53 protein-coding genes (1 of these 53 running past the window's edge) are annotated in these 56,334 nt (G+C 66.7%); 16 read left to right on the top strand and 37 right to left on the bottom strand.

Annotated features, from left to right (window positions below):
• The 8 genes from tsaE to hslU form a co-directional block, all read left to right on the top strand.
• Nucleotides 1-278, top strand: partial view of a tRNA (adenosine(37)-N6)-threonylcarbamoyltransferase complex ATPase subunit type 1 TsaE gene (gene tsaE, locus KB874_RS06385; RefSeq protein WP_212535719.1) — the 3' portion only. It extends 187 nt beyond the left edge of the window; the window shows 278 of its 465 coding nt (coding positions 188-465); its start codon lies beyond the left edge, outside the window; it ends in the stop codon at nt 276-278.
• The gene (locus tag KB874_RS06380; RefSeq protein ID WP_212535718.1) at nt 275-1,225 is read left to right on the top strand and encodes an aminoglycoside phosphotransferase family protein; all 951 of its coding nucleotides are present in this window, start codon (nt 275-277) and stop codon (nt 1,223-1,225) included. Before tsaE ends, KB874_RS06380 begins: the two co-directional genes overlap by 4 nt.
• On the top strand, nt 1,210-1,881 hold the full coding sequence (locus KB874_RS06375; RefSeq protein WP_212535717.1) for a nucleotidyltransferase family protein: 672 nt from the start codon (nt 1,210-1,212) through the stop codon (nt 1,879-1,881). Before KB874_RS06380 ends, KB874_RS06375 begins: the two co-directional genes overlap by 16 nt.
• Nucleotides 1,874-4,801 carry a double-strand break repair protein AddB gene (gene addB, locus KB874_RS06370; RefSeq protein ID WP_212535716.1) on the top strand — a complete coding sequence of 976 codons (2,928 nt, stop codon included), beginning with the start codon at nt 1,874-1,876 and terminating at the stop codon, nt 4,799-4,801. The genes KB874_RS06375 and addB overlap by 8 nt, the downstream gene beginning before the upstream one ends.
• Nucleotides 4,801-8,172, top strand: coding sequence for a double-strand break repair helicase AddA (gene addA, locus KB874_RS06365; protein WP_249200290.1), 3,372 nt, complete (start codon nt 4,801-4,803; stop codon nt 8,170-8,172). Before addB ends, addA begins: the two co-directional genes overlap by 1 nt.
• 63 nt (nt 8,173-8,235) lie before the next feature.
• Nucleotides 8,236-8,556 carry a thioredoxin gene (gene trxA, locus KB874_RS06360; RefSeq protein ID WP_212535715.1) on the top strand — a complete coding sequence of 107 codons (321 nt, stop codon included), beginning with the start codon at nt 8,236-8,238 and terminating at the stop codon, nt 8,554-8,556.
• 106 nt (nt 8,557-8,662) lie between these two features.
• Complete coding sequence (gene hslV, locus KB874_RS06355) at nt 8,663-9,217, top strand: ATP-dependent protease subunit HslV (RefSeq protein WP_212535714.1); 555 nt, start codon at nt 8,663-8,665, stop codon at nt 9,215-9,217.
• A 61-nt stretch (nt 9,218-9,278) separates the two neighbouring features.
• Nucleotides 9,279-10,589, top strand: coding sequence for an ATP-dependent protease ATPase subunit HslU (hslU, locus tag KB874_RS06350; protein WP_212535713.1), 1,311 nt, complete (start codon nt 9,279-9,281; stop codon nt 10,587-10,589).
• Between the two features lie 234 nt (nt 10,590-10,823).
• Here the strand turns inward: hslU and KB874_RS06345 are convergent, their stop codons facing one another.
• The 5 genes from KB874_RS06345 to pip form a co-directional block, all read right to left on the bottom strand.
• Nucleotides 10,824-12,377: an ABC transporter substrate-binding protein gene (locus tag KB874_RS06345; RefSeq protein WP_212535712.1), complete on the bottom strand. Its 1,554-nt coding sequence runs from the start codon at nt 12,375-12,377 to the stop codon at nt 10,824-10,826.
• A gap of 71 nt (nt 12,378-12,448) precedes the next feature.
• Nucleotides 12,449-14,098 (bottom strand): ABC transporter ATP-binding protein, encoded by a 1,650-nt coding sequence (locus KB874_RS06340; RefSeq protein WP_212535711.1) that lies wholly within the window; start codon nt 14,096-14,098, stop codon nt 12,449-12,451.
• A 4-nt stretch (nt 14,099-14,102) separates the two neighbouring features.
• A complete protein-coding gene (locus KB874_RS06335; protein ID WP_212535710.1) occupies nt 14,103-15,299 on the bottom strand; it encodes an ABC transporter permease in 1,197 nt (398 codons plus the stop codon).
• A complete protein-coding gene (locus tag KB874_RS06330) occupies nt 15,296-16,291 on the bottom strand; it encodes an ABC transporter permease (protein WP_212535709.1) in 996 nt (331 codons plus the stop codon). Before KB874_RS06330 ends, KB874_RS06335 begins: the two co-directional genes overlap by 4 nt.
• A gap of 98 nt (nt 16,292-16,389) precedes the next feature.
• Complete coding sequence (gene pip / locus KB874_RS06325; protein WP_212535708.1) at nt 16,390-17,361, bottom strand: prolyl aminopeptidase; 972 nt, start codon at nt 17,359-17,361, stop codon at nt 16,390-16,392.
• Nucleotides 17,362-17,408: 47 nt separating this feature from the next.
• Between pip and ubiG the strand changes: the two genes are divergently transcribed.
• A complete protein-coding gene (ubiG, locus tag KB874_RS06320) occupies nt 17,409-18,143 on the top strand; it encodes a bifunctional 2-polyprenyl-6-hydroxyphenol methylase/3-demethylubiquinol 3-O-methyltransferase UbiG (RefSeq protein ID WP_212535707.1) in 735 nt (244 codons plus the stop codon).
• A gap of 43 nt (nt 18,144-18,186) precedes the next feature.
• On the opposite strand, the gene KB874_RS06315 is transcribed toward ubiG, so the two are convergent.
• The 8 genes from KB874_RS06315 to KB874_RS06280 are packed head-to-tail and all read right to left on the bottom strand — an operon-like array spanning nt 18,187 to nt 22,641.
• Nucleotides 18,187-18,627, bottom strand: coding sequence for a molybdenum cofactor biosynthesis protein MoaE (locus KB874_RS06315; protein WP_212535862.1), 441 nt, complete (start codon nt 18,625-18,627; stop codon nt 18,187-18,189).
• 6 nt (nt 18,628-18,633) lie between these two features.
• A complete protein-coding gene (gene moaD, locus KB874_RS06310; protein ID WP_212535706.1) occupies nt 18,634-18,879 on the bottom strand; it encodes a molybdopterin converting factor subunit 1 in 246 nt (81 codons plus the stop codon).
• A 1-nt stretch (nt 18,880) separates the two neighbouring features.
• Nucleotides 18,881-19,546, bottom strand: a complete 666-nt coding sequence (gene pgsA / locus KB874_RS06305) for a CDP-diacylglycerol--glycerol-3-phosphate 3-phosphatidyltransferase (protein ID WP_212535705.1) — start codon at nt 19,544-19,546, stop codon at nt 18,881-18,883.
• Between the two features lie 16 nt (nt 19,547-19,562).
• Nucleotides 19,563-20,309 carry a DNA repair protein RecO gene (gene recO, locus KB874_RS06300; protein ID WP_212535704.1) on the bottom strand — a complete coding sequence of 249 codons (747 nt, stop codon included), beginning with the start codon at nt 20,307-20,309 and terminating at the stop codon, nt 19,563-19,565.
• 44 nt (nt 20,310-20,353) lie between these two features.
• Nucleotides 20,354-20,803, bottom strand: a complete 450-nt coding sequence (locus KB874_RS06295) for a MarR family winged helix-turn-helix transcriptional regulator (protein WP_212535703.1) — start codon at nt 20,801-20,803, stop codon at nt 20,354-20,356.
• Complete coding sequence (locus KB874_RS06290; protein WP_212535702.1) at nt 20,800-21,633, bottom strand: carbon-nitrogen hydrolase family protein; 834 nt, start codon at nt 21,631-21,633, stop codon at nt 20,800-20,802. The genes KB874_RS06295 and KB874_RS06290 overlap by 4 nt, the downstream gene beginning before the upstream one ends.
• Before the next feature lie 3 nt (nt 21,634-21,636).
• A complete protein-coding gene (gene grxC, locus KB874_RS06285) occupies nt 21,637-21,894 on the bottom strand; it encodes a glutaredoxin 3 (protein ID WP_212535701.1) in 258 nt (85 codons plus the stop codon).
• A gap of 33 nt (nt 21,895-21,927) precedes the next feature.
• On the bottom strand, nt 21,928-22,641 hold the full coding sequence (locus KB874_RS06280; protein ID WP_212535700.1) for a ComF family protein: 714 nt from the start codon (nt 22,639-22,641) through the stop codon (nt 21,928-21,930).
• 29 nt (nt 22,642-22,670) lie between these two features.
• Here KB874_RS06280 and KB874_RS06275 point away from each other — a divergent pair, with 29 nt between their 5' ends.
• From KB874_RS06275 to KB874_RS06265, 3 genes are all read left to right on the top strand, one after another.
• Nucleotides 22,671-23,480 (top strand): methyltransferase domain-containing protein, encoded by an 810-nt coding sequence (locus KB874_RS06275; protein ID WP_212535699.1) that lies wholly within the window; start codon nt 22,671-22,673, stop codon nt 23,478-23,480.
• 55 nt (nt 23,481-23,535) lie between these two features.
• Nucleotides 23,536-24,600 (top strand): ferrochelatase, encoded by a 1,065-nt coding sequence (gene hemH / locus KB874_RS06270; RefSeq protein WP_212535698.1) that lies wholly within the window; start codon nt 23,536-23,538, stop codon nt 24,598-24,600.
• A gap of 98 nt (nt 24,601-24,698) precedes the next feature.
• Nucleotides 24,699-25,571: a sulfotransferase domain-containing protein gene (locus tag KB874_RS06265; RefSeq protein WP_212535697.1), complete on the top strand. Its 873-nt coding sequence runs from the start codon at nt 24,699-24,701 to the stop codon at nt 25,569-25,571.
• A 67-nt stretch (nt 25,572-25,638) separates the two neighbouring features.
• On the opposite strand, the gene KB874_RS06260 is transcribed toward KB874_RS06265, so the two are convergent.
• Nucleotides 25,639-25,833 carry a ferrochelatase gene (locus KB874_RS06260; protein WP_212535696.1) on the bottom strand — a complete coding sequence of 65 codons (195 nt, stop codon included), beginning with the start codon at nt 25,831-25,833 and terminating at the stop codon, nt 25,639-25,641.
• Nucleotides 25,834-25,981: 148 nt separating this feature from the next.
• Nucleotides 25,982-26,578 carry a L,D-transpeptidase gene (locus KB874_RS06255; protein ID WP_212535695.1) on the bottom strand — a complete coding sequence of 199 codons (597 nt, stop codon included), beginning with the start codon at nt 26,576-26,578 and terminating at the stop codon, nt 25,982-25,984.
• 171 nt (nt 26,579-26,749) lie between these two features.
• Between KB874_RS06255 and dalA the strand changes: the two genes are divergently transcribed.
• Nucleotides 26,750-27,292, top strand: a complete 543-nt coding sequence (gene dalA / locus KB874_RS06250; RefSeq protein WP_212535694.1) for a divisome-associated lipoprotein DalA — start codon at nt 26,750-26,752, stop codon at nt 27,290-27,292.
• 7 nt (nt 27,293-27,299) lie between these two features.
• Here the strand turns inward: dalA and KB874_RS06245 are convergent, their stop codons facing one another.
• The 9 genes from KB874_RS06245 to hslO all read right to left on the bottom strand — a co-directional run bounded on the left by KB874_RS06245 (nt 27,300) and on the right by hslO (nt 38,235).
• A complete protein-coding gene (locus tag KB874_RS06245) occupies nt 27,300-27,794 on the bottom strand; it encodes a L,D-transpeptidase family protein (RefSeq protein WP_212535693.1) in 495 nt (164 codons plus the stop codon).
• Nucleotides 27,795-27,850: 56 nt separating this feature from the next.
• Nucleotides 27,851-28,636 carry an ion transporter gene (locus KB874_RS06240; RefSeq protein ID WP_212535692.1) on the bottom strand — a complete coding sequence of 262 codons (786 nt, stop codon included), beginning with the start codon at nt 28,634-28,636 and terminating at the stop codon, nt 27,851-27,853.
• Between the two features lie 2 nt (nt 28,637-28,638).
• Complete coding sequence (locus KB874_RS06235) at nt 28,639-29,847, bottom strand: class I SAM-dependent RNA methyltransferase (RefSeq protein ID WP_212535691.1); 1,209 nt, start codon at nt 29,845-29,847, stop codon at nt 28,639-28,641.
• 43 nt (nt 29,848-29,890) lie between these two features.
• Nucleotides 29,891-31,666: an ABC transporter ATP-binding protein gene (locus KB874_RS06230; RefSeq protein WP_212535861.1), complete on the bottom strand. Its 1,776-nt coding sequence runs from the start codon at nt 31,664-31,666 to the stop codon at nt 29,891-29,893.
• A 59-nt stretch (nt 31,667-31,725) separates the two neighbouring features.
• On the bottom strand, nt 31,726-33,555 hold the full coding sequence (locus KB874_RS06225; protein ID WP_212535690.1) for an ABC transporter ATP-binding protein: 1,830 nt from the start codon (nt 33,553-33,555) through the stop codon (nt 31,726-31,728).
• The gene (locus KB874_RS06220) at nt 33,552-35,402 is read right to left on the bottom strand and encodes an ABC transporter ATP-binding protein (RefSeq protein WP_212535689.1); all 1,851 of its coding nucleotides are present in this window, start codon (nt 35,400-35,402) and stop codon (nt 33,552-33,554) included. The genes KB874_RS06225 and KB874_RS06220 overlap by 4 nt, the downstream gene beginning before the upstream one ends.
• A 97-nt stretch (nt 35,403-35,499) precedes the next feature.
• On the bottom strand, nt 35,500-36,663 hold the full coding sequence (locus tag KB874_RS06215; RefSeq protein ID WP_212535688.1) for a CCA tRNA nucleotidyltransferase: 1,164 nt from the start codon (nt 36,661-36,663) through the stop codon (nt 35,500-35,502).
• Nucleotides 36,660-37,262, bottom strand: coding sequence for an NUDIX hydrolase (locus KB874_RS06210; protein ID WP_212535687.1), 603 nt, complete (start codon nt 37,260-37,262; stop codon nt 36,660-36,662). The genes KB874_RS06215 and KB874_RS06210 overlap by 4 nt, the downstream gene beginning before the upstream one ends.
• Nucleotides 37,249-38,235: an Hsp33 family molecular chaperone HslO gene (gene hslO, locus KB874_RS06205; RefSeq protein ID WP_212535686.1), complete on the bottom strand. Its 987-nt coding sequence runs from the start codon at nt 38,233-38,235 to the stop codon at nt 37,249-37,251. Before hslO ends, KB874_RS06210 begins: the two co-directional genes overlap by 14 nt.
• A gap of 80 nt (nt 38,236-38,315) precedes the next feature.
• Between hslO and KB874_RS06200 the strand changes: the two genes are divergently transcribed.
• On the top strand, nt 38,316-38,753 hold the full coding sequence (locus tag KB874_RS06200; RefSeq protein ID WP_212535685.1) for an NUDIX hydrolase: 438 nt from the start codon (nt 38,316-38,318) through the stop codon (nt 38,751-38,753).
• On the opposite strand, the gene KB874_RS06195 is transcribed toward KB874_RS06200, so the two are convergent.
• Nucleotides 38,750-40,036, bottom strand: a complete 1,287-nt coding sequence (locus KB874_RS06195) for a PP2C family protein-serine/threonine phosphatase (protein ID WP_346346512.1) — start codon at nt 40,034-40,036, stop codon at nt 38,750-38,752. The two genes, KB874_RS06200 and KB874_RS06195, sit on opposite strands and share 4 nt — an antisense overlap.
• 146 nt (nt 40,037-40,182) lie before the next feature.
• Between KB874_RS06195 and KB874_RS06190 the strand changes: the two genes are divergently transcribed.
• Nucleotides 40,183-40,518, top strand: a complete 336-nt coding sequence (locus KB874_RS06190; protein WP_212535684.1) for an Hpt domain-containing protein — start codon at nt 40,183-40,185, stop codon at nt 40,516-40,518.
• 5 nt (nt 40,519-40,523) lie between these two features.
• Here KB874_RS06190 and KB874_RS06185 read toward each other — a convergent pair whose 3' ends face one another.
• The 9 genes from KB874_RS06185 to glpD form a co-directional block, all read right to left on the bottom strand.
• A complete protein-coding gene (locus KB874_RS06185) occupies nt 40,524-41,675 on the bottom strand; it encodes an iron-containing alcohol dehydrogenase (RefSeq protein ID WP_212535683.1) in 1,152 nt (383 codons plus the stop codon).
• A complete protein-coding gene (glpK, locus tag KB874_RS06180; protein ID WP_212535682.1) occupies nt 41,672-43,165 on the bottom strand; it encodes a glycerol kinase GlpK in 1,494 nt (497 codons plus the stop codon). Before glpK ends, KB874_RS06185 begins: the two co-directional genes overlap by 4 nt.
• 99 nt (nt 43,166-43,264) lie before the next feature.
• Entirely contained in the window at nt 43,265-44,986 is a 1,722-nt protein-coding gene (locus KB874_RS06175) for an ABC transporter substrate-binding protein (protein WP_212535681.1), read from the bottom strand.
• A gap of 94 nt (nt 44,987-45,080) precedes the next feature.
• Nucleotides 45,081-45,356, bottom strand: coding sequence for a DUF2160 domain-containing protein (locus KB874_RS06170; RefSeq protein WP_212535680.1), 276 nt, complete (start codon nt 45,354-45,356; stop codon nt 45,081-45,083).
• Between the two features lie 231 nt (nt 45,357-45,587).
• On the bottom strand, nt 45,588-46,439 hold the full coding sequence (locus KB874_RS06165) for a carbohydrate ABC transporter permease (protein WP_212535679.1): 852 nt from the start codon (nt 46,437-46,439) through the stop codon (nt 45,588-45,590).
• 3 nt (nt 46,440-46,442) lie between these two features.
• The gene (locus tag KB874_RS06160) at nt 46,443-47,312 is read right to left on the bottom strand and encodes a carbohydrate ABC transporter permease (RefSeq protein WP_212535678.1); all 870 of its coding nucleotides are present in this window, start codon (nt 47,310-47,312) and stop codon (nt 46,443-46,445) included.
• Nucleotides 47,312-48,388, bottom strand: coding sequence for an ABC transporter ATP-binding protein (locus KB874_RS06155; protein ID WP_212535677.1), 1,077 nt, complete (start codon nt 48,386-48,388; stop codon nt 47,312-47,314). The genes KB874_RS06160 and KB874_RS06155 overlap by 1 nt, the downstream gene beginning before the upstream one ends.
• A gap of 10 nt (nt 48,389-48,398) precedes the next feature.
• Nucleotides 48,399-49,487, bottom strand: a complete 1,089-nt coding sequence (locus KB874_RS06150; protein WP_212535676.1) for an ABC transporter ATP-binding protein — start codon at nt 49,485-49,487, stop codon at nt 48,399-48,401.
• 12 nt (nt 49,488-49,499) lie between these two features.
• Nucleotides 49,500-51,095 (bottom strand): glycerol-3-phosphate dehydrogenase, encoded by a 1,596-nt coding sequence (gene glpD / locus KB874_RS06145; RefSeq protein WP_212535675.1) that lies wholly within the window; start codon nt 51,093-51,095, stop codon nt 49,500-49,502.
• Between the two features lie 245 nt (nt 51,096-51,340).
• Here glpD and KB874_RS06140 point away from each other — a divergent pair, with 245 nt between their 5' ends.
• Nucleotides 51,341-52,105 carry a DeoR/GlpR family DNA-binding transcription regulator gene (locus KB874_RS06140; protein ID WP_212535674.1) on the top strand — a complete coding sequence of 255 codons (765 nt, stop codon included), beginning with the start codon at nt 51,341-51,343 and terminating at the stop codon, nt 52,103-52,105.
• 3 nt (nt 52,106-52,108) lie between these two features.
• Here the strand turns inward: KB874_RS06140 and KB874_RS06135 are convergent, their stop codons facing one another.
• The 3 genes from KB874_RS06135 to KB874_RS06125 form a co-directional block, all read right to left on the bottom strand.
• The gene (locus tag KB874_RS06135; RefSeq protein ID WP_212535673.1) at nt 52,109-54,436 is read right to left on the bottom strand and encodes a Tex family protein; all 2,328 of its coding nucleotides are present in this window, start codon (nt 54,434-54,436) and stop codon (nt 52,109-52,111) included.
• A gap of 72 nt (nt 54,437-54,508) precedes the next feature.
• A complete protein-coding gene (locus KB874_RS06130; protein WP_212535859.1) occupies nt 54,509-55,816 on the bottom strand; it encodes a TRAP transporter large permease in 1,308 nt (435 codons plus the stop codon).
• Nucleotides 55,816-56,322: a TRAP transporter small permease gene (locus KB874_RS06125; RefSeq protein WP_212535672.1), complete on the bottom strand. Its 507-nt coding sequence runs from the start codon at nt 56,320-56,322 to the stop codon at nt 55,816-55,818. Before KB874_RS06125 ends, KB874_RS06130 begins: the two co-directional genes overlap by 1 nt.
• Nucleotides 56,323-56,334: the final 12 nt, after the last annotated feature.

Genomic DNA, 56,334 nt, shown 5'->3' with positions numbered 1-56,334 from the left:
CCTTCACGCTGGTGCAGGAATACGACACGCGGGCCGGATCGGTCTGGCATGCGGACCTCTACCGCCTCGGCTCTGCCGACGAGATCATCGAACTGGGCCTGGCAGAGGCGTTCGAGACGGCGATCTGCCTGGTCGAATGGCCTGACCGGCTGGGCAACCTGGCACCGCCCGACGCACTGCACCTGCATTTCACCCCGCTGGAGGAAGAGACACGGCGGCTGGACCTGTCATGGACCGGGACGCGCTGGGATTCGCTGGTTCCGGGCCTCGCGGCATGACCGGTTTCCTCGCCACAGCCGGATGGGCCGGCGCACAGGCCGAACCGTTGGCGGGCGACGCCTCGGCCCGCCGCTACACGCGCCTGCACCGTGGCGCCGAGACCGCGATCATGATGCAGGATCCCGAGGGCGACGTGGCACTTTTCGCGCGGCTGGCGCGGCACCTGACCGGTCTGGGCCTGAGCGCGCCGCGTGTCCTGGCCCAGGCGCCCGGCCTCTTGCTGCTCGAGGACCTTGGCGACGGGCTGATCGCCCGGCTGGCCACCGATCCCGAAACCGAGCGCGGCCTTTATCTTGCGGCGACCGACGCACTGGTGGCCTTGCACCGCCATCCGCCGCCCGCCGGTCTGCCCGTGGCCAGCGCCGAACGGCTGGCCGAAATGATCGACCTCGCCTTTACCCACTACGCTGACCGGCCCGAGGCGCTGCCCGACGCTCAGGCGGCCTTCCTGCCGCTGCTGACGGCACATGCCCTGCCCGCCGACGTGATGATCCTGCGCGACTACCACGCCGAGAACATCCTACTCCTGCCGGAGCGGACGGGCGCGGCGCGCGCCGGGCTGCTGGATTTCCAGGATGCCCTGGCGGGGCACCGGGCCTATGACCTTGCCTCACTGCTGCGGGACGCCCGACGCGACGTTGGCGAGGCAACGGCCGAGGCCTGCATCGCGCACTACCTGCGCGAAACCGGCCATGACGAAGCGGCATTCCGCACGTCTCTGGCGGTGCTGGGCGTGCAGCGCAACACCCGCATCCTGGGCGTGTTCGCCCGGCTCGCCACGCGCGGCAAGCCGCATTACCTCGACCTGATCCCGCGAGTTTGGGATCATCTCCAGGTTGACCTTCGCCATCCCGCCCTGACGCCGGTGCACGCCCCGTTGGCCACCCTGCCCGAACCCGATTCCGCCCACCTGAACAGGCTGCGCCAGACATGCCCGACGCCGTGATGCTCTTTGCCGCCGGGTTCGGGACGCGCATGGGCGAGTTGACCCGGTCGCGCCCAAAGCCCCTGATCGAGGTCGCAGGCCGCCCCCTGCTGGACCACGCCCTCGCCCTGACCGAGGGCATCCCGACCCGCGTCGTGAACGCCCACTACCAAGCCGGACAGATCGCCGCGTATCTGCAAGGCAGTGGAATCGCCGTGTCGGTCGAGGAGCCGGATATCCTCGACACCGGTGGCGGTTTGCGTCACGCGCTTCCGATGCTGGGTAACGGCCCTGTATACACGCTGAATACCGATGCTGTCTGGTCTGACGACAGCGCCCTGCGGCTGTTGGCACGCGCCTGGGAACCGGCGCGGATGGATGCGCTGCTGCTTTGTGTGCCGCTGACGCGCGCCGTGGGGCGCAAGGGAGGTGGCGATTTCACGCTGGGCATGGACGGTAGGCTGAGTTGGGGTGGCGACATGGTCTATACCGGCGCGCAGATCCTCAAGATGGACCGCCTCCACGTCATCGGCGAGCGGGCCTTTTCGCTGCGACTCCTCTGGCAGGCCATGGCCGAGGATGGGCGGCTGTTCGGCCTGCCCTATCCTGGCCATTGGTGCGACGTGGGCCACCCCGAGGGCATCGCGCTGGCCGAAAGGATGCTGCCCGATGTTTAACACGCCCGGCCCCCGACTGTTCCACCTGCCCTGCGGCGTGGATTTTCCCGCCGAACTGGTCGCGGGCCTGCGTGGTCGCATGGCAGGACAGCCGCCCGAGGCGATGGCGCGCGTGACGCTGTTCGTCAACTCTGACCGGATGCGGAAGGCGGTGCGCGCCGCCTTCGATTCCGGCCCCCCCGCGCTGTTGCCGCGCATCCGGCTGGTCACGGATCTGGCCGACCCGCTGGACATGGCCGACCTGCCGCAAGCCGTGCCGCCGCTGCGCCGCCGCCTGGAACTGGCCGGCCTCGTGGCGCGTCTAATCGCGCAAGACCGGACGCTGGCCGCCCGCGCCGCGGTGTTCGACCTGGCCGACAGCCTTGCCACGTTGCTGGACGAAATGCAGGCCGAGGGCGTCCCGCCCGAGATCATCGCCGCGCTGGACGTGTCCGACCAGTCGGGCCACTGGGAACGCGCGCTGCGCTTCATCACGATCGTCCAGCAGTATTTCGAGGCCGATGCCGAACCCGACGCGGGGGGGCTTGCCCGGATGGCGCTGGACCGGTTGCTGACCCGCTGGCAGACGGCGCCACCCGAAGGTCCGGTGGTCGTCGCGGGCTCGACCGGGTCGCGCGGCACGACCCATGCCCTGATGCGGGCCGTCGCCTGCCTGCCGCAAGGGGCGGTCGTGCTGCCCGGCTTCGACACGCATATGCCCGAGGCCGTGTGGCAGGGCCTGACCGACGCGCTGACCGGCGAGGATCACCCGCAGTTCCGCTATGCGAAGCTGATGCGCGACCTTGAACTCGGCCCGGCCCTCGTCGCGCCCTGGACCGCCATGCAAGCCCCCGCGCCCGACCGCAACCGCACCCTGTCGCTGGCCCTGCGCCCGGCGCCGGTGACGCATCAATGGCTGGCCGAGGGGCCAGACCTGCCCGACCTGCCACAAGCCATGGCCGGCGTCACCCTGCTGGAGGCACCCGGACCGCGCGACGAGGCGACCGCCATCGCCCTGCGCCTGCGGCAGGCCGCCGAACGGGGCGAGAGCGCGGCGCTGATCACCCCCGACCGGATGCTGACCCGGCAGGTGACCTCGGCGCTGGACCGCTGGGGCATCGTGCCCGATGACAGCGCGGGCATCCCGGCGCAACTCACCGCGCCGGGGCGGCTGCTGCGGCACGTGGCGGCGCTGTTCGCCGCGCCCCTGTCTGCCGAGGCGCTGCTGACACTGCTGAAACACCCGCTCTGCCACAGCGGCGCAGACCGGGGCCCACACCTGCTGGCCACGACCGCGCTGGAACTGCGCATCCGCAAGAAGGGCTGGGCCTATCCGCGCCCCGACGCGCTGCGCGCCTGGGGCGTGGTCAGCGAACGCGCGGATTGGGCGGACTGGGTCGCCGACACGTTCCTGGACCACCGGACCGCCGGCGACCTGCCGCTGGCAGACTGGGTCGAGCGGCACATGGCGCTGGCCGAGGGCATCGCGGGCGGGCCTGCGGGCGGCTCCGGCACCCTGTGGAACGAGGCGGCGGGCCGGCTGGTGCGCCGGGTCATGGACGACCTTCGGGCCGAGGCGGGCTATGGCGCCGAGATGACCGCGCGCGACTATGCCGACATCTTCGGCGCGGTCCTGTCGCGCGAGGAGTTGCGCAACCGCGACGCCAGCCACCCCGACATCCGCATCCTCGGCACGCTGGAGGCGCGGGTGATGGGGTCCGACCTGATGATCCTCGCCGGGCTGGCCGAAGGCGGCTGGCCCGACCTGCCCGGCGCGGACCCGTGGCTGAACCGCAAGATGCGGGCGGATGCGGGGCTGCTGCTGCCGGAACGGCGGGTCGGCCTGTCGGCACATGACTTTCAGCAGGCGGCGGGCGCGCGCGAGATCTGGCTCAGCCGCGCGCTGAAATCGGACGACGCGGAAACCGTGCCCTCGCGTTGGCTCAACCGGCTGGTGAACCTGCTGTCCGGTCTGCCGCAACGGGACGGGCCCGCGGCACTGCACCAGATGCGCGCACGCGGCGCCGACTGGCTGGCGCTGGCCCGCGCATCCGAGGCGCCGATCCCCACTCCGCGCGCGCCGCGCCCGGCCCCTGCGCCCCCCCTGGCGGCGCGCCCGCGCGAATTGCCCGTGACCGCGATCCGCAAGCTGATTCGCGACCCCTACGCGATCTATGCCCGCTACATCCTGGGCCTGCGCGAACTCGACCCGCTGATGCGCCCGCCCGACGCGCTGCTGCGCGGGATCCTCGTGCATGACGTGATGGATCGCTTCATAAAGGAAACCGTGACCCAGCCCGACAGGCTGACACCAGAGTCCCTGATGCAGGCGGTAGAGGCCGTGATCGGCGACCCCGAGAACCTGCCCTCGCCCACCACGCGCATCCTCTGGGCCGCGCGGCTGGGCCGCGTCGCGGACTGGTTCACGGAGACCGAACGCGCGCGGCAGGCGCAGGCCACCCCCGCGGGCTACGAGATCGAGGGCAAGGCCGGGATCCCGGCGCTGGGCTTTACCCTGACCGCCAAGGCCGACCGGATCGACATCGACGACCGGGGCGGCGCACATCTCTATGACTACAAGACCGGCGCGGCCCCCACCCCGCCGCAACAAGAGAAATTCGACAAGCAACTGCTGCTCGAGGCGGCGATGCTGGAACAGGGCGGCTTTGCCCCGCTGGCGCCGCGCCACGTGGCCGCCGCGACCTATATCTCGCTGGCCCCCGGCGATCCGAAAGAAGTGCCCGCGCCGCTGGAGGCCATGCCGCCGGCAGACGTCTGGCGCGACTTCACAGCGCTGATCGCCGCCTATGCCGACGCGGCCAAGGGCTATACCGCGCGGCGCGCCTTGCAGAAGGACAGCGACCGCGCCGATTACGACCATCTCAGCCGGTTCGGCGAATGGGATGTGACCGATTTTCCGGAAACGCAGGGGATGGACTGATGCGGGACGAGGCGACGCAGAGACAGGTCGAAGCGGCGCATCCCGGTCAGTCCACCTGGCTTGCCGCGAATGCCGGGTCGGGCAAGACGCGCGTCCTGACCGATCGCGTGGCGCGGCTGCTGCTGGAAGGCGTCCTGCCAGAGCACATCCTGTGCCTGACCTACACCAAGGCCGCCGCGACCGAGATGCAGAACCGTCTGTTCCGCCGCCTCGGCACCTGGGCGATGCTGGGCGCCGACGCCCTGCGGGACGAGTTGCGCGGGCTGGGCGTGGAAACCGCCTTGTCCGACGATTTTCTGCGGCAGGCTCGCACGCTGTTCGCCCGCGCGATCGAGGCGCCGGGCGGGCTGCGCATCCAGACGATCCATTCCTTCTGCGCCTCGCTCTTGCGGCGTTTCCCGCTCGAGGCCGGGGTCAGCCCGCAATTCACCGAGATGGAGGACCGCGCCGCCGAACTCTTGCGCGCCGAGATCCTCGAACGCATGGCCGACGGACCCGAGGCGCCGTTGGTCGCGGCCATCGCCCCGCAGGTTTCGGGCGACGACACCGAAAAGCTGCTGCGGGACATCACCGGGCGGCGCGCGGCCTTTCTGGCCGACCGCACCGAGCAGGATATCCGTGCGGCCTATGGTCTACCGCCGGATTTCGACGCGGCGGCGCTGGCGGGCCGGGTCTTTCTGGGGGGCGAGGACGCTCTTTTCGTGAGCCTGGTTCCGCTTCTGCGTGGCAGCGGCGTGAACGACCAGAAGGTGTCCGACGCACTGGCGGGCGTGACCGGCACGGATGCCGCGGCGCTCTCCGCGCTGGAAGCGGCAGTGCTCACGCAGGCGGGCACCATACGCAAGAACATGCCCGCCAAGGCCTTGCGCAGCGCCAACCCGGACCTGTGCGAGCGGTTCGACCAGCTTTGCACCCGCGTCGAAGAGGCCCGCAGCCTGCGCCTCGCCCTGGCCGCGTCCGAGCGCGACATCGCCCTGCACCGTTTCGCCCGCGCCTTCCTGCCGCTTTACGAGGCGGAAAAGCAGACCCGCGGGCTGCTGGATTTCGACGACCTCATTCTGCGCGCGCGTGACCTGCTGTCGGACCCGCGCGTGGCGGAATGGGTGCTGTATCGGCTGGATGGAGGCATCGACCATATCCTTGTCGACGAGGCGCAGGATACCGCGCCCGTCCAATGGCAGGTGATCGAGCGGCTGGCACAGGAATTCACCGCGGGGATCGGCGCCCGCGCCGACACCCGCCGCACGATCTTCGTCGTCGGCGACAAGAAACAGTCGATCTACAGTTTCCAGGGGGCGGACCCTTCGGAATTCGATCGGATGCGCGAGGATTTCCGCGCCCGCCTTGCCGCCACCGACGCGCCGCTGGTGGATGCCGCCCTGCTGCATTCCTTCCGCTCGGCCGAACCGATCCTGCGGCTGGTGGACAACACCTTTCCCGACGCGGTCGAGGCGGGCTTCACCCCAGACCAGACTCATATCGCCTTTCACGACGGGATGCCCGGGCGGGTCGACCTTTGGCCCGTGGTGGACAAGGTCAAGGACGACGAGGACGGCCCCTGGTTCGACCCGATGGACCGCGTCGGCGCACATCATCACACGGTGATCCTGGCCAACCGCATCGCCCGGTTCATCCGCGACACGATCGATGCGGGCACGCCCTTGCCGGTCAGGCCGGACGGCGGTGTTTGGCATGCGCGGCCCGTTCATGCGGGTGATTTCCTGATCCTCGTGCGCGGGCGGTCGCGGCTGTTCTCCGAGATCATCCGCGCCTGCAAGCAGGCCGGGCTGCCCATCGCCGGCGCCGACCGGCTGAAGGTGATGGCCGAACTCGCCGTGCGGGACATCGTGGCGCTGTTGCGCTTTCTGGCGACACCCGAGGACGACCTGTCGCTGGCCACCGCGCTGCGCTCGCCGCTATTTGGCTGGGACGAGCAGCGGCTGTTCACGCTGGCGCATGGACGGGGGAAGCGGCCACTGTGGCAGGCGCTGCGGCAGGCGCGCGACGATCACCCCGAAGTTCTGGAGGTGCTGGATGACCTGCGCGGACAGACCGACTTTCTCCGTCCCTACGACCTGATCGACCGTATCCTGACGCGCCACATGGGCCGTCGCCGCCTGATCGGACGGCTGGGATCCGAGGCCGAAGACGGGATCAACGCGCTGCTTGCGCAGGCGCTGGCCTATGAGGGGTCGGCCGTGCCCTCGCTGACCGGCTTCCTGGAATGGGCGCAGACCGACGACCTGGAGATCAAGCGCGCGCCCGACAGCGCCGGCCGCCAGCTGCGTGTGATGACGGTGCACGGGGCCAAGGGGCTCGAGGCCCCCATCGTCATCCTGCCCGATTGCGCCGCCCCCGACGCCAGCCTGCGCGGCGCGCTTCTGGACGACGAGCACGGTGTGCTGTGGAAACAGGCCGCCAACGCGCAGCCGCCGCGCCAGAGCGCCGCGGTCGAGGCCGCCAAGGCCGCCGAGGCGCGGGAACGCGACCGGCTACTTTACGTCGCGCTGACACGAGCCGAGAAATGGTTGGTCGTCGCGGCAGCGGGCGACCTGGGCAAGGACGGCGCCGCCTGGCATGAGAAGGTGCGGCGAGGGCTGGAACGCTGCGGGCCGGTGCCGCATGTCTTCGATTTCGCCGATGGCCCCGCCGAGGGGCTGCGGCATGAAAACGCCCACTGGTCGAGCTTGAAAGCAGAAACGCTCGTCGAACCCATGGCCGAGACCCCGTCCCTGCCCGGGTGGGTCGATTTGCCTGCACCGCCGCCACCCGACACCCCCAGGACGAAGGCGCCCTCGGATCTTGGCGGCGCCAAGGCCCTGCCCGGCCCCGAGGGCGAACCCGAGGAGATCGCAACCGCCCGTGGCACAGCGATCCACGCGCTGCTGGAAGTGCTGGCGCCCCTGCCCGACGACCGGCGCGAGGAGGCGGGGCGCACCCTGTGCGAGACGCTCTTGCGCGATCCCGATATGGCCCCTGCCGCTGACCGGATGGCGGCGATCCTGGCCGAGGCACTGGCCGTGCTGCGTGCGCCGAACCTCGCTTGGGTCTTTGACCCCGATGCGCTGGCCGAGGTGCCTGTTTCCGCCGACCTGCCCGGCATCGGGCGGCTGCATGGCATCATAGACCGGCTGCACCTGACGCACGACACCGTGACCGTGATCGATTTCAAGTCGAACCGCGTCCTGCCCGACGATCCCGCGCAGATCCCCGAGGCCATCCTGCGCCAGATGGGCGCCTATGCCGCCGCTTTGGCGCAACTTTATCCCGGCCGGCGGATCGAAACCGCCATCGTCTGGACCCGCGACGCCTCGTTGATGGTGGTGCCCCCCGATCTGGCGGCGAACGCGCTGGCGACCGCCGCATCTTGACGGCAGAGGGGTCGGCCCATACGTTCCGCCATCGACACCCTGCCTCACCGAAGGAGAGAGATCATGGCCACCGTTGCCGTCACCGACGCCACGTTCGACGAAGAAGTGAAGAAGTCCGACATTCCCGTCGTCGTGGATTTCTGGGCTGAATGGTGCGGCCCCTGCAAGCAGATCGGCCCCGCCCTCGAAGAGCTTTCGAAGCAATACGAAGGCAAGGTCAAGATCGCCAAGGTCGACGTCGACCAGAACCCGAACACCGCCGCCGCAATGGGCGTGCGCGGCATCCCCGCGCTGTTCCTGTTCAAGGACGGCCAGGTGATCTCGAACCGTGCCGGCGCCGCACCCAAGGCCGCGCTGCAAAGCTGGATCGAGGATTCGATCTGATCCGACCTGTCCGCTGACGGGCATCAGGGCGCGGGGCCATGCCTCGCGCCTTTGCATTTTCGCACCGCGCCGCCCATATGGATGACACGGAACGAAGGAGAGACGCATGTCGCAGGAGTTTCCCGGCTGGCACGGCACCACGATCATCGGCGTCCGCAAGGGCGGGCAGGTGGTGATCGCGGGCGATGGGCAGGTCTCCCTTGGCCAGACTGTGATCAAGGGCACCGCCCGCAAGGTGCGTCGCCTGTCGCCGGGCGGCAAGGACGTGGTCTGCGGCTTTGCCGGATCGACGGCAGACGCCTTTACCCTGCTTGAACGGCTGGAGTCCAAGCTGGAATCGACCCGCGGTCAGTTGCAGCGCGCCTGCGTCGAACTGGCCAAGGACTGGCGCACCGACAAGTATCTGCAAAAGCTCGAGGCGATGCTGATCGTAACCGACGGCACCGACCTGCTGGTTGTGACCGGCGCGGGCGACGTGCTGGAACCCGAGCATGACGTGACCGCCATCGGATCGGGCGGCAACTATGCGCTGGCAGCGGCGCGGGCGATGATGGACAGCGACAAGTCGGCGGAAGAGATCGCCCGTGCGGCGATGGCCATCGCCGCGGATATCTGCGTCTACACCAATGGAAATCTTACCGTCGAAACCATCAGCGGGTAAGAATTTTCGAAAATTCTTACCAAAATTCTTCGAAGAATTTTGGGCACCAGGAACAACCGACATGACCGACCTTACCCCGCGCGAAATCGTCTCGGAACTCGACCGCTTCATCATCGGCCAGAAGGACGCCAAGCGCGCCGTGGCCGTCGCCTTGCGCAACCGCTGGCGGCGCAAGCAACTGGGCGACGACCTCCGGGACGAGGTCTATCCCAAGAACATCCTGATGATCGGCCCCACCGGCGTCGGCAAGACCGAGATCAGCCGCCGTCTGGCCAAGCTGGCCCGAGCGCCCTTCATCAAGGTCGAGGCGACCAAGTTCACCGAGGTCGGCTATGTCGGGAGGGATGTGGAACAGATCATCCGCGACCTGGTGGACACCGCCATCATCGACACGCGCGAGCAAATGCGCGAGGACGTGAAGGCCCGCGCCCACCAGGCCGCCGAGGATCGCGTGATCGAGGCCATTGCCGGAACCGACGCCCGAGAGGCCACCCGCGATATGTTCCGGCGCAAGCTGAAGACCGGAGAACTCGACGGCACGATGATCGAACTCGACGTGGCCGACACCGCCAGCCCCTTTCCGATGATGGACATTCCCGGCCAGCCCGGCGCCGGCGGGATGGGGATGATGAACCTGGGCGACCTGTTCGGAAAGGCCTTTGGCGGCCGCACCACGCGCAAGCGGATGACAGTCGCCGAAAGCTACGAGGTGCTGATCGCCGAAGAGGCCGACAAGCTGCTGGACGATGAGGCGGTCAAGGCCGCCGCGCTGGAGGCGGTGGAACAGAACGGCATCGTCTTTCTCGACGAGATCGACAAGGTCGCCACGAGGCAGGAGTCCCGCGGTGGCGACGTGTCCCGAGAGGGTGTGCAGCGTGACCTGTTGCCCCTGATCGAGGGCACGACCGTCAGCACGAAACATGGCGCAGTGAAGACGGACCACATCCTGTTCATCGCCTCAGGTGCCTTCCACATCGCCAAGCCGTCCGACCTGCTGCCGGAATTGCAGGGCCGCCTGCCGATCCGGGTGAACCTGCGGGCGCTGACCGAAGAGGATTTCGTCCGCATCCTGACAGAGACCGACAACGCGCTGACCCGGCAATACACTGCGCTGATGGCGACCGAGGAGGTCACTGTCACCTTCACCGAGGACGGCATCGCCGCCTTGGCCCATATCGCGGCCGAGGTGAACGCCAGCGTCGAGAACATCGGCGCGCGGCGGTTGTATACCGTGATGGAGAGGGTGTTCGAGGATCTCAGTTTCGACGCGCCGGACAGGGCAGGCGATGCCGTTACGGTAGACGCGGATTTCGTCGAGAAACACCTCGGAGAGCTGACTCGCTCGACGGATCTCAGCCGCTACGTGCTGTGATCCGTGGCCGGGGCGTCAGCCCCGGACTTCGTCCGTCTTGCCACCAAGCGCGGAGGCGCCGAAATGCAGGCTGCCGACGGCGATCACGGCGAGGATGATGAACATGAGGGTCATGGGGTCGCTCCTTGTTGTCCACTCATGGTTAATCAGGGATTCGGACTGCATTGAGGCCGAAAAATGAAAACGCCCCACCGATCATGGCGGGGCGTCTTATTTCGGCCTTATGGCTGGCGATCAGGCCATCCACCACCGTTCGGCCATACGGGCGTTGTCCATCTGCCAGAGGTTCCCGACCTTGTCGGGGCTGGCGACCTTGTTGGATACGGCCTGCACGTAGTTGGCGAACATCGGGATGATGACCCCGCCATCGTCGCGCAGGATCTGCTGCATCTCGTGGTACTGCTCGCGCCGCTTGTTGCTGTCGAGCTCGGCCCGCGCGGTCAGCAGCAACTCCTGGAAGCGGGCGCTGTCCTCGGAATCCCACTGGCTGTCGTTCCACGGCACACCCGCCTCGTAGGCGGTGGCGAACATCCAGTCCTCGGTGGCGCGGCCCGAGAAGTAGGACGCGCAGAACGGCTTCTTCAGCCAGACGTTCGACCAGTAGCCATCCGCCGGTTCCTGCACCACGTTGATGTTGATGCCGCCGGACTTGGCAGAGGCCTGGTACAGCTGCGCCGCGTCCACAGCACCGTTGAAGGCCGCGTCCGACACGTTCAGGTCGATGTCGAGCGAGGTCAGCCCGGCCTCTTTCAGGTAGAACTTGGCCTTGTCGGGATCGTAGGTCAGCGGCTCCATCTCGGCGTGGTAATACGGGTTAGCCGGGCCAATGGGCGTGTCGCTGGCCGCAAGGCCGTGACCCTGCAGGATCTTGTCCACCATCTCTTGCCGGTTCACGCCGTACTTCAGCGCGCGGCGGACGTTCACGTCGTTGAACGGCGCCACGTTGGTCAGCATCGGGAAGGTGTAGTGCTGGTTGCCCGTCACTTCCTGGATGCGGATCATCGGGTTGGCGCGCAGCAGCGCCTCGGTCTTGAAGTCGATCCGGTTGATCGCATCGACCTGGCCGGTCAGCAACGCGTTCATCCGCGCGGTCGAATCGTTGATCGCGATATACTCGATCTCGTCGAACCAGCCGGCCTCTTCACCCTTGTAGTGGTTCGGAAAGCGGGTCGCGACCATCCGCACGCCCGGCTCGAAGGCCTGCACCTGGTAAAGGCCCGTGCCGATGCCCTTGGCAATGGCCTCTTCGATCTGGCCGGCGGGATACATCAGGATGTGATAATCGGACAGCAAATAGGGAAAGTCGGCATTGCCGGCCTCCAGCGTGAACTGGACCTGGTGATCGCCAGTCTTCTTCATCTCGGAGATGGCCGAGACGATGGGCTTGGCCGCGGATTTCGCACCCTCGGCCACGTGCATCTGGAGCGATTCCAGCACATCGTCGGCGCCGAACGGCTTGCCGTTGTGGAAGGTCACGCCCTGGCGCAGGTTGAACGTCCAGGTCTTTGCGTCCGACGAGGCCTCCCAATCGGTGGCCAGTTCGCCGACCAGCGTGCCGTCGGCCTTGATCTCGGTCAGGCTGTCGAACACCGCGCCCTGTGCCGAGGCGATCATGAAAAGATCGGAATGTGTCCGGCCGTCCCAGCTGTCCGAGGTGTTGGCGCCGTTCAGGCCGGCCCGAAGGCGGCCGCCCTTCTTGGCCTGCGCGCGCAGCGGAAGACCGCTGGCGGCCAGCACACCCGCGGCGGCGCCGGTGGTCAGAAGTCCGCGTCTGCTGATGCGTGTCATGATGTCTCTCCCTTTGTCATTTCGCCTTTATAGGCGATTCTGGTCTCTTACGTCGTCACAATGTGATGCGGTCAGTCCATCTTCTGCATGGCGGCGTCGCCGATATTCTCGACCCCGCGTTCGTGCAGCAGGTTGGTCAGCCAGTCCGGGTCCATTTCGGGGACCGAAGACAGCAGCAGGTCGGTATAGGGGTGGTGCGGCGGCTGGAACATCTCGGGCTTGGGACCCTGTTCCACCACCTCGCCATCCTTCATCACCACGACCTCGTCCGCGATCGAACGCACGGTCGCCAGATCATGGGTTATGAACATGTAGGACAGTTTCAGGTTGTCCTGAAGCCGGGCCAGAAGGCGCAGGATGCCCTCGGCCACCAGTTGGTCCAGAGCACTTGTCACCTCGTCGCAGATGATGAACTTGGGTTCGGCGGCCAGCGCACGGGCGATGCCGATGCGCTGCTTCTGCCCACCCGAAAGCTCTGATGGCAGACGATCGAGATACTGCTTGGCGGGCAGCTCGATCTCTTCCAGCAACTCGGCGACGCGATCGCGTTTCGCGCGGCCCTTGAGACCGCCGTAGAACTCGACGGGACGACCGATGATCTCGCCAATGGTCTTGCGCGGGTTCAGCGCGGTGTCGGCCATCTGGTAGATCATCTGCACCTGCCGCAGCTGGTCCTTGGACCGCTTGCGGTAATCCAGCGGCAGCGCTTCGCCGTCCAGCTCGATCTGGCCCAGGCGCGGCGGCAAGAGGCCCGTGATGACCCGCGCGGTGGTGGACTTGCCAGAGCCTGATTCCCCTACCACGGCCACCGTGCGGCCCTGGTGGATGTCGAAACTGACATCATGCAGCACGTCCACCTTGCCGTAGGCGGCGGTCACGCCCTGCACCGAGACGACCGGCGTCGCGTCTGTTGCCGGGGCGGGCTTGGCCGGGCGCTTGAACTCGCGGACGGCCCAGAGGCTTTTTGTATAGTCCTGCTGCGGGTTCGAGAGCATCTCGCGCGTCTCGTTCTCCTCGACCTCGTCGCCTTTCAGCAGCACCTTCACCCGGTCGGCCATTTGCGCCACCACGGCCAGATCGTGCGTGATGTAGATCGCCGCCGTGTCGAACTCGTCCACGATCTCGCGGATCGCGGCCAGCACCTCGATCTGGGTGGTCACGTCCAGCGCCGTGGTGGGCTCGTCGAAGATGATCAGGTCGGGACGGCAGGACATGGCCATGGCCGTCATCGCCCGCTGCAACTGCCCGCCCGAGACCTGGTGCGGATAGCGAAAGCCGATTTCCTTCGGCCTCGGCAGGCGCAGCTTTTCGTACAGCCGGACCGCGTCGGCCTCGCTCTCGGTGCGGGACATTACGCCGTGTTGCACCGGCGCCTCGGTGTGCTGGTCGATCAGCTGGTGCGCCGGGTTGAAGCTGGCTGCGGCGGATTGCGCGACATAGGCGATGCGCTTGCCCAGAAGCTGGCGCTTCTTCTCGGCACTGGCGGCCAGCAGGTCGATCCCGTCGAACTTCACGCTGCCGCCCGAGATGCGCACGCCGTCCCGGCAAAAGCCCATCGCGGCAAGGCCCAGCGTCGACTTGCCGGCGCCGGATTCGCCGATCAGGCCCATCACCTCGCCCCGTTTCAGGGTCAGGTCGACGCCCTTGATGATCGGCATCCAGGTTTCGTCGGTGCGACCCTCGATATGGATACCGCGCATTTCGACAAGGTAGTCGGTCATTCGCCTACTCCTTCAACCCCGAACTGCGTTGCAGCATCCAGTCCACCACGAAGTTCACCGCCACGGTCAGCAGCGCGATGGCGCCCGCCGCCAGCAGCGGCACGCTGGCCGCCAGCGGTGCGAAACCGGCATAGTTGATGAAGGCCGACAGGTCCTTGACCATGGTGCCCCAGTCCGCCAGCGGCGGCTGGATGCCGAGGCCGAGAAAGGACAGCGCCGAGATCGTCAGGAAGACGAAGCAGAAGCGCAGCCCGAATTCCGCCAGCAGCGGCGCGGTGGCGTTGGGCAGGATCTCCTTGAAGATCAGATAGGGGAGGCCTTCGCCGCGCAGCTTGGCCGCCTCGATATAGTCCATCACGACGATGTTCATGCCCACGGCGCGCGCCAGCCGGAACACGCGGGTCGAGTCGATCACCGCGATGATCAGCACCATGGCCACCGTCAGGCCAAAGCCCGACACCCACGCCGAGGCGACCGTGATCAGCAACAGCGAGAAGATGAGCGACGGGATCGCCATCAGCACGTCCACCGCGCGGCTCAGCAACTGGTCCATCCAGCCGCGCAGGGTCGCCGCGAGGAACCCCAGGGACCCGCCCAGGAAAAAGGCGATCAGGGTCGTGGCAAAGGCGATGCCCACCGTGTTCTGCGCGCCGTAGATCAGCCGCGACAGGATATCCCGGCCGATCTGATCTGTGCCCAGCGGGAAATCCGGATTTCCGCCCAGCGCCGGATTGCCGCCCGGCACGATATTGGCCTGGGCAAAGACCTCGGCCTGCCCATGCGGCGCCAGCAGCCCGGCAAAGATCGCCGTCACCGCGTAGATGATGATGACCAGGATGCCGAAGGCGGCGGTCAGCGGCATCTGCCGGAACAGCTTGCGCGAGGCGGCGGTGCCCAGGCTGCGCCCCAGCAAGCGGAACAGCCAGGCCGCGACGGCAAATCCGAAAAAGCCATGCACCGCCCAGCGGAAGAACATCACCCCGGCATTGGCGACGCCCGTCTCCTGCACGGTGGGCTGAAAGTAGTACCACACCGCCAGCGCCAGCAGCGCGACGCCCAGCGCATAGCCAAAGGCCACGGCAAGCGGCATGTCGCGATAGACCGGCTTGTTGCCTGTCGCCTTCTGCGCGGCAAAGCGGCCCAGCCAGCCTACGGCCAGCGATCCTGCCAGCAGCGCGACGATCCACAGCCAGGCGCTCATTTCGGATGCCTCAGCCGCGGGTTCGACACGATCGACAGGATGTCGGCGGTCAGGTTCAGCAGGATATAGGCGGCGGCGAAGATCAGGCAGCAGGCCTGAACAACCGGGATGTCGCGGATCTTGACGCTGTCGACAAAGAGCTGGCCGATGCCGGGATAGACAAACACCACCTCGACCACCACGACGCCGGTGATCAGGTAGGCCAGGTTCAGCGCCACCACGTTAATGATCGGCGCCAGCGCGTTGGGCAGGGCGTGGCGGACGATGACGCGGATCGGCTTCACTCCCTTCAGCCGGGCCATCTCGATATAGGGCGACGCCATCAGGTTCAGGATCGCCGCCCGCGTCATGCGCATCATGTGCGCAGTGACGACCAGCGTCAGTGTCAGCGCCGGCAGCAGCGTCTTTTCCAGCCGCTCGGAAAAGGGCATCCCCTCGTAGATGTTCGACAGCGACGGCAGCATCGGGTTCAGCACTGCCAGGAACAGGATCAGGATGTAGGCGACGAAGAATTCCGGGCTCGAGATCGACGTCAGCGTGCCGATGTTCGCCGCCTTGTCGAAGACCGAATTGCGATAGAGCGCCGCGAGGATGCCCAGCGTCACGGCAAAGGGCACGGCGATCGCGGCGGTCACGCCTGCGAGGAACATGGTGTTCTCGAAGCGCGGCGCGATCTGCTGCGCCACCGTGGTCCGCACACCGCTGTCGGCGCCGACGAAGCTGGCGAAATTCGCCTGCGCAAAGGAATTGCCCAGATCGCCCTGCAGCGCACCGCTCAGCCATTGCAGGTAGCGCGTCACCGGCGGCTGATCGAGGCCCAGGTCGCGGCGAATCGCGTCCACGGCCTCGGGCGTGGCGCCTTGCCCCAGGATCGCCTGCGCGAAATCCCCGGGCAGCATGTTCACTGCCGTGAAGATCACGATCGACACGACGAACAGCGTCACGAGCCCAAGCGCCAGGCGCTGCAGTATGATTTTCAGGACCGGATGCACTTTCCCTGTCGGTCTTCTTTTGTTGTTAGCGCCCACGTTAACCGTTGTTGGTTCTGTGTAAACCCCTTTACCGGGGTGCAACGGCCAGGATCCGGGCGTCACGCCTCGCCGATCTGGTCCATTATGCGCACCAGCTCTGAACTGATGCCCGGTTCGGACAGTGCGTGACCGGCATTGCGGACCATGCGCAGGTCGGAATCCGGCCACTCCCGGGCAAGCTCCCAGGCGCTGCGCGGCGGGCAGATCATGTCATAGCGGCCCTGCACGATCACACCGGGAATGCCTTGCAGGGCGCCGATATTCTGCAGGATCCAGCCATCGGTTTCGAGGAATCCCGCGTTCACGAAGTAATGGTTTTCCAGACGGGCAAACGCGCGGGCGTAATCACCGGGGGATTCGCCCCCGTGTCCCGCCGAGTGGATAGAGGCCAGCGCGTTTTCCCACGCGCTCCAGGCCTGGGCAAAGCGCGTCTCCTCGCGCAGGTCGCCGCTGAACAGGCGGCGGTGATAGGCTCCGATCAGGTCACCCTGCTCGTCCTTCGGAATCATGTCGCGGAACCGCGCCCAGGGTTCAGGCCAGAACTGCCCGGCGCCGCCGCCATAGAACCAGTCCAGTTCGCGTCGCGTCATCAGGAAGACGCCGCGCAGCACCAGGTGCGCCACGCGTTCGGGATGGGTGATGGCATAGACCAGCGCCAGCGTCGCGCCCCAGCTGCCGCCAAAGACCACGGTCTTGTCGATGCCCAGCAGCGACCGGATGCGCTCGATGTCGGCGACGAGGTCCCAGGTGGTGTTGTTCGAAACCACCGCGTGTGGGCGAGACCGGCCACAGCCGCGCTGGTCGAACAGGACGACGCGAAACACGGCCGGGTCGAAATAGCGGCGCATCGCCGGGCTGCATCCGCCGCCCGGCCCACCGTGCAAAACGATCACCGGAATGCCGTCCGGCTTGCCGGCCTGCTCGACATAGACGCGGTGCCCGTCGCCGACATCGACCATGCGCTGATCGAAGGGGTCGATCGGCGGATAGAGATACTGAACTGCGCGCTTTTGGCTCGGGAATTTGTCCATGAGGTATCTATATTGGACCGAATACGAAAAAGACCATGGGGAAGTGCATGACCATTACCGTCGACCCGTCCGAGATCGCCAAGTTCGAGGCCATGGCCGCAGAATGGTGGGATCCGAACGGCAAGTTCAAGCCGTTGCACATGCTGAACCCCTGCCGTCTGGACTATATCACGACGCAGATCGCCGGAGAATACGGGCGTGACGTGGGGATCGAGCGGCCGTTTGCCGGGCTGCGCATCCTCGATATCGGTTGCGGCGGCGGCCTGCTCTGCGAGCCGATGGCGCGGCTGGGCGCAGAGGTTGTGGGCGTGGACGCGGCGGCGCGCAACATCCCCGTGGCGATGACCCATGCGGAACAATCCGGCCTGACCATCGACTACCGCCACACCACGGCGGAGGCGATGGCCGAAGCGGGCGAACAGTTCGACGCAGTGCTGAACATGGAGGTGGTCGAACATGTGGCCGACCCGTTGGCCTACCTGACCGCGTGCCAGCAGTTGCTGAAGCCAGGCGGGCTGCATATCTGCTCGACCATCAACCGCAATCCCAAGAGCTTTGCCATGGCGATCGTCGGCGCGGAATACGTCATGCGCTGGCTGCCCAAGGGCACACATGAATGGAAGAAATTCATCACCCCGGATGAGCTTTGCGACCTGCTGCGGCAAGCCGGGCTGACCCCGGTGGACCGCAAGGGCTTTGTCTTCAACCCGGTGACATGGCAATGGCGCCTGTCGGACCGCGACCTGAGCGTGAACTACGTCACAGCGGCGACCAAGGGCTGAGGCGCGGACCGCGATGGCTGGGCCCGGGACCCGTCCGCGCGCCTCACCAGCGCTTAAGGGCGGCCTCGTCCTCTTCGGTCGCATCGACCCAGCCGGTGCCTGCCTCCGTGTGCTCCTTCTTCCAGAAAGGCGCGCGGGATTTCAGATAGTCCATCAGGAATTCCGCCGCCTCGAAGGCATGCTTGCGATGGCGCGAGGCCGTGGCGACCATCATGATCTGCTCGCCCGCTTCCAGCCGGCCATGGCGGTGAATCACCAGCACCTCGCCCAGCGACCACCGCGCCTCGGCCTCGGCGGCGATCTTTTCAAGCGCCTTCTCGGTCATGCCGGGATAATGCTCGATCTCCATCACCGACAGGCCGTCGGCCACGTCGCGCACGATGCCGGAAAAGGTGACGATAGCGCCCAGGTCGGTGCGGCCGCGGGCAAATGCCGCCGCCTCGGCCCCGAAATCGAAGGGCGCCTCCTGCACGACGACGCGGATCACGGCTCAGCCCCCCGTCATCGGCGGAAAGAACGCCACCTCGCGCGCGCCCGCGATGGACGCGTCGAAATCGGTCAGTTCCTGGTCGACGGCGACGCGCAACGCGGACAGATCGGCGAACGCTGCCTCATACCGCGCCTCGCGTGCCTTCAACTCGGCAATCAGGTCGGCCACGGTCGCGGCCTGTGTCTCGATCCGCTCCTTCGGCAGGCCGATGCGCTCGCGCACCCATGCGAAATACAGAACGTCCACGTCAGGCCTCCTCTTTCAGATAGGGCACCGCCTTGCGGAAATAGTCCCAGCCGGTGATCAGCGTCAGCAGCGCCGCGATCCACAGCAGCGTCAACCCGAGATACCCGGCCCAGACCATGCCCGCCTCTTTCCAGACCAACCCGTGCACATCCGGCTGCACTTGGTCCAGGATCGCCCGAACTTGCGCCGGGTCAAGCAGGCGCGACGACAGGTTCAGGTAGTGCTCGAACACGCCTTGGGCAAACAGGACCGCGATGGCCACCATCTGCGCCGTGGTCTTCCACTTGGCGAGTTTCGTCACTTTCAGCGTTCCGGCCGTATCACCGAGGAATTCCCGCAAGCCCGAGACGAAGACCTCGCGGAACAGGATGACGGTTGCGGGCAGCACCAGCCATGGCGACATCGAGGAATAGCCCACGATCACCATCAACGCGATCAGCACCATCGCCTTGTCGGCGATCGGATCCAGCATCGCGCCCAGTTTCGTTTCCTGCTTCCAGGTGCGGGCTAGGTGGCCGTCGAACCAGTCGGTGATAGCCGCCGACAGGAACAGCACCAGCGCCGCCCAATCCGCGTAGGGGCGGTGGAAATACAGGAACATGACCGCCACGCCGGGCGCGGCCAGCAGGCGCAGAACGGTCAGGAGGTTGGGCAAGGTCATCCGCATGGGGGTTTCCTAGCGCCTATTCCGGGCGTGGGGAAGGGTGCGCAAGCCGCATGAGACGATCCACGTAGGCGGCGCGCGCCGCCGGCAACGCCTTGTCGCGCAGCGCCTGTGCCATGCGATGCTCCAGGAACCAGCCGGTCGTGCCCAGTGCACGGGCGATGTCCGCGTCGCTTTCGGGGTCTTCGCCGCGCAACACCGGGGGCAGCGGCAGCAGACGGTCGGCATACTCGCCGGCGCCCTCGGCCGTCACCGCACGGCCCGTCCGGGGCGAGACATAGACCAGCCCCTCGGTCGCGCCCGTGACCGCGCAGGCGGTCAGGTCAAGGCCGAACCCCATCTCCTCGAGCAGCGCCAGCTCCCAGCGCAGATAGGCCAGCGGCCAGAGCTCGCCCTGCCCCATCAGGTCCAGCAGCGCCTCGGACCGGCGGTAGAGCGCGGGATGCGGCTCGCGTTCCGGCAGGCAGAAGCGCAGCAGCGCGATGACCGCGTTCATCCCCGCCAGCGCCAGCCGGTCGGCGAGGACGACCGCGGCACGCGAGCGCTGCGGCTCGACGGTAAAGGCGCCGATATGGTCCTCCAGCCGGGCGCGCCAGGTCAGGTCCAACTGCGTGCCGGGTTGCAGGTTGGCCGCCTGCTTGCGCGAGGCGCCGCCGCGCAACACACCCATGTGACGGCCATGCGCGGGCGTGAAGACCTCGAGGATCGCCGAGGTCTCGGCATGCGGCCGTGCCGACAGAAGGATGCCCGTATCTCGCCAGTCCATGCACGCAGACTGGCCCCGGTCCGAGACAGAGACAAGGGCGGGCTTCAGCCTGCCTCGCCCAGGTCGGATTCCAGCTTGAGCCGCAACTCGCGCAGCACCGGCAGGGTCGCGCGCACCCGCGCATCGCCCAGTTCGCCGACCATGGCGGTGATCAGAGGCGTGATCGCGGCCAGCGCCGCGTCGCGCGCCGATTTCCCGGCGGGCGAGATGCTGACCAGCTTGCGGCGCGCGTCGTCCCAGTCGGGACGGATATGGACGTAGCCCGAGACCTCCAGCTTGCCCAGCGTGTTGGTCATCGCCCCGCGCGTGACGTGAAAGGCGCGCGCCAGCTGTGCCGGGGTCTTTTCCCCGCCGCGCGCCAGGTGGTTCAGGACCGAGAAATGCGAGATTTCCATCCGGTTCGGCAGAACCCTGGTCAGCCGCGCGCGCAGCAGCTGGTCCGCCGTCAGAAGCTCGCTGATGAGCGAGATGGCAAGGCCGCTGGGATCGCTCATGTCGGCCCCGCAAAGCGCCGGTCATGGGTCAGCGACGGCACCTTGCCCCGCGCCGCGTCCACCGCCGCCATGTCCAGATCGACCACGTGCACACCCGGTTCCACCCCGGCATCAAGCACCACCTCGCCCCAGGGCGAGACGACCAGCGAATGACCGTGCGTGACCCGGGCGCGCCCCTCGCCCGCCCGGTGCCGGCCGGTCTGGGCGGGCGCGACAACCCAGCAGCCCGTCTCGATCGCACGCGCCTGCAACAGCGGCTGCCAGTGGGCAGGCCCGGTGCCGGGCGAAAACGCCGAAGGCACGGTCAGCACCTGCGCCCCCGCCTGCGCAAGCGCGCGGTAGAGATAAGCGAAGCGCACGTCGTAGCACACGCTCAGGCCCAGCATGCCCCAGGGCGTCATGGCCGTCACCGCGCGGTCGCCGGGCGCATAGCCGTCCGATTCGCGGTAGGTCTCGGTTTCCGACACCTGAACGTCGAACATGTGCATCTTGTCATAGCGCACGACGATCCCGCCCTGCGCGTCGATAAGGACCGACCGGTTGGCAAAGCGCGTCTCGGGCGGGGCGGATTTCACAGCGAGCGATCCCGCCAGCACCCAGAGCCCCAGCGCCGCCGCCGTCTGCCGCAGACCGGCCAGAACCTCGTCCCGCTCCTCGGGCCGAAGGACCGCGTTCTGGTGCGCCCTGCTCATCGAAACGCAGTTCGTCACCTCGGGCGTCATCGCGATCTGCGCGCCCTGAACCTTCGCCTCGTGCAGCATTCCCTGCACGGTGGCCAGGTTTTCGCCCGGATCGTCCGACGAGGTCAGTTGCAGGACTGCGACGCGCATGTCTCAGCCCTTCAGCATGGGGTCGAGCTTGCCCGCGCGATCCAGCGCATAGAGGTCGTCGCAGCCGCCCACATGGGTCTCGCCGATGAAGATCTGCGGCACGGTGTGGCGGCCATGGGCGCGGCTCATCATCTCGGAGCGGCGCTGCGGCTCGGCCACCACGTCGAACTCGGTAAAGGAGACGCCTTTCTGGGTCAGCAGGCGTTTCGCCGCGTGGCAGAAGCCGCAGAAGGGCGAGGAATAGATCTCGACAGGTTGCATGGGTCATCCCTGAAACGGTGTTCAGGCATTAAACTATGCATCTTTGGCGACCCTTGCCAGCACCGAGACGCAAACCTCCGATGCGCCGGACGCAAGGCAGGCCTCGGCGCAGGCGGCCAGCGTCGCACCCGAGGTCATCACGTCATCGACCAGCAGCACCGGCCGCCCCCGGATCAAAGGCGCGCGCAGGGGATTGCCCGCGATCCGGCCCGCCAGCGTGGCGAATCGCTCGTCCCGGGTCTTGCCGTCCAGCATCGGCGTCTTTCCCCGGCGTTCCAGCGCGTCGGGACACCAGTCGATACCAAGGGTCTGTGCCAGCGCCCGCGCCAGCAGCGCCGACTGGTTGTAGCGCCGCGACAGGTGGCGGCCTAGGTGCAGCGGCACGGGAACGGCGATCATGTCTGGCCGCAGGATGGGCCGCACCTGCCGCGCCATCCATTGCGCGGCGGGTTCCGCGATGTCGTGCCGGTCGCCGTGTTTCAGTGCCAGAACCAGCGCCCGCCCCTTGTCGCGGTACAGCAGCGCCGCACGTCCCTGCATCCAGGGCCGGGCGATGGACAGGCATTCGTCGCAATGCTCGGCGCGGTCGGACTGGCCCGGCAGGGGCGTGCCGCACAGGTCGCAGGACAGGCCGACGATGAAGGGTGTGTCGCGCCAGCAGCTGCCGCACAGGCCGAAATCCGATTCGACCAGGCCGCCGCAGGACAGGCAGCGCGGCGGGTAGACCAGTTGAACCAGCGTTTGCATCGCCTGCGTCCACATCCTATCTGCCCTTCATGTCCGACTTGACCGACCGCACCGCCCTGACCCGCAACCGCCGCCGCGCCGCAAGCGCCCCGGCGCTGTTCCTGCACGAGGCCGCGCGGGACGAGGCTGAGGATCGGCTCGGCATGGTTAACAGGCGGTTTACGTCCCCGGCCGTAGTCACGCCCTTTCCGCAAGTCTGGCAAGGCCTGCTGCCCGAGGCGCGGGTGATCCCGGACGACGACGTCCTGTCGCTGGACGAGGGCGCGCATGACCTGGTGATCCATGCCATGTGCCTGCACTGGGCGAACGATCCGGTGGGCCAGCTGATCCAGTGCCGCCGCGCGCTGCGCCCGGACGGGATGCTGCTGGCGCTGACTCCAGGCGGCCAGACCCTGCACGAATTGCGCGCCGCCCTTGGCGAGGCCGAGATCGAGGCAACGGGCGGCCTGTCGCCCCGTGTCGTCCCGATGGGCGAGATCCGCGACCTTGGCGGGCTGCTGCAACGCGCCGGGCTGGCGCTGCCGGTGGCGGACAGCTGGCCCTTGCGGGTCAGCTACGACTCGGCACTGCACCTGATGCGCGACCTGCGCGCCATGGGAGAGACCAACGCCCTTGCCAATCGCCTGCGGCGCCCGACCCGCCGCGCGGTGCTGCTGCGCGCCGCGCAGATCTATTCCGACAACTTCACCGACGGCGGCCGGGTTACAGCGACATTCGAAATCGTCACGCTGACCGGCTGGGCGCCCGACGGCTCGCAACCGCAGCCTTTGCGCCCCGGATCCGCCGCGGCAAGGCTGGCAGACGCGCTTGGAACGCGCGAATCGCCGCTGAAAGATTGACGTATCGCGCTGAGACGATACTTACCCCTCAAAGATTCCCGATCAGGACAGACCGATGCTCGACGCCACCAAAGAGGCCACCCGTCCGGTGCATGCACCCACCGACCACCCCAAGGTGCCCGCCGCAAAGGTGGGAATCCTGCTCGCCAACCTCGGCACGCCGGACAATTACGACTACTGGTCGATGCGCCGCTACCTGAACGAATTCCTCAGCGACCGCCGCGTGATCGACTACAGCCCGTGGCTGTGGCAGCCGCTGCTGCAACTGGTGATCCTGACCAAGCGCCCGTTCAGCTCGGGCCAGAATTACAAGTCGATCTGGAACGAGGAGCAGGGCGAAAGCCCGCTGATGACCATCACCAAGGCGCAGACCGCAAAGATCGCCGCCAAGATGTCCGAGGACTACGGCGACCAGGTCATGGTCGATTTCTGCATGCGCTACGGCAACCCGTCGACCAAGTCCAAGGTCCGCGCGATGGTCGAGGCCGGCTGCCGCAAGATCCTGTTCTTCCCGCTGTATCCGCATTACGCGGGCGCCACCTCGGCCACCGCGAACGACCAGTTCTTCCGCGCGCTGATGGACGAAAAGTGGCAGCCCACGGCCCGTGTCGTGGACCCCTATTTCGCCCATCCGCTGTATATCGAGGCGCTGGCCCAGTCGATCGAACGCGCCTATGCCACGATGGAAAAAAAGCCCGAGATCCTCGTCTGCTCCTATCACGGCGTGCCAAAGCGCTACCTGATGGAAGGCGACCCGTATCACTGCCAGTGCCAGAAGACGACGCGCCTGCTCAAGGAACGGCTGGGCTGGGACGATACCCAGATCACCACCACCTTCCAGAGCCGGTTCGGCCCCGAGGAATGGCTGAAGCCCTACACCGTCGAAGAGGTCGCGCGCCTCGCCGAGGAGGACGGCAAGAAGCACATCGCCGTCTGCGCGCCGGCCTTCTCGGCCGACTGCATCGAGACGCTCGAAGAGATCAACGAAGAGATCAAGGAAAGCTTCGAGGAAGCCGGGGGCGAGCATTTCACCTACATCCCCTGCCTCAACGACGACGACGCCCATATCGAGGCTCTGTCGGCGGTGATCTCGGAGAATCTCGGCGGCTGGGTCAAGTAACCGCCGCCTGTCGATCCACCGCGCGCCAGATCGGTCAAACCGTGCTATCCTGATCCCGGTCGGCCTTGTCGGCCTTTCCCGGGACAGGAGCCTGCCGCATGATCGAAACAGCCGAACAGCCGACCCGCATCTACACGGACCCGGTGACGGATTCCTCGCGATGGGCGCATTTCCAGCCTCGAAGCGGGGATATCGTCGTCAGCACCCCGCCCAAATCCGGCACGACCTGGACGCAGGGCATCGTCGCCATGCTGATCGCCGGCGATCCCGAGGTCGACGCGCAGACCTCGATGAAATCGCCCTGGATCGACATCAATCGCCGCGATGTCGACGAAGTCATGGGCCGGCTCGAGGCCCAGCAGCATCGCCGCCAGGTCAAGACACACTCTCCGTTCGATGCCATCCCCTACTGGGGCCAGGTCCGCTATGTCACGGTCTATCGGCACCCGATCGACGTGCATTTCTCGTATCGAAAGCACCACGCGAACATGCAGGTCGACGTCGGAATGTCCCCGGTGCCGGAGGACCCTCGCGAGAGTTTTCGCCTGTTCCTGCGGAACGAGAACGATCATAGCGGGCTGCCGCTGATCCTGAGCCATTATCGCGAGACGCTCCGCCGCGAGCCGCGCGAGAACCTGCTGCGGCTGCACTATGCGGATATGCTGCGGGACCTTCCCGGGGCCATTGCCGGGATCGCGGACCATGTGCGCATTGCGCATCCCGAGGCGCTGATGGCGCGGATCGCCGAGGCCGCGACCTTCGACAGCATGAAGACCAACGCGGCCCGGTTCACGCCGTCTGCCGGGCAGGATTTCTGGCAGAAGGACTCGGGCTTTTTCGACAGCGCCACGTCGAACAAGTGGGAAGGCATCCTGACCGACGACGATCTGGCCGCCTATGACGCCGTCATGAGCGCCGCACTGTCACCGGCGGAACGCCGTTGGCTGGAATGGGGAACGGCGGGCGGCTGATACGACAGCGCCAAAAGAAAAAGGCGGTGCCGTCGGCACCGCCTTTTCCCTGAACCGCGTCGGCGGATCAGTTGTTGTGGGCCACGGCTGCGATGATCGCGATCAGCAGCAGCGGGATCAGGATGGCAGCCGAGGACGAGCTCTGCTGTGCTTCTTCCACGACCACGACGGGCTCCATGACCACGTCATCCTTGGCATAGGAGCCGGCCATTGCGGTGGTTGCTGCACCGGCGAAGGCGGCGGCGAGTGCGAGTTTCTTCATGTTATCCTCCAGATAATTCGCCTGCCGTGGCCACAATTGTCCTAACAGCAGGCACCCAAGACTTACCTCGTGAGTCTGTCTAACCAGCATTTCAAGGCAAATGCAATTGCCGTTTGATGCCAGAAATCCAGCACCTGCCGCACTGTCGTCAAATTAGCAACACTTGCGTACCGACCTTTGCCATCTCGTAAAGCTGTTCGATATGCTCGTTGTAGAGCCCGATGCAGCCGTTCGACGACCGGCGGCCTATCTTGCGCGTGTCATGGGTGCCGTGGATGCGGTAATACTGCCAGCTCAGGTGCAGCGCGCGGGTGCCCAGCGGGTTGTCCGGGCCCGGCGGCACGTAATCCGGCCATTCCGGATTGCGGACCTTCATCGAGGGCGTCGGCCGCCAGTCGGGCTCGGGGTCCTTGAGTACGACCTCGGTCCGGCCGCGGCGGGTCAGGTCGTCGGTCAGTGGGACCGACGACGGATAGAGGTGATAATTTCCGCTTTCTTCCCAGAAATGAAGGGCGCGGCTGTCGATGTCTACCAGGATCGCGCCATTCGTCAGGCTGCTGAAATAGGGCTGCCAGTCCAGTGCGCGGAAGCTTGCGACATTGCGGCGCACGATGCTGGTTACGTCGCGCTCGATCTCGGTCGTGCCTTCGTTCACGTTCTGCGCCAGCACCGGGCTCGCCGCCACTGCTGCGGTGCCCGCCAGGAAAGCGCGGCGGCTCACGCGTGTGGTCTTGAATGTCGTCATCGGGTCGGCTCCTTCAAAGCGCCTTCATATCAGGACGGCAATATATTGCCGGAATGCCTCAGTCGCAATTCAAACAGGCGTGTGGCGGCAGCATCACGCGCATGTGGGTTTGATTGGTGCCGCCGTGCGGGATAAGGCAATCCAAACCCTTGCCTAATCGAGAGCACCGCCATGCATCGTCGATCCTTCCTCGCCCTGGCCTCGGCCACCGCCCTTGCCGCCTGCGCCGCACCGCAGCAGCCTCCCGCCATGGGGCCGGATGGCAAGCCGCTGCCGCGAGTCTATCGAATCGGCGCGGGCCAGGCCGGGGCGATCCAGTTCCGGATGCTCGATTCGGTCAACGCGCTGCGCAAGATCGCCGGCGTGCCGCCGGTCGAACTGAACGCCCGCCTGAACGCCGCCGCCGCAACCCATTCGCGTGACATGTCGGTGCAGAACCGGCCTTGGCTGTTCGGCTCGGACGGGTCGTCGCCGATCGACCGCATGCAGCGCGTGGGCTACAACGGCCGCTACGTCGGCGAAGCGATCTCGGAAAGCTTCGAAACCGAGACCGAGACGCTGGCCGCCTGGATGGAACGCGACGACACCCGCCGCATCATCCTGGACCCGGCGGCACGCGACATGGGATTCTCATGGTTCCAGGAACCGAACGGCAAGATCTGGTGGGACTTGGTGCTGGGCGCACCGCAAGGCGGCGGTCTGTCCGCGATCTGACGCCTTCCTAGGGCGTGATGCGAATCGGCGTGCCGTCCTTCACCATCGCGTAGATCTCGCGCATCTCGCGATTCGTGACGGCGATGCAGCCAGCCGTCCAGTCACGCCCGCCATCGCGGTACTTCCATGGCCGCCCGTGGATAAAGATGTCGCCACCCGGGTTGACCCCGGCCTCGGATGCCGCTGCCGTGTCGTGGCGGCGAGGATAGTCGATGCCGATGCTCAGGTAGAATTCCGAGTTCGGGTTGCGGCGGTCGATGGTGTAATCGCCCTCGGGCGTCTTGCCGTCGCCGCGCTTTTCCTTGTGTCCGACAGGGGCAAAACCCAGGCCGACATCATAGGCCTTGAGCACCTCGGACCCGTTCAGCAGATACATCCGTCGCTCGCCCTTCTGAACGACGACCTGCGTCACCGGCGGGCCGTCGTAGCGCATGAACTTGCCGCTGCACGCGCCCAGCCCAAGGCCCAGCGCCAAAGCCAGAACGATCCTGAGAAATCCCATCTGCCCGCCTCATGATTTTTCTTTCATCATACAGGTAAAGCGGGCGTCGGACGAGATCACTTTTTCGGCAGGTCCAGCGCCTTCAGCCGTGTCTCGATCGCCTCGAGACGTTCGAGTACCGCGTCACGATAGGCGTCGGTGCGCTGGGTGTCCTCCTCGTGGTGGGCGTCCTGCATCGAGTTGACGATCAGACCGACCAGCAGGTTCACCACGGCGAAGGTTGTGATCATGATGAAGGGCACGAAGAACGCCCAGGCCCAGGGATAGACCTCCATCACCGGACGGACGATGCCCATCGACCAGCTTTCCAGCGTCATGACCTGGAAGAGCGTGTAGGCGCTGAGCCCGAGATCGCCGAACCAGTCGGGGAATGAGGCGGCGAACAGTTTCGTCGCCATCACCGCGCCGATGTAGAAGATCAGCGCCATCAGCAGGAACACGCTGCCCATGCCCGGCAGCGCCGTGATGAATCCCTCGACCACCCGTCGCAGGCGCGGCGCGACCGAAATCACGCGCAGCACCCGCAGGATGCGCAACGCCCGAAGCACCGACACGCCCTGCCCCGCCGGGATCAGCGAGACACCGACGATGACGAAATCGAACAGGTTCCAGCCGCTGCGGAAGAAGCGCCAGCCGCGCGCCACCAGTTTCGCCGCGATCTCGGCCACGAAGATGGCAAGGCACGCCATGTCCACCGCGCGGATCAGCCCCCCGGCCTGCGCCATGATGGCGCTGGAGGTCTCAAGCCCCAGCATGACGGCGTTCAGGACGATGACCCCGATGATTGCATTGCGGACGGCGGGCCGGTCCAGCCACGCCCCCAGCTGCGCGCGAAACGCCATGTCTACCCCTCGAAAACGAACCCTGCGACCAGTTCCACATGGGTGGACCAGCGGAACTGGTCAACCACCCCCACCGGTCCGATGCGATATCCCGCCCGCAGCAGGGCGGCGGCATCGCGCGCAAAGGTGACGGGATTGCACGAAACATGGGCAATGCGCGGAACCCGGGCCGCAGCCAGCTGGGCGATCTGCGCCTCGGCCCCGGCACGGGGCGGGTCGATCGCCACCCCGTCGAAGCGGCGCAACTCGTCCGGCAGCAGCGGATTGCGGAACAGGTCGCGCGCCTCGTGGGTGACATGGCGCAGTTCCGTTCCATGCCGCCAGCCGTGATCCAGCGCCTTGAGCATCGCGCGGTCCGATTCGACCGCATGCACCCGCGCGGCCTGCGCCAGAGGCAGGGCAAAGGTGCCGCAGCCTGCGAACAGATCGGCCACGTGGCTCGCCCCATGCAGGATCTGCACGACCGCGTCGCGCAGCGCGGCCTCGCCCGCCGCCGTTGCCTGCAGGAACGCACCGGGCGGCGGCACGACATCGACCCCGCCGAACCGCTGGTAGGGCGGGCGGCGCGTCAGCACCTCGTCGTCCCAGGCGATGCGGGCAAGGTCCTGCTCGCGCGCGATCTCGGCCAGTGTGGCCAGGTCCACCGGCTTGCCGCCGCTGACCGCTACGTCGAGCCCCGAGAGGCTCTCTGTCACCTGCACCGACAGCTCTCCCTTGCGGCTGGCGCCAAGCACAGCCAGCGCCTCGACCATCGGCAGGCTGGCGGCCAGCGCGGGCGTCACCAGCTGGCAGTCGGGAATCGCGATGACCGTGTCCGAACCCTTTTGGTGGAACCCCGCCAACGCGCCCTTTTTCGTACGCCGCGCGGAAAAGGCAGCGCGGCGGCGGCTGTGCGGAGGCGAGGCGGAAAGCATGGAAACCGGCGCCGCGATTCCCTGTGCCGCCAGCGCGGTGCGCACGACACCCAGCTTCCATTCCGCCACGAAGGCGTCCGAGGCGTGCTGCAGCTGGCATCCGCCGCATGATTTCGCATGGCGGCAGGGCGGTTTCACCCGTTCCGGCACGGGTTCGAGGATGCGGGGAGCGGCCATGACGCCGTGCTCGACCACGCCTTCGACGCGTTCGCCGGGCAGCGTACCGGGCACGTAGATGGGCCCCGGCGCGATGCCGTCCCCATGATGGCCGAGGCGTTCGATAGTCAAGGTTTCCATGTCAGGGCTTCTGCCCGTTTTCAGAGCCGGTTTCCAGTGCCCGCTATTCCGCCGCCTGCGCCTCGTCCGTGCCAAGGAAGCCGCCCGATTGCCGCTCCCAGTAGCGGGCATAGAGGCCGCCCCGTGCAAGCAGGTCCGCATGACTGCCCTGCTCGACGATCCTGCCACTGTCCATGACCACGATCCGGTCCATGCTGGCGATGGTGGACAGGCGGTGTGCGATCGCCAACACGGTCTTGCCGCGCATGACCTCTTGCAAGGCAGACTGGATCTCGGCCTCGACCTCGGAATCGAGCGCGCTGGTCGCCTCGTCCAGCACGAGGATCGGCGCGTCCTTGAGGATGGCGCGGGCCAAGGCGACCCGCTGCCGCTGCCCGCCCGACAGTTTCACCCCCCGCTCGCCTAGCCGCGCGGCATAGCCCTGCCTCCCGGCGTTATCCACAAGCCCCGTGATGAAGTCATGCGCCGAGGCCCGTCGCGCGGCCTCGAATACCTCGTCCTCGGTCGCCTCGGGACGGCCATAGCGGATATTGTCCAGCGCCGAGCGGTTGAACATGCTGGTTTCCTGCCGCACCACCGCCACCGCCTGCCGCAGCGCGGTCTGGGTCAGGTCGCGCAGGTCGGTGCCACCCAGCGTGATCCGCCCCTGCTCGATCTCGTAAAGCCGCAAGAGCAGCGAGACGACGGTGGATTTGCCCGCCCCCGAGGCGCCCACCAGCGCCACCTTCTCGCCCTCGGCTACGGCCAGGTCAAAGTCGCGCAGCGCGCTTTTCGCGCCGTCATAACCGAAGGTCACATGCTCGAACCGGATCGGGCCCCTCGGCGCGACGGCCAGCGCGCCGGGCCGGTCGGAAATGCCGTGCGGCGGGGTCAACGTGCCGATGCCGTCCTGCACCTCGCCGATATTGGTGAAGATCGACATGGCCACGCGGCCCAGCCGGTTGGTCAGCATCGACAGGCGCGTCGTGACCATCGCCGTCATGGCGATGTCGCCCGCCGTCGCCTGCCCCGTGCTCCACAGCCACAGCGCGCCGAGGATCGCGAACAGCGGCAGCATTCCCCCCAGCGTCATCAGCACCATGCGAAACACCGCCGACAGCGTGCCGAAATCCAGAGACCGGTCGCGGTAGCGTTCCAGCGCGGCGCGCGTCGCGCCGTCCTCGTCGGCGTCGCGGGCAAACAGCTTGACCGCCGCGATGTTGGAATAGGTGTCGACGATCTGTCCCGTCACCGTCGTCCGCGCCCCTGCGCGGGCCGCCGAGCGCACGCGGATGCGCGGGATGAAGAACCGCAGCGCCGCGGCATAAAGCACGCCCCAGACCACGAAGACCGCCAACAGCCGCGCGTCGATCGCCCCCATCAGCACGAAGGCGCCGGCGAACATGGCGAGCGAGTAGATCACCACGTCCGACACCTCGATCACCAGGTCCGTCAGCGCCCGCGCGGTCTGGATCGCCTTCTGGCTCAGCCTGCCCGCGAAATCATTCTCGAAGAACCGCATGGAATGGCCCAGCGTGTGCCGGTTCAGTCGAGACAGGATCAATGGATACAGGTTCGGTCCCAGCATGATGCCGGTCACGCCCGCATCCATGATGAAGATCAGTGGCCGGATCACCAGGAAGAACAGCACGCCGACAACGATCACCGGCCAGAACACCGTCCAGAAATCGCCCTGCGCGGCGCTGGCCGTCTGGTCGATCACCCAGCCGGTAAAGCGCGCCGCCACCAGTTCCGACAGGCCGGTGACGAAGGTGATGGCAAAGGCCAGCAGGATCGCCTTTTCCGATCCTTTCAGCGCCCAGCGCATGAAGCGCCACATGCTCTGCGGCGGCGGCCCTTCGGCCTCGGCGAAGGGGTCGATCAAGGCGGCGAGACGCCTCACTCGGCGGCCTCGAGCGCATCAAGGAAACCGCCCGACTGGCGCTCCCAGTAGCGCGCGTAAAGTCCGTTCAGCGCCAACAGGTCGTCATGCGTGCCGGTTTCCACGATCCGCCCCGCATCCAGCACGATGATGCGGTCCATGCTGGAGATGGTAGACAGGCGATGCGCGATGGCCAGCACGGTCTTGCCTTCCATCACCCGCGACAGCGCGGTCTGGATGCTGGCCTCGACCTCGGAGTCCAGTGCGCTTGTCGCCTCGTCCAGCACGAGGATCGGCGCGTCCTTGAGGATGGCACGGGCCAGTGCGATGCGCTGGCGCTGCCCGCCGGACAGCTTGACGCCCCTCTCGCCCAGATGGGCGCCGTAGCCCTCTCGGCCCCTGTGGTCGCGCAGCGTCAGGATGAAGTCATGCGCCTCGGCCTTGCGCGCGGCCTCGAACACCTCGTCGTCCGTGGCGTCGGGGCGGCCATAGCGGATGTTGTCCATGGCCGAGCGGTTGAACATCGCGGTTTCCTGCGTGACCATGCCGATCTGCCGCCGCAGGCTTTCCTGCGTGACGCCGCGCAGGTCCTGCCCGTCGATCTCGACCACGCCGCCCTCGACATCGTAGAGTCGCAACAGCAACGAGACCAACGTCGACTTGCCCGCGCCCGACGCCCCCACGATGCCCAGCTTTTCGCCCGGATCGACATGCAGCGTGATCCCGTCCACACCGCCGCTTTCCTGGCCATAGGCAAAGGTCACATCCCGGAAGGCGATCCGCCCCTCGGGCACGGCCAAGTCCTGCGCGCCCGGCCGGTCGGTCAGGCGATGCGGCGGCGACAGGGTGCGCATGCCGTCCTCGACCTCGCCGACGTTGGAATAGAGGTTCATCAGCGTGAAACTGACCCAGCCGGTCATCTGCGCCAGCCGCAGGCTGACCGCGCCCGTCGCGGCGATATCCCCGGCCGAGATCAGGCCCAGAGACCAGTACCACAGCGCGCCGCCCACCAGCAGCACCGGCAGGATGCCTGCCAACGCCATCAGCCAGAATCGGAACGCGACCGACACGCGGCCGAATTCCAGGAAGCGCAGACGGTAATTGTCCATCGCGCCCAGCGCGGCGCGGTCCTCGTGGTCGGCATGGGCGAACAGCTTGACGGTCTTGATGTTGGTCATCGTGTCGACGATCTGCCCGGTGATCATCGCTCGGGCCGAGGCGCGCGCCTTGGACCGTTCGCGCACCTGCGGCATGAAATGCCGGATCAGGAAGCCGTATCCGACGATCCACAGCAGCAACCCAGCCGCGATGCGCCAATCCACCGTCCCCAGCAACAGCACTGCGCCGATCACGGATGCCAGCGCGAACAGCACCGTCTGCACCATTTCCGATACGACATCGTTCAGCGCCCGCGCCGCCTGCATTTCCTTCTGCGCGATGCGGCCTGCGAAATCGTCGTCGAAGAAGGTCACCGACTGACCCAGCGTGTGCCTGTGCAGCCGCGACAGCGCCAGGTTCAGCACGTTGGGCTGCATCAGGATCGACTGCGAGTAGGCCGAGGCGCCCAGGATCGCCGGCCGCAGCAGCAGGAAGAACACCAGCGAGAACACCAGCACGCCGCTCTGGTCCGCAAAGACCGAAGTCGCGTCCGTCGCCAGCGCCGCGTCGATCACCCAGCCCAGCAGCAGCGCGGCCACCACCTCGGCCACGCCCGCCAGCACGGATATCGCCCCGGCCACCCAGATCACCGGCCACGCGCCCCTCAGCGCCCAGCCGAAGAACGGCAGCAGGCGGTTGGGTGGCGGGCCCTCGGCGGGCTGGAACGGGTCGATGCGGAACATGTTCATTCGGCGGCCTCTGTCTGCGTATCCGGGTCGAGGAAGCCGCCGCTCTGGCGCGCCCAGAAACGGGCATAAAGGCCTCCGGAGGACAAAAGCATCTCGTGGCTGCCTTGTTCCACGATACGCCCCTGATCCAGCACGAGGATCCGGTCCATGCGAGAAATGGTAGACAGCCTGTGCGCGATGGCAATGACGGTTTTGCCCTCCATCATGCCATATAGCGTGTCCTGGATGGCCGCCTCGACTTCGGAATCGAGTGCGCTGGTCGCCTCATCCAGAAGCAGGATCGGCGCATCCTTGAGGATCACGCGGGCCAGTGTCACTCGCTGGCGCTGTCCGCCGGACAGTTTCACGCCGCGTTCGCCCACATGGGCGTCATAGCCGCGACGCCCCTGCGGATCCTCCAACGCCATGATGAACTCATGCGCCTGTGCCTGTTTCGCGGCGGCGATCAACTGCGCGTCCGTCGCGTCGGGCCGCCCATACAGCAGGTTGTCGCGAACCGAGCGATGCAACAGCGACGAATCCTGCTGCACCATGCCGATATTGCGGCGCAGGGACTCTTGTGTAACCTGACGGATGTCCTGGCCGTCGATCAGGATGCGGCCTTGTTCGGCGTCGTAGAAGCGCAGCAGCAGTTTGACCAGCGTCGACTTGCCCGCGCCCGACCGCCCGACAAGGCCGATCTTCTCGCCCGGTTCGATGGTCAGGTCGATGGCGTCCAGCCCGCCCGCGCCACGCCCGTAATGATGCGACAGGCCCTGCAACGCGATCCGGCCCTCGGTCAGGTGCAACGGCTTTGCATCGGGCGCGTCGGTCAGGTCGATGGGCTGGGCGATCGTCTCCATCCCCTCGGCGATGACGCCAAGCTGCTGGAAGAAGGTGGACAACGCCCACATGATCCAGCCGGTCATGGCATTGATCCGCAGCGTCAGCGCGGCGGCGGCGGCGACAGCGCCGGCGCTGGCAGCGCCCTGCATCCACAGCGCTATGGCCCAGCCCACGACCCCCACGATCAGCAGGCCGTTCAGCGTGACAAGGCTGACATCCATGATCGTGTACAGCCGCATCTCGCGCCCGAAAGTGGTGCGGGTCTTCTCGATCGCGTCCTTCGCATAGGCGATTTCGCGGTCGTGATGGGCAAACATCTTGATCGAATGGATGTTGGTATAGGCATCGACGACACGCCCCGTCACCTCTGACCGGGCGTCGGCCGCGGCCTTGGCCGCCGGGCCGATGCGCCGGATCGTCCAGCGCATCAGCAGGCCATACAGCACCAGCCACGCCGCCAGCGGAATCATCAGCCGCGGGTCGGCTTGCCCCAGCACGATCAGCGCGCCGATGGCATAGGCGGCGGAATAGGACAGCGCGTCAAAGACCTGGAACACCGCCTCGCCCACGGCGGGGGGCGTCTGCATGATGCGGTTGGCGATGCGGCCGGCGAAATCGTTCTCGAACCAGCCGACCGACTGGCGCAGCACGTGCCGATGCGCCCGCCAGCGGAACAGCGTGCCCACGTTCGGCATGATGCCGTTGTTCAGCACCATCACGTCCAGCATCTGCAAGGCCGGGCGCAGCAGCAGCACGAAGACCGCCAACCCGATCAGAGCCCAGCCATGCGTCTGCCAGACCTGCGCCGGATCGCCCGCGAGGATGTCGACCACCCAGCCCATCGCCCAGATCAGGCCCAGTTCCACGCTGGCGGTGATGACCGACAGCACCGCCGCCACTGCAAAGATGCGCCTGAACGGGTGCAGATACGACTTCAGGAACGGATAAAGCCGCTGTGGTGGCCGGTCCATCTGCGGATACTCGACATAGGGATCGACCAGGTTTTCAAAAAAACGGAACATGAGACCAAGGGGCTAAAGGGACAGGCGGCAGGGACGCCGGGATGCCCGCGTCAGGCGGTCCTGTCCACAGGGTGCATAGCCCAGAGATGGGCCAAAGTCACCCTTTGGCCAGGCCCTTCAGCAGCGCCTCACGCGTCAGGGTAAAATCCGAGGCGATCCAGCGCGCCTCGAGGTCTTTCAGAGCGTCACCCAGAGCCTTGCCCTGAAGGCCGGGCATCAGGTCTGCGGCCTTGACCGGAAAGCGTGCCCCCGCGCCGCGGGCGATCCGTTGGGTCAGATCGGGGAACAAGGGAGACTCGAGCAGCGCGGCCCGCAGGACAGCCAAGTCCTGGGCCCGTTCCGCCCCGTCGCGCCAAGCGATTTCGGCAAGGCCTGCCGCGTCGGGAACCCAGCGTTGGAACAGGTCCAGCCGTGCCTGATCCGCCTTCGACAGGCGCAGGGCGGGACCATCGGCAAAGCCCAGCGCGGCCAGCCGACGGATCGGATCGGCGCCAAGCCCCAGCGCCGCCTCGTGCGACAGCAGCGGCCCCAGCGCGCGGGCCGTGGCACCGGGCAGGATCGCCTGCAAGACGCCGGTCCGCTCCATAACCGACACCGCCATCACCGGATCAGGCGCGGACAGCAGTTTCTTCACTTCCGCCCCCACCCGTTCGCGGGACAGGGTGTGCAGCCCCTCGAGATTGGCGGCGATGGCGGCCAACGCGTCGGCATCCATGCCCTGCGCCGGGTCGCCATACCAGGCAGAAAAGCGGAAGAAACGCAGGATGCGCAGGTAATCCTCGCGGATGCGCGTGTCGGCATCCGCAATGAAGCGCAGCCGTCGCGCGTGCAGGTCGGGCAGCCCGCCCAGCGGATCGACCAGCCCGCCGCGCCGGTCGGCGTAAAGCGCATTGATGGTGAAGTCGCGCCGGATCGCGTCATCCTCGATCCGGTCGGCATAGCGGATCACCGCGCGGCGGCCGTCGGTTTCAACGTCGGCGCGAAAGGTCGTCACCTCGAACCCCTCGCCCTCGGCGACGACGGTGATCGTGCCGTGGTCGATGCCGGTCGGCACCGCCTTTAGCCCCGCGCCCTCGGCCAGGTCGACTACGCGTTCGGGGCGCGCATCGGTGGCGATGTCGACATCCGTTACCGGCACGCCCAGCAGCGCATTGCGCACGCAGCCGCCCACGGCATAGGCGCGATGGCCGCCCTTCTCGAGCATGGCCATCACCCGCTGCGTCGCGGCATGGGTCAGCCAGTCTCCGGTGACGGTGGTCATTGGTCCACACGTTCCGCCAGCCCGTGCAGGATGCGCGCGGTCGCGCCCCAGATGTAGTAGGGGCCCAGTGGCACGGTGAAGTAATGCCGCCGCGTCCCGCGCCAGCGCCGCGACTGGATGGTAAAACGCGCGCGGTCGGTGACATGGGCGAAGGGGGCGGTGAACACCTCGTCCACCTCGCCGGGTTCGGGACGGGGCGTGAAGGGCGCGTGGATCAGCGCAAGGACCGGCGTTACGATAAACCCCGTGACGGTTTCATGCGCCGGAAGCGTGCCCAGCACCTCGACCGAGGCGGGATCAAGGCCGACCTCCTCCCAGGCTTCGCGCAAGGCGGCGGCAACCGGGTCGGCGTCGCCCTCGTCCTGCTTGCCGCCGGGAAAGGCGATCTGGCCGGGGTGGTGTTTCAGCCGCGAGGACCGCTTGGTCAGCACGACCTCAAGACCCGTCGCCCCCAGCTGGAACGCCGCCAGCACGCCCGCAGGGCGCAGCACGCGGCCCTCGGGCAGGCGAACGTCCGGGTTCAGGTCGAAATCCGACGAGGGCGTGCCATCGGCGTGCAGCGCGCGGCGCAGCGCCGCGGCCTGTTCAGTCGGTCCCATCTTCGGCCTCGAAGCCGACGGTCTTCGGGTCGAGGTCGTAATGCGCCCCGCAGAACTGGCAGTCGGCGGTCACGCGGCCGTCATCGGTGGTCATCTTCTCGATGTCCTTGGCCGAGTAGATCGACAGGGTCTGGCGCACCTTGGCCTCGGAACAGGTGCAGCCGAAACGCACCGGCTGGGCGTCGTAGACGCGCGGGATTTCTTCGTGGAACAGGCGCACCAGCAACTGGTCGGGCGAGATCGTCGGCCCGATCAGTTCGAACTCCTCCACCGTGCCGATATGGCTGTTCACGCGGGTCCAGTTTTCGCCATCGTTGCCATGCATCAGGTCCTCGGCCAGCAACAGCCCCTGCTCGCCCGAGCCGCCGCCCTGCGCAAACGGCGACGCCTTTGGCATGTGCTGCAGCATGATGCCGCCGGCGCGCCAGTGTTCGCCAACGCCCGGTTCCATCGAACGGCCATAGGACAGCGCAAAGGTGGTGGGCAGTTGTTCGGACTGGGCGAAATAGGCGGCGGCGCAATCCGACAACGAGGTTCCAGCAACCGGCGTGATTCCCTGGTAGGGCGTGGTGCCCGGCCCCTGGTCGATCAGGATCGCGAAATAGCCGTTGCCCAGTTGCGAGAAGGGCTGCGCATCCGTGACCCGGTCACGGTCGAAGCTGGCATAGGCGCGGATGCGCGCCGGCTCGCCCTCTTTCGTGGGGGCAAAGTAATCGGTCGCGATCATCCGCACCGGGCCGTTGGTCTGCACCTGAAGCGACAGCTTCCAGCGGAGCTTGACCGTCTGGCCGATCAGTGCGGTCAGCAGCGCCATCTCTGCCACCAGCGCCTCGACCGGGGCGGGGTAGTCGTGCTGCTTCAGCACGCCCGACAACACGCCGTCCAGCCGCGCGACCCGGCCGCGCATGTCGGAGCGATCAAGCTGGAAGGGCAGGACGGTGTCGTCCCAGGCGAGTTTGCTGCCGATGCTCATGGGGTTTCCTTATCTGCCGGGCGCTGGCATACCGCAGCGATATAGGCGCATTCAAGTCAGGTGCAACCGGGGATGAACCGATGATCCGCCGCTATGGAGAACCGCCCGAGGCCGCCCGCCGCTACACGCTGCGCGCCGGCGCCTATGCCATCCTGCCGCGAGACGGAATGCTGCTGCTGACCCACCAGGCCGATCCCTGGCCAGAGGTCCAGCTGCCAGGTGGCGGCATCGATCCCGGTGAGAACCCGCTTGACGCGCTGCACCGCGAGGTGTTCGAGGAAACCGGCTGGCGCATCGCGGCGCCTCGGCGGCTGGGCGCCTTCCGGCGCTTCACCTACATGCCGGAATACGACCTCTGGGCGGAAAAACTGTGCATCATCTATACCGCGCGGCCCGTGGCGCGGCTGGGCGATCCCACGGAACCCGGCCATAGCGTGGTCTGGCTGCCGCCGATCGAGGCGGCGGGTGTTCTGGGCAACCCGGGCGACCGTGCCTTTGTTCTGCGGCACCTCGACTAGGTACGCCCCCGGCCGACGACGCCGAATTCCAGCAGTGCGGCGGACACGTCGTCGCCCAGCGTCGCGCCCCGCTGCATCCCGCTTGTCAGCCGCCAGAACATGTCCTCGAGCAGTTCGGATCCCTCGGCCCGCGTCGCGCAATCGCGGAACAGGTCGATCAGCCCCTCTTCGCCCAGCATGGCGCCGTCCTGCATCACCGCCTCGGTGAAGCCGTCCGAATACAACAGCAGGCGGTCGCCCGGGCGCATCGCGAAACGCACCGTGTCGTAGGAGACGTCATCGACGAGGCCGATGGGCAGGCCACCCTCACCCAGCATCTCGACCGCGCCATCGGCCCGCAGCAGCAGCGGCGGCGCGTGTCCGGCCTGCACCATCTGCATCTGCCCGCTGTCGAGATCGCCAACCACGTAGGCCATGGTCAGGTATTCCTCGACCCCCGGATCGGCCGAAAGGCGGGCGTTCAGCATCTGCGCGGTCTCATCCGGCGGACGCAGGGCAAACCGGCTGTCTGGCCGTCTGTCCAGCGCGATGTTCTGGTCGGGGAACTTCGACGAGAGATAGCCGGCGACCCGCGCCGTCACCATGGCAGAGGTGATGCCATGCCCCGAGACGTCGATGCTGTAGAGGCCGAGCCGCGCGGGCGCGGGGCTGAACATGCCCACAAGGTCGCCGCCGACATGACCGCAGGGACGCAGCAGCAGGCTGACACGCGTCCGGCCAAAGACGCGCACCCGTTCCGGCACAAGCGATTCCTGGATCGTGCGGGCCTGGCGCAGGTCCTTGTCTATGGCGTCATGCACCTTCTGCAACTCGGCCAGCGCCTCCGTCACCTGGCGATTCTTTTCGGCCAGTTCCTTCTGCATGGCGACGATCCGCGCGCCCGCGTTCACCCGGGCGCGCAATTCGTGCCCATTGACCGGCTTGGTCAGGAAATCGTCCGCCCCCGAATCGAGACCCTGTGCGATATCGTCCTTGCCGCTTTTCGAGGTCAGCAGGATGAAGTACCCATAGCCTTCGCGCGGCAACGCCCTGAAACGGCGACAGAATTCCAACCCATCCATGCCCGGCATGATCCAGTCGGACACCACGATGTCAGGGGGCATCGCGCAGCACAGCGCCAGCGCCTCGGGCCCCGATTGGGCCTCGAACACCTCGAACCCGGCGCGTTCCAGCATGATGCGCATGACACGCAATTGCGCGCGGCTGTCATCGACGACCAGCGCACGACGCCGTTCGGCGCCGGTCGGGGATGGGAGCGGTTCGGGGATGGCAAGGGGTTGCACGGGCGTCCTGTTCCTGAGGCGTCCTGATGCGATACGATCCGGCTGGTTGCCATTCCCTTAACTCTAAAATTGCAGGCTTTCGTCCGTCTGGTGCAAAGATTGCGTTCACCCTTGCGGTCTAGTCTGGCCTCAAAGGAGATTAGAGCATGATCGACTGGGCGCGCGTGGCCGAATTGCGGGAAGAAATCGGTGCCGAGGATTTCGGCGAGATCGTGGACCTTTTCCTGACGGAGGTCGACGGCGCCATCGATCTGCTGGCCGAGAATGCCGGCAACCGAGAGATTGTCGCCGAACAGATGCACTTCCTCAAGGGCGCGTCGCTGAACCTTGGCTTTTCGGCGCTGGCCGGACTGTGCCGCGACGGCGAAAAGGCCGCGATGTCGGGCAATCCGGACCTGGTCACCGCCGACGCGCTCCGCGAAACCTTTGCCGCAGCGCGCGGCGTGTTCGAACGCGATTTTCCGCAGCGGTTCGCGGCCTGAGCCGCTCAGCCGAAGGCCGGATCTGCGGCGCGCACCGCCTGCGCCAGAACCGCGCGAGGCAGGGCGACCGGATTGGCCTTCATCGAGGACGACACTTCGGCCTCCTGCGCAAGGAGGTTCGGGTCTGGCGGGGTCGCGGCACGGCCCAGCAGCGAAGGAAGATCCTGATCACGCAGGAAGCCGCGCAAGAGGTCGCTCGCCTTGGCGGCAGGTGCCCCAAAGGCGTCTGCGACCATCCCGTCGATCTCGTCGAAACGCCCGGTGTCCAGCCCCGCCGATTGACAGGCAAGACGATTGACCTCGAGGATCTCGGGCAGAAGCCGGGCGCAGATGGCGCCATGGGGGGCGCCTGTCCGACCGCCGATGACACCGGCCAATCCGTGCACCGCACCCAGCCCGGCATTGGCCAGGGCGATCCCGCCCAGATGCGCGGCAAGGATCATCGTATGCCGCGCGGCCAGGCTGTCGCCGCGCGACAGCGCCAGCAGCGCGCGCATGGCCGGCCCGATCGCAGCGCGGCAGATAAAGTCTGTCTGAGGCGTCGCACGGGTGCAGACAAAGGGCTCGATCAGTTGGGTGATCGCATCCATGCCGGTCATCAGCGTGACCGGCCAAGGCAGGCCCAAGGTCAATTCGGCATCGAGGATCGCCACGCGCGGCACCATGCGTACTTCGCGCAGGCTGACCTTGCGGCCATGGTCGGGCACGTCGATCACCGCGTTCTTCGTCGCCTCGGCCCCGGTTCCGGCAGTGGTCGGCAGGGCGATCATCGGCAGTGGCGACACGTCGAGTGGCAGGCCGCGCCCCACCACCTCCAGGTGGTCGAGCGGCGGGCGCGGGGCAGGCAGCAGCGCGGCCAGCGCCTTGGCGAGATCGATGGCCGATCCGCCGCCAATGGCGACAACCACGCCGATCTGGAGTCCGCGCAGGTCGTCCAAAGCGGACTCCAGCTTGGGCAGCGTCGGCTCGCCGCGTGCAGGCAGGCGGTGCAGCGCGCGGCCCGTGGATTCGATCTGTCGACCCGCCTCGTCCGCCCAGGCGGCCGAGAGGCTGTGCACCAGCAGAACCCCGCCCGGCATCGCCCCGAGCACATCGAACAGGACCGCTCGGCTGCCCGGCGCGGCGACGCTGCGCGCCGGGACGACCAGCGCGCTCAAGCGGCGTAGCCGATGGTCGCGGCGACGGCCCGTTTCCACGCGGCATAGCGCGCCTCGCGGGTATCGGCGGCCATCACGGGATCGAACCGTGCATCGGCCTGCCAGGTGGCGGCAAAGCCCTCCATCCCCGGCAGAAGCCCGGCTTTCTGCCCGGCCAGCCACGCCGCGCCCATCGCCGTCGTTTCCAACACGCGGGGGCGTTCCACAGGCGCGCCCAGGATGTCGGACAGGAACTGCATCGCGTGGCCGGACGCGCTCATCCCGCCATCGACGCGCAGCGCGGTTTCGCCGCCAAGGCCTGCCCAGTCGACCTGCATCGCCTCGAGCAGGTCGCGCGTCTGGAAGCCCACGCTTTCCAACGCTGCCCGCGCCAGTTCGGCAGGTCCGGAATTGCGCGTCAGGCCAAAGATCGCGCCACGGCAGTCTGGCCGCCAGTAGGGTGCGCCCAGTCCGGTGAAGGCGGGCACCAGCACCACTTCCTGCGCCGGGTCGGCGGCATCGGCCAGCCCCTGTGTGTCGGCGGCGTTGCGGATCAGGCCCAGCCCGTCGCGCAGCCATTGCACCACGGCCCCCGCGATGAAGATCGAGCCCTCCAGCGCGTAGGTCGGCTTGCCGTCCAGCTGGTAGGCGATCGTCGTCAGCAACCGGTTGGTCGAGGTCACGGGCGTATCGCCGGTGTTCAGCAGGGCAAAGCAGCCGGTGCCGTAGGTGGATTTCAACATGCCGGGGCGGAAACAGGCCTGACCCACGGTCGCCGCCTGCTGATCGCCCGCAACCCCGCGGATCGGGATCGGGCGGCCGAACAGGTCAGGACGCGTCTCGCCGAACTCGGCCGAGCAATCCAGCACTTCGGGAAGCATCGACATCGGTACGCCCAACCGGTCGCAGATTGTCTGCGACCACTGGCCCTGCCGGATGTCATACAGCATCGTGCGCGCAGCATTGGTCGCGTCGGTGACGTGCCGGGCGCCGCCGGTCAGGTTCCAGATCACCCAGCTGTCGACGGTGCCAAAGGCCAGCTCGCCGGCCTCGGCCCGGGCGCGGGCGCCTTCGACGTTGTCGAGGATCCACGCGATCTTGGTGGCCGAGAAATACGGGTCCAGCAGCAGGCCGGTGCGCTGCGTCACCTCGGCTCCAAAGCCCTCTTCCTCCAGCTTGCGGCACAGGGGCGCGGTTCGACGGTCCTGCCAGACGATGGCGTTGTGGATCGGCTTGCCGGTCTTGCGGTCCCAGACCAGCGTCGTCTCGCGCTGGTTGGTGATGCCGATGGCGCCGATGCCCTCGGCACCCTGCCCCGCGCGTTCGATCGCGGCGCGGCAGGTGGCGGCGGTCGTCGCCCATAGATCGGCGGGATCGTGTTCCACCCATCCCGGCGCGGGGTAATGCTGGGTGAATTCCTCCTGCGCGGTGGCGAGGACGGAAAGGGACTGGTCGAACAGGATGGCACGGGTCGAGGTCGTGCCCTGGTCGATGGCTAGGATATGCGTCATGGCCTGCCTCACCTGTCGTGCAAAGCCGGTGTGCGCCCGGCATGGGTCTTCTACAGCAAAAAGCCGAGGCCCCGAAGGGCCCCGGCCAGGGAGGAAGGCTTACTGCCAGGACTTGATCAGCTCGTCATAGCTGACGGTAATCGGAGTCTCGTCCTCGTTTTCCAGCTTGGGATAGGGGGCGCCGGGCTGGTCGAACCAGTACTGCGCGTCCCGCTCCTCGTTCAGCTTGGGGCCGATGTCGCCCTGCACGCCGGCACGCTCGAGGCGTTCCAGCACGCGCTCCTGGTCCGCGCAAAGGGCGTCGAGGGCCTCTTGCGGGGTCTTGGCACCGGACATGGCGTCACCGATGTTCTGCCACCACAGCTGTGCCAGCTTCGGGTAGTCGGGCACGTTGGTGCCTGTCGGCGACCATGCCACGCGGGCCGGCGAGCGGTAGAATTCCACCAGGCCGCCCAGCTTGTCGGCGCGCTCGGTGAAGCTGTCGTGCTGCACGGTCGACTCGCGGATGAAGGTCAGGCCCACATGGGATTTCTTCACGTCCACGGTCTTGGAGGTGACGAACTGCGCGTAGAGCCATGCGGCCTTGGCGCGGTCCACCGGGGTCGACTGCATCAGCGTCCAGGAGCCAGCGTCCTGATAGCCGACCTTCTGGCCTTCCTTCCAGTAGACGCCATGCGGCGAGGGGGCCATGCGCCACTTGGGCGTGCCGTCCTCGTTCATCACGGGCAGGCCGGGCTTGACCGTGTCAGCGGTGAAGGCGGTGTACCAGAACATCTGCTGGGCGATGTTGCCCTGCGCCGGGATCGGGCCTGCCTCGGAGAAGGTCATGCCAGCGGCAGCGGGGGGCGTGTACTTCTGCAGCCATTCGATCGCCTTGGTCACGGCATAGACCGCCGCCGGGGCGTTGGTCGCGCCGCCACGGGCCACGCAGGAACCGACGGGCTGGCTGTTCTCGTTCACGCGGATGCCCCATTCGTCGACCGGCAGGCCGTTGGGTTCACCCACGTCGCCCATGCCGGCCATCGACATCCACGCGTCGGTGTAGCGCCAGCCAAGGCTCGGGTCCTTCTTGCCGTAGTCCATGTTGCCGAAGACTTCGCCGGTCACGCCCAGGTGCGACAGGTTGCGCCCGGTAAAGAACTCGGCGATGTCCTCGTAGGCCGACCAGTTCACCGGAACGCCCAGGTCATAGCCATAGGCGGCCTTGAAGTCGGCCTTGTTCTTCTCGTCGTTGAACCAGTCGTAGCGGAACCAGTACAGGTTCGCGAACTGCTGGGTCGGCAGCTGGTAGACCTTGCCATCCGGCCCGGTGGTAAAGCTGAGGCCGATGAAATCGTCCATGTCCAGCGTCGGCAGGGTGACGTCGGCGCCTTCGCCGGCGATCCAGTCGGTCAGGTTGCGGACCTGCTGATAGCGCCAGTGGGTGCCGATCAGGTCCGAGTCGTTGATGTAGCCGTCGTAGATGTTCTCACCCGACTGCATCTGCGTCTGGAGCTTTTCCACCACGTCGCCTTCGCCGATCAGGTCATGCGTGACCTTGATGCCGGTGATCGCGGTGAAGGCCGGGGCCAGCACCTGGCTTTCGTATTCGTGCGTGGTGATCGTTTCCGACACGACCTTGATTTCCATGCCCGCAAAGGGCGCGGCCGCGTCGACGAAGAACTGCATCTCGGCTTCCTGGTCGGCGCGGGACAGCGTCGACAGGTCTCCGATCTCGGCATCCAGGAACGCGCGTGCGGCGTCCATGTCGGCGAATGCCGATCCGCCCAGCAAGCTGAGCGCCAGCGCAAGGCTGGTTGTTGATTTCAGGGTCAAGTTCATTAGGTCCTCCCGTTGTCGAACTTGGTTTTCGATGGGCGGCGCCCCCTTCCGGTTTCTCAGGCCGTTGGGAGGGGGCGCCGCCGTTTTGGCCCGTCTAGACCCAGCGGAATACCGCTGCGGCCCAGACGAGGCAGACCGCCATCGCCCAGGGCTGGGTGTCGGGACCGACAAGGCCCAGCCAGGCGAGGTTGATGAAGGCGCTTCCCAGAAGCGTGATGAACAGCCGGTCGCCGCGCGTGGTCTCGATCCGCAGGATGCCCACCCGCGGGGTTTCGGGAAACTTGATCGCGAGGATCGTGAAGGTGATCAGCAGCGAGGCGATGACCATGAAGAAGATCGCGGTCGGCCAGGTCCATGCCATCCATTCCATGTCAGATGCTCCCCTCTTGCAAAAGCCGGCCGGAAACCGGTGCTCCGTTCGTGCCGTGGTCGCCTGGCCGCAGGCCGGGCAGCGCCCGACCCTCCCCCCGGGAGGGCGCATTGTGTCCGTCCTGCGCCGAAGGGCCGACAGGCAGCGCGACGATGTCTTGCCCGTTCCGGATGTTGCCTGCGCCCTCCCAGGGTCGGGCGCGGCCCTTCATTCTTCCCGCAAGGGCCCGCATTACACCCTCCCCAGGGCAAAGCCCTTAGCGATGTAGTTGCGGACGAACCAGATCACGAGCGCGCCGGGCACGATGGTCAGCACGCCCGCCGCCGCCAGCACGCCCCAGTCGATGCCGGATGCGCCTTGTGTCCGGGTCATGATGGCGGCGATGGGCTTGGCGTCGACGGTGGTCAGCGTCCGGCTCAGCAGCAGTTCCACCCATGAGAACATGAAGCAGAAGAACGCGGCGACCCCGATGCCCGACGCGATCAGCGGCATGAAGATCTTCACGAAGAACGCGCCGAAGCTGTAGCCGTCGATATAGGCGGTCTCGTCGATCTCCTTCGGGACGCCGCGCATGAACCCTTCGAGGATCCAGACTGCCAGCGGCACGTTGAACAGGCAATGCGCCAGCGCCACGGCGATATGCGTGTCGAACAGGCCCACCGAGGAATACAGCTGGAAGAACGGCAGCGCGAAGACGGCAGGCGGCGCCATGCGGTTGGTCAGCAACCAGAAGAACAGGTGCTTGTCGCCCATGAAGTGATAGCGGCTGAACGCATAGGCCGCCGGCAGCGCCACGGCGAGGCTGATGACCGTGTTCATCACCACGTAGATGAGCGAGTTCACATAGCCCATGTACCACGCCGGATCGGTCAGGATCGTCCGGTAATTGTCCAGCGTCAGGTCGCGCGGAAACAGGGTGAAGCTGTTCAGGATCTCGGTGTTGGTCTTCAGGCTCATGTTCAGCAGCCAGTAGATCGGCAGCAGCAGGAACAAGAGGTAAAGGCCCATCACCACCGCACTGGTATTGACCCTTGGCAGGGTGCGGGCGCGGGTCGGGGTCTGGCTGATCGTCGCGTCGGCCATGGCTCACATCCCCTTTTTGTCGAGATTGGTCATCACGGTGTAGAACACCCACGAAATCAGCAGGATCACGAGGAAATACATGATCGAGAAGGCCGCCGCCGGCCCAAGGTCGAACTGCCCCAGCGCCATCTTGACTAGGTCGATGGACAGCAGCGTCGTTGCGTTACCGGGACCGCCGCCGGTGACGACAAAAGGCTCGGTGTAGATCATGAAGCTGTCCATGAAGCGCAGCAGGATCGCGATCATCAGCACGCCCATCATCTTGGGCAGTTCGATGTAGCGGAATACCTTCCAGCGGCTCGCCTGGTCGATCTTGGCGGCCTGGTAATAGGCGTCGGGGATCGATTTCAGCCCGGCATAGGCCAGCAGCGCCACCAGCGAGGTCCAGTGCCACACGTCCATCACGACGATGGTCGCCCAGGCCGCAAAGATGTTCTGGGTATAGTTGTAGTCGATGCCCAGCGCGTCCAGCGTATGACCCAGCAGGCCGATATCCACCCGGCCAAAGATCTGCCAGATCGTGCCCACCACGTTCCACGGGATCAGCAGCGGCAGCGACATCAGCACCAGGCAGAACGACGCCCAGAACCCGCCCTTTGGCATGTTGAGCGCGATGAACACGCCCAGTGGCACCTCGATTGCGAGGATGATGGCCGAGAACATCAGCTGTCGTTGCAGCGCGTTCCACATGCGTTCGTCGCGCAGCATCTCCTCGAACCATTCGAGGCCCGCCCAGAAGAACTGGTTGTTGCCGAACGTGTCCTGGACCGAATAGTTGACCACGGTCATCAGCGGGATCACCGCCGAGAAGGCCACCAGCACCAGCACCGGCAGCACGAGGAACCAGGCCTTCTGGTTGACGGTCTTGTTCATCACGCGGCCTCCCCTGCCACAAGCCAATCGTTCGCGTAGACGTTCACATGCGCGGGGTCGAAGGTGACGCGGGTCATGTCGGCGCCGATGCGGTCATCCTCGCCGGCGATGATCGCGATCTCGTGGCCGAAGAATTCCGCGCGGATGATCTTGTGCCGGCCCACGTCCTCGACCCGGCGGACGCGGACGGGCAGTCCCTCGGACGACGATAGCCGCGCGTATTCGGGCCGAACGCCGATGGCGACCTTGCCCTTCAGCGCTCCATAGCCACGCGCCAGCGGCAATTCCGTGCCCTCGATATAGGCGCGGTTGCCATCGACCTTCGCCGGGATGACGTTCATCCCCGGCGAGCCGATGAAATAGCCGACAAACGTGTGCTCGGGCCGCTCGAACAGTTCCTCGGGCGTGCCGATCTGCACCACGCGCCCGTCATGCATCACCACCACCCTGTCGGCAAAGGTCAGCGCCTCTGTCTGGTCGTGGGTGACGTAGATCATCGTGTGGCCGAACTCGTTGTGCAGCCGCTTGAGCTGGGTGCGCAGCTCCCATTTCATATGCGGGTCGATCACGGTCAGCGGTTCGTCGAACAGCAGGGCGTTCACGTCGCGCCGCACCATGCCGCGCCCCAGCGAGATCTTCTGCTTTTCGTCGGCGCCAAGGCCGCGCGCCTTGCGGTTCAGCATGTGCTCCATGCCAATCATGCGGGCGATTTCCTGCACGCGCTCGGCAACCTCGGATTCCGCGCGACCGCGATTGCGCAGCGGGAAGGCCAGGTTGTCGCGCACGGTCATCGTGTCGTAGACCACCGGAAACTGGAACACCTGCGCGATGTTGCGCTCTGCCGTGGGCGAGCGCGTCACGTCCGTGTCGTTGAACAGGATGCGGCCCTGAGACGGGGTCAGCAGGCCCGAGATGATGTTGAGGAGGGTGGACTTGCCACAGCCCGACGCGCCCAGCAGGGCATAGGCGGCGCCGTCCTCCCAGACATGGTTGAGTTCCTTGAGCGCGTAATCATCCTCGGATGCCGGGTTCGGCATGTAGGAATGCGCGAGGTTGTCCAGCGTGATCTTGGCCATCGCGTTCTCCTCAGGCAGCCATGGCGTAGGCGGCGGGGGCGACCAGCCGCCCGTCCTCGCCGAAGATGTAGACATGGCGCGGGTCCAGGTAGACCTTCAGGCTCTTGCCGAGGGCCAGCTCGTGCACCCCGTGGATCAGCCCGACCCAGCGTTCGCCGTGGTGGTCGAGATGGACGAAGGTTTCAGAGCCGGTCAGCTCGGTCACGGACAGCGTCGCGTTGAACTCGACCGCGTCGGCGGAATGCTTGCCGATCTCGAGGTGGTTCGGGCGGAACCCGGCGGTGTAGCGGCCGTCGGCCAGACGGGCCAGCGCGCCGGTGGCGGGGGCAGACTGGCCCTTGCCGAACATCAGCTTGCCGCCGGTCTTGGAGATCTGGAGGAAGTTCATCGGCGGGTCGCTGAAAACGCGCGCCGTCGTCGCATCCACGGGGCGGCGATAGACGTCGGGCGTCAGGCCGAACTGGGTGATGCGCCCCTCCCACAGGGTCGCGGTATTGCCGCCCAGCAGCAGCGCCTCTTCTGGTTCCGTCGTGGCGTAGACAAAGATGCTGCCCGACGCCTCGAAAATCTTGGGGATCTCGACGCGCATTTCCTCGCGCAGCTTGTAGTCGAGGTTGGCCAGCGGCTCGTCCAGCAGGACAAGCCCGGCGTTCTTGACCAGCGCGCGCGCCAGCGCGCAGCGCTGCTGCTGGCCGCCCGACAGCTCCAGCGGCTTGCGCTTGAGCATCGGAGTGAGCTTCATCATCTCGGCGGTCTCGCGCACGCGGCGGTCGATCTCGGCCTTGTCCGCGCCCATCAGCTTCATCGGCGAAGCGATGTTGTCGTAGACGGTCATCGACGGGTAGTTGATGAACTGCTGGTAGACCATTGCCACCTTGCGGTCCTGCACCCGCATCCCGGTCACATCCTGCCCGTTCCACAGGATCTTTCCGGTAGCGGGCGCGTCCAGCCCCGCCATCAGCCGCATGAGAGAAGTCTTGCCAGAGGATGTCGGACCCAGCAGCACGTTCATCGTGCCCGCCTCCAGCAGCAGGTCCGTGGGGTGGATATGCTCCGCCCCCTCGACCGTCTTGGATACGCCTTTCAGTTCCAGCGCCATCCCCGTTCCTCCCTATTCCGCGGCCTTGGCGGCCACGCGGCGACGTTCCGCCATCCAGGCGTCCAGCGCCGCGATCCTGGCCGCGTTCAACCGCAACCCCAGCTTGTTCCGGCGCCACACCACGTCCTCGGCGGTGCGCGCGTATTCCTTGTCCATCAGCCAGACGACCTCTGCCTCGGTCAGGGTCGCGCCGAAATCGAGGCCGAGATCGGCGGCCTGCGCGGCGTCGCCCAGGATCAGCGCGGCCTCGGTGCCATAGGCGCGCACCAAGCGCCGCGCCCAGGCCTCGGTGAGGAAGGCATGACGACCCATCAGCGACGATACCTGCGCATCGAACCCCGTCACGGGGAAATCCCCGCCCGGCAACGGCACACCCGCCGTCCAGCCTTTGCCGACGCCCGACAGGTTCTGCGCCACCAGGTCCATCGCGCTTTCGGCCAGCCGCCGATATGTTGTGATCTTGCCGCCGAACACGTTCAGCAGCGGCGCGCCGCCCACCGTGTCGACCTTGAGAGTATAGTCCCGCGTCGCCGCCGTCGCGCTGCTGGCGCCGTCGTCATAAAGCGGACGCACGCCCGAATAGGTCCAGACGACGTCATCCTCGGTCAGGCGCTGCCTGAAGTACTGGTTCGCAAAGGCGATCAGGTAGCGCCGCTCTTCGGGCGTGCATTCCGGCCGCTGCGAGGGATCGGGATGGTCGGCGTCGGTGGTACCGATCAGGGTAAAGTCGTTCTCGTAGGGAATGGCGAAGATGATCCGCCCATCGGCTCCCTGGAAGAAATAGCACTTGTCGTGGTCATACAGCTTGCGCGTGACGATATGGCTGCCACGCACCAGCCGAACACCCTCTCGGCTGTTCGAGCGCACGGTGCCGCGGATGATCTCGCCCACCCACGGCCCGCCCGCGTTCAGCAGCATCCGCGCGCGGTGCGTGTGCCGATCGCCGGTTTCCGAATCCTCGGTCTCGATCCGCCACAGGTCGCCTTCGCGTTCGGCGGTGACGACGCGGGTCCGGGTCAGGATGCGGGCGCCATGCGCCTCCGCGTCGCGGGCGTTCAGGATTACCAGCCGCGAATCCTCGACCCAGCAATCGGAATACTCGTAGGCCTTGTGAAACCGCTCTTGCAGCGGCGCGCCCTCGGGTGTGCCATCAAGCGAGACGGTGGTCGTTCCGGGCAGGATCTTGCGACCGCCGAGGTGGTCATACAGGAACAGGCCAAGGCGGATCAGCCAGGCCGGTCGGCGGCCCTTCATCCAGGGCATGAACAGGGACAGCAGGCGCGAGGTCGGCGTGTCCGACTCGAACCGCATGTCGGGATGGTAAGGCAGGACAAAGCGCATCGGCCAGCTGATATGCGGCATGGCGCGCAGCAGGACTTCGCGTTCGACCAGCGCCTCGCGCACCAGGCGGAACTCGAAATACTCGAGATAACGCAACCCGCCGTGAAACAGCTTAGTCGAGGCCGAGGACGTCGCCGAAGCGAGGTCGTTCATCTCGGCCAGCGTCACCGACAGACCACGGCCCGCGGCATCCCGCGCGATTCCGCATCCGTTGATGCCGCCGCCTATGATGAACAGGTCGGCCGGTCTTGCCTCTGCGGGCGTCATCCTGCGACTCCTCCCATTCGTCGTGGATGCGGGGACTATGGCGCGAGTGGGTTCTGTTCGCAAGAATTTTGTTTTCGTTTATGTTCGTTTTTGAGGGGCAAAACAATCATACGCCAATTTTCCGATATATAATCACTCTAAACAGAAATCTTTTTTCGTATATGTTCGCTTTTCTGAATTATTCTTGTGCAGTCTGGAAATCTCCAGCAAACTGGTCTGCAATCGAAACAAAGCGAACAGCGCTCATGTCCCAGACCTTTCGTCATCCCGAGATCCTCGAGATCGCGCGGCGCGAGGGCAAGGTCACCGTGGAGGGACTGGCGCAGCATTTCGGCGTCACGCTCCAGACGATCCGCCGCGACCTGACCGAACTGGCCGATTCCGGCAAGCTGGAGCGAGTCCATGGCGGGGCCGTGCTGCCCTCGGGCACCGTGAACATCGGCTACGAAGAACGCCGCACCCTGAACCCCGAGGCCAAGGCCGCCATCGCCCGGGCCTGCGCCGCGCAGATCCCCGACGCGATTTCCCTGTTCCTGAACATCGGCACCAGCACAGAGGCAGTGGCGCGGTCGCTGCTGCACCACGAGAACCTGATGGTGGTGACCAACAACATGAACGTGGCGAACATCCTTGTCGCCAACCCGTCCTGCGAGGTGGTCGTCACCGGCGGCCACCTGCGCCGTGCCGATGGCGGGCTGGTCGGCAACCTGGCCTCCGACACGATCGCCAAGTTCAAGTTCGACCTCGCCGTGATCGGCTGTTCGGCGCTGGACGAGGATGGCGACCTGCTGGATTTCGACATCCAGGAAGTCGCGGTCAGCCAGACCATCCTGCGCCAGTCGCGGCGCACCTTCCTCGTCGCCGATCATTCGAAGTTCAAGCGCAGCGCCCCCGCGCGCATCGCCTCGCTGGCCGAGATCGACGCCTTCTGGACGGACCGGCCGCTGTCGTCAAAACTGGCCCGCGCCTGCGAGGGCTGGGGCACGTCCGTCACGGTCGTGCCCGCCTGACCGCTACTTTCGCTTCATCGCCGCCTTGAGCGCGTCGCCCAGCGCGCCGGTGCTGCTGCTGCCGCCATTACCTTTGGGCGCCGGGGCGCGCGGTGGGCGGTTGCCACCAGGGCCGCCGCGTCCGTTCGGACCGTCTGTGCTCACGCCCCGTCCCCGGGCCTGCGCCTCGCCACCTTCCTTGCGCATGGACAGGCCGATGCGCTTGCGGGGGATGTCCACCTCGGTCACGCGGACGCGCACGATGTCGCCGGCCTTGACCACCTCGTGCGGGTCCTTGACGAAGCGGTCGGCCAGTTGGCTGACATGCACCAGCCCGTCCTGGTGCACGCCGATGTCCACAAAGGCGCCAAAGGCCGCGACGTTGGTGACGGTCCCCTCCAGCATCATCCCCGGTTTCAGGTCCTTGATGTCCTCGACGCCGTCCGCGAAGGTCGCCGTCTTGAACACCGGGCGCGGGTCGCGGCCCGGCTTTTCCAGTTCCGACAGGATATCGCGCACGGTCGGCAAGCCGAACCGGTCATCCACGAATTGCTCGGCTCGCAGACCGCGCAGCGCCTCGGGCTTGCCCATGATCTCGCGGATATCGCGGCCGCAGGCCTGCACGATGCGCCGCGCCACGTCATAGGCCTCGGGGTGGACCGAAGACGCGTCCAGCGGTTCCTTGCCCTCGCGGATACGCAGGAAGCCCGCGCATTGCTCGAACGCCTTGGGGCCGAGGCCCACGACCTTCAGCAGCGCCTTGCGCGAGGGGAAGGCGCCGTTTTCGTCCCGGTGCCGCACGATGGATTGCGCCAGCGACGGGCCCAGCCCGGCCACGTGCGCCAGCAGCGGCGCGGACGCCATGTTCAGGTCCACGCCCACCGCGTTCACCGCATCCTCGACCACCGCCTCCAGCGCCTGCGCAAGGCGACGCTGGTCGACGTCGTGCTGATACTGACCGACGCCGATGCTTTCCGGCGTGATCTTGACCAGTTCCGCCAGCGGGTCCTGAAGGCGCCGCGCGATGGACACCGCGCCACGGAGCGACACGTCGAGGTCGGGGAATTCCTGCGCCGCCAGTTCCGACGCGGAATAGACCGAGGCCCCCGCCTCTGACACGACGACCTTGGTGGGTTTCGGCCCGTCGATCAGCGCCAGCGTCTCGGCCACCAGCCGCTCCGTCTCGCGGCTGGCGGTGCCGTTGCCTATGGCGATCAACTCGACCTTGTGGGTGCGGACCATGCGCAGGATTTCCGACTGCGCCCCGCGCACGTCCATGCGGGGCTGAAAGGGGTAAAGCGTCGCCGTCTCCAGCAGCTTGCCGGTGGCATCCACCACTGCCGCCTTGACCCCTGTCCGGATACCGGGGTCAAGGCCCAGCGTCGCCCGATTGCCCGCGGGGGCGGCCAGCAACAGGTCCTTGAGGTTGCGGGCAAAGACGGCGATCGCCTCTTCATGCGACCGGCGGCGCAGGTCGGACAGCAGGTCGACATACATCGACAGCGACAGTTTGACCCGCCAGGTCCAGCCCGCCGCATCGCGCAGCCAGCGGTCGCCCGGCCCCTCGCCCGGAATGCCGATGGCGGCGCAGACGATGCCGACGGCGCGCGGCACGCCGGTTTCGGGATCGGGCGCGATGTCGATGGTCACGACCTCTTCCTTGGCGGCGCGCAGGATGGCCAGCGCCCGGTGCGAGGGAATCGTGGCCCAGCTTTCACGGTGATCGAAATAGTCGCGGAATTTCGCGCCCGCCTCTTCCTTGCCGGCCACGACGCGGGCGGCGATCTGCGCCTCTTTCTGCATGAAGCCGCGCAGGCGGCCCAGCAGGTCGGCATTCTCCGAAAGCTCCTCGGCCAGGATGTCCCGCGCGCCTTCCAGCGCGGCCTTCACGCTTTCGACCGCCTCGGTCACGTAGCCCTGCGCCAGGACCTGCGGATCGGCGTTGCGGTCGTCGAGAATGGCCCGCAGCAGCGGTTCCAGCCCGTTCTCGCGGGCGATCATCGCCTTTGTGCGCCTCTTGGGCTTGTAGGGCAGGTAGATGTCTTCGAGCGTGGCCTTGCTGTCGGCCTGCGCGATGGCGCGGGCCAGGTCGTCGGTCAGCTTGCCCTGTCCCTTGATCGAGTCGAGGATGGTGGCCCGTCGGGCCTCCATCTCGCGCAGGTAGGTCAGGCGGTCGGCCAGCGTGCGCAGCTGCGTGTCGTCCAGCCCGCCCGTCACCTCCTTGCGGTAGCGGGCGACGAAGGGAACGGTCGCGCCCCCGTCCAGCAACTCGATGGCGGCGCCGACCTGCGCGGGTGTGGCCGCGATCTGGTCGGCGATGGTACGGGCGATGCGGGCTGCGGTCTGGTCCAAGGCGGTCTCCTGCGTTGCCGGACCTTCCCGATACCCCGGCGCGGGGGCCGAGGAAAAGGGCGTTTTGCGCCGCTACAACCCCGGCAGCCAGAGCGCCAGTCCGGGGAAGATCACAAGGATCACCACCAGCACCAGCGTGCAGCCGATGAAGGGGAAGGCGGCGGTGTAGATCTCGCGCATGGTCGTGTCCGGTGGCGCGACCCCCTTCATCACGAACAGCAGCAGCCCGAAGGGCGGCGTGGTAAAGCTGATCTCCAGGCCCAGCAGCATGATCAGGCCGAACCACACCGGGTCGAACCCCATCTGCGCCGCCAGCGGGAAGAAGATCGGCACGGTCAGCAGCATCATGGAAATCTGCTCCATGAACATGCCGAGGATCAGCAGCACGCCGAACATCACCGCCAGCATCATCAGCGGTTCGAGGTCGAAGCCGGTCGCCCAGGTGATCAGCCCGCGCGAGGCGCCGGAAAAGGCCAGCAACTGGCTGAACGTGGCCGAGCCGAAGACGATCAGGTAGGCCATCAGCGTCACGCGCAGCGCGCCGACGACCGATTTGCGGATCGCCTCCAGCGTCAGGCAGCGGAACAGCGCCGCGAGAATGAGCACGCCCAGCGCGCCAAAGGCCGCGGCCTCGGACGGTGTAAAGATGCCGCCCACCATGCCCGCCACGGTCAGCACCATGACCGACATCATCGGCAGGATGTCCCGCACGATCTGCAGCAGCTTTTCGCGACCCGTCAGGGTCTCGACCTCGTAGGCGGGCGCGGCATCCGGGTCCATCCGCGTCTGGCCGTAGATCAGCAGCACATACAGCCCCGCCAGCATCAGCCCCGGGATCACCCCAGCCAGCAGCAGCGCGCCCACGTCGATCTTGGCCAGCGTCGCCAGCAGCACCGCCAGCGCCGAGGGCGGGATGATGATCGCAAGGCCGCCGGTGCCAAGGATCGGGCCGATGGACATGTGCTTCTTGTAGCCGCGCTTGTTCATCTCGGGGACCATCAGGCTCCCCAGCAGCGCGGTGGACCCCATCGACGACCCCGACAGCGTCGAGAACCCGGTGCCACCGATCACCGTCACGTAGGACAGCCGCCCGGGCAGACGGCCCAACAGCTTGTCGATGGCGTTGAACATGCGGGTGCCGAGGCCGGTGTAGAAGAAGATCTCGCCCATCAGCAGGAACAGCGGGATCGGCACCAGCGCGAAGGTTGTCAGCGACCCGAACCCGTTGTTGAGCAACAGGGTGATGCCGTTCGCGCCCCCCATGAAGAACCAGGCGCCCGCGATGTTCGCGGCCAGAAAGGCCAGCGCCACGGGCATGCCGATGGCCATGAGGGCAAGGATCGAGCCCAGCAGAAGGGCCAGCGCCCAGTACCACTCCATCATTCGTGAACCCCCGCCTCGCCCGAGTGCAACAGGCGCGGCCCGAAGGTGAAGCGCGCGAATTCGATCGCCATGACGCCGAAGCTGATCGGGAAGGCCAGCGTCAGCAACCATTTCGGCGTGTAGTAGGCGCGCACGTCGTAATCCATGCGCGCTATGTTGGTGTTGACCAGTTCCGCCCCCTTCCACGCGAGGATGGCGCAGACCAGCACGCACAGACCCGCCACCAGCCGGCTGACCAGCCGTTGCATCGGTTCGGGCAGGGCGGCCGTGACCAGCTCGATATGGACATGGCCCTTTTCCCGCACCAGCCAAGGCGCGCCCAGCATGGTCAGGTACAGCAAGCCGTATTCCGTCGAGGTAAAGAGCCAGGCGAAAGGCTGCATGCCGAAGTTGCGCATCGCGACAGAGACGATGACGGCCACCATCAGCCAGATCAGCAAAAGGCCGGCGACCACCGCCATGCCGGTCACCACGCCGTCATAGGCGCGTCGGAAGGACTGCATCGGGGCGTGCCT

The organism is Thetidibacter halocola (genome assembly GCF_018224955.1).
Classification (GTDB): Bacteria; Pseudomonadota; Alphaproteobacteria; order Rhodobacterales; family Rhodobacteraceae; genus Thetidibacter; species Thetidibacter halocola.
This window is presented reverse-complemented; position numbering and strand designations above follow the sequence as displayed.

Excerpts from the sequence above, each read along its gene's own strand:
- KB874_RS06230 (WP_212535861.1), bottom strand. The coding sequence starts at position 31,666 with ATGTGGCGCTTCATGCGCTGGGCGCTGAAAGGATCGGAAAAGGCGATC.
- KB874_RS06220 (WP_212535689.1), bottom strand. The coding sequence starts at position 35,402 with ATGTTCCGTTTTTTTGAAAACCTGGTCGATCCCTATGTCGAGTATCCG.
- KB874_RS06165 (WP_212535679.1), bottom strand. The coding sequence starts at position 46,439 with ATGGCCGACGCGACGATCAGCCAGACCCCGACCCGCGCCCGCACCCTG.
- pgsA (WP_212535705.1), bottom strand. The coding sequence starts at position 19,546 with ATGCGGATGACCTTGCCCAACCTCCTGACCGTTCTGCGCCTGCTGGCC.
- KB874_RS06265 (WP_212535697.1), top strand. The coding sequence starts at position 24,699 with ATGATCGAAACAGCCGAACAGCCGACCCGCATCTACACGGACCCGGTG.
- hslO (WP_212535686.1), bottom strand. The coding sequence starts at position 38,235 with ATGAGCATCGGCAGCAAACTCGCCTGGGACGACACCGTCCTGCCCTTC.
- KB874_RS06215 (WP_212535688.1), bottom strand. The coding sequence starts at position 36,663 with ATGACCACCGTCACCGGAGACTGGCTGACCCATGCCGCGACGCAGCGG.
- glpK (WP_212535682.1), bottom strand. The coding sequence starts at position 43,165 with ATGACGCATATCCTAGCCATCGACCAGGGCACGACCTCGACCCGTGCC.
- KB874_RS06190 (WP_212535684.1), top strand. The coding sequence starts at position 40,183 with ATGATCGACTGGGCGCGCGTGGCCGAATTGCGGGAAGAAATCGGTGCC.
- KB874_RS06160 (WP_212535678.1), bottom strand. The coding sequence starts at position 47,312 with ATGAACAAGACCGTCAACCAGAAGGCCTGGTTCCTCGTGCTGCCGGTG.
- KB874_RS06255 (WP_212535695.1), bottom strand. The coding sequence starts at position 26,578 with ATGACGACATTCAAGACCACACGCGTGAGCCGCCGCGCTTTCCTGGCG.
- KB874_RS06260 (WP_212535696.1), bottom strand. The coding sequence starts at position 25,833 with ATGAAGAAACTCGCACTCGCCGCCGCCTTCGCCGGTGCAGCAACCACC.
- KB874_RS06130 (WP_212535859.1), bottom strand. The coding sequence starts at position 55,816 with ATGGAGTGGTACTGGGCGCTGGCCCTTCTGCTGGGCTCGATCCTTGCC.
- KB874_RS06240 (WP_212535692.1), bottom strand. The coding sequence starts at position 28,636 with ATGGCGTTTCGCGCGCAGCTGGGGGCGTGGCTGGACCGGCCCGCCGTC.
- dalA (WP_212535694.1), top strand. The coding sequence starts at position 26,750 with ATGCATCGTCGATCCTTCCTCGCCCTGGCCTCGGCCACCGCCCTTGCC.
- KB874_RS06170 (WP_212535680.1), bottom strand. The coding sequence starts at position 45,356 with ATGGAATGGATGGCATGGACCTGGCCGACCGCGATCTTCTTCATGGTC.
- addA (WP_249200290.1), top strand. The coding sequence starts at position 4,801 with ATGCGGGACGAGGCGACGCAGAGACAGGTCGAAGCGGCGCATCCCGGT.
- KB874_RS06290 (WP_212535702.1), bottom strand. The coding sequence starts at position 21,633 with ATGCGCGTCGCAGTCCTGCAACTGACCTCGTCGGACGATCCGGGCGAA.
- trxA (WP_212535715.1), top strand. The coding sequence starts at position 8,236 with ATGGCCACCGTTGCCGTCACCGACGCCACGTTCGACGAAGAAGTGAAG.
- KB874_RS06200 (WP_212535685.1), top strand. The coding sequence starts at position 38,316 with ATGATCCGCCGCTATGGAGAACCGCCCGAGGCCGCCCGCCGCTACACG.
- KB874_RS06235 (WP_212535691.1), bottom strand. The coding sequence starts at position 29,847 with ATGGAAACCTTGACTATCGAACGCCTCGGCCATCATGGGGACGGCATC.
- KB874_RS06175 (WP_212535681.1), bottom strand. The coding sequence starts at position 44,986 with ATGAACTTGACCCTGAAATCAACAACCAGCCTTGCGCTGGCGCTCAGC.
- hslU (WP_212535713.1), top strand. The coding sequence starts at position 9,279 with ATGACCGACCTTACCCCGCGCGAAATCGTCTCGGAACTCGACCGCTTC.
- KB874_RS06140 (WP_212535674.1), top strand. The coding sequence starts at position 51,341 with ATGTCCCAGACCTTTCGTCATCCCGAGATCCTCGAGATCGCGCGGCGC.
- addB (WP_212535716.1), top strand. The coding sequence starts at position 1,874 with ATGTTTAACACGCCCGGCCCCCGACTGTTCCACCTGCCCTGCGGCGTG.
- KB874_RS06335 (WP_212535710.1), bottom strand. The coding sequence starts at position 15,299 with ATGAGCGCCTGGCTGTGGATCGTCGCGCTGCTGGCAGGATCGCTGGCC.
- KB874_RS06225 (WP_212535690.1), bottom strand. The coding sequence starts at position 33,555 with ATGAACATGTTCCGCATCGACCCGTTCCAGCCCGCCGAGGGCCCGCCA.
- KB874_RS06280 (WP_212535700.1), bottom strand. The coding sequence starts at position 22,641 with ATGCAAACGCTGGTTCAACTGGTCTACCCGCCGCGCTGCCTGTCCTGC.
- pip (WP_212535708.1), bottom strand. The coding sequence starts at position 17,361 with ATGGACAAATTCCCGAGCCAAAAGCGCGCAGTTCAGTATCTCTATCCG.
- recO (WP_212535704.1), bottom strand. The coding sequence starts at position 20,309 with ATGGACTGGCGAGATACGGGCATCCTTCTGTCGGCACGGCCGCATGCC.
- hslV (WP_212535714.1), top strand. The coding sequence starts at position 8,663 with ATGTCGCAGGAGTTTCCCGGCTGGCACGGCACCACGATCATCGGCGTC.
- KB874_RS06275 (WP_212535699.1), top strand. The coding sequence starts at position 22,671 with ATGTCCGACTTGACCGACCGCACCGCCCTGACCCGCAACCGCCGCCGC.
- ubiG (WP_212535707.1), top strand. The coding sequence starts at position 17,409 with ATGACCATTACCGTCGACCCGTCCGAGATCGCCAAGTTCGAGGCCATG.
- KB874_RS06245 (WP_212535693.1), bottom strand. The coding sequence starts at position 27,794 with ATGGGATTTCTCAGGATCGTTCTGGCTTTGGCGCTGGGCCTTGGGCTG.
- KB874_RS06210 (WP_212535687.1), bottom strand. The coding sequence starts at position 37,262 with ATGGGACCGACTGAACAGGCCGCGGCGCTGCGCCGCGCGCTGCACGCC.
- KB874_RS06295 (WP_212535703.1), bottom strand. The coding sequence starts at position 20,803 with ATGAGCGATCCCAGCGGCCTTGCCATCTCGCTCATCAGCGAGCTTCTG.
- KB874_RS06345 (WP_212535712.1), bottom strand. The coding sequence starts at position 12,377 with ATGACACGCATCAGCAGACGCGGACTTCTGACCACCGGCGCCGCCGCG.
- KB874_RS06375 (WP_212535717.1), top strand. The coding sequence starts at position 1,210 with ATGCCCGACGCCGTGATGCTCTTTGCCGCCGGGTTCGGGACGCGCATG.
- glpD (WP_212535675.1), bottom strand. The coding sequence starts at position 51,095 with ATGACGCCCGCAGAGGCAAGACCGGCCGACCTGTTCATCATAGGCGGC.
- hemH (WP_212535698.1), top strand. The coding sequence starts at position 23,536 with ATGCTCGACGCCACCAAAGAGGCCACCCGTCCGGTGCATGCACCCACC.
- KB874_RS06380 (WP_212535718.1), top strand. The coding sequence starts at position 275 with ATGACCGGTTTCCTCGCCACAGCCGGATGGGCCGGCGCACAGGCCGAA.
- KB874_RS06155 (WP_212535677.1), bottom strand. The coding sequence starts at position 48,388 with ATGGCCAAGATCACGCTGGACAACCTCGCGCATTCCTACATGCCGAAC.
- grxC (WP_212535701.1), bottom strand. The coding sequence starts at position 21,894 with ATGCAACCTGTCGAGATCTATTCCTCGCCCTTCTGCGGCTTCTGCCAC.
- KB874_RS06340 (WP_212535711.1), bottom strand. The coding sequence starts at position 14,098 with ATGACCGACTACCTTGTCGAAATGCGCGGTATCCATATCGAGGGTCGC.
- KB874_RS06125 (WP_212535672.1), bottom strand. The coding sequence starts at position 56,322 with ATGCAGTCCTTCCGACGCGCCTATGACGGCGTGGTGACCGGCATGGCG.
- KB874_RS06150 (WP_212535676.1), bottom strand. The coding sequence starts at position 49,487 with ATGGCGCTGGAACTGAAAGGCGTATCCAAGACGGTCGAGGGGGCGGAG.